This window comes from Vibrio sp. B1-2 (assembly GCF_963888445.1).
Lineage (GTDB): Bacteria > Pseudomonadota > Gammaproteobacteria > Enterobacterales > Vibrionaceae > Vibrio > Vibrio anguillarum.
Map to the genome: position 1 here is coordinate 115,343 of NZ_CAWPJH010000045.1, position 45,932 is coordinate 161,274.

A 45,932-nucleotide genomic window follows, 5' to 3' on the forward strand; every position below is an offset into this window, starting at 1 on the left:
CCCATGGCAACGTAGTGCAAATAGGCAGTTTCTGCTCATTAACGCCAGATATGACCGTGCTTGCTGCAAACTCGCATTTTTACTGTGAATTTAGCATCAAAACCGCCCCTTTCCATTTTTACACTGATGGCGTAAAGCACGCTTTTGTTCAATGCAATGGTGAGCAACCGCTCGAACGTCATGATGTGATCGTAACTCCGATTGCTCTCGCCTCGCCTTATCGTGAGCGCAGTGAAATACCCGCAACAGAAGCCGCGAGCCTCAGTCTCATTCCATTACCAAACAAGATTGAATCCGGCACAGGGCATTGCACCTTAACGACTTCGAGCCAGATTACCTTGCAATCCACGTGCGCTGAGCAAGCTGCGACTTGGTTACAACAGGAACTCAACCGTATATTTGATTTTCAGCCCAAACCCATTGGCAGCGCTGATATTATCTACCGCACTAACCCGACCTTTGACGAGGGCGCGTATCAACTCAACGTCGATCGTACCGGCATTCGCTTAGAGGCGAGTGGCCATCAAGGCTTTATGTATGCTAGCGCGACCCTGTTGCAGTTGATTCAAGTTCAAGATCAATCGTGGTTAGTCCCCTGCGTCAAAATCAGTGATGCGCCACGCTTTAAGTACCGAGGCATGATGCTCGATTGTGCGCGCCATTTTCATGGAATCGAGACAGTTAAGCGGCTTATTAACCAATTAGCGCATTACAAATTCAATACGTTCCATTGGCATTTGACCGATGACGAAGGATGGCGTATCGAAATTAAAGCACTGCCACAACTCACCGACATCGGTGCATGGCGAGGGGTTGATGAAGTGCTCGAACCTCAATACAGCTTGTTAACGCAGCGCCACGGTGGTTTCTATACACAACAAGAGATCAAAGAGGTTATCGCATACGCTCAAGAGCGTGGTATCACAGTGATCCCTGAAATTGATGTTCCCGGACATTGCCGCGCCGCGATCAAATCTCTGCCTCATCTGCTGACCGATAAAGAGGATCAATCACACTATCGCAGCATTCAATATTATAACGATAACGTCCTCTCCCCCGCCCTTGAAGGTACGTATGAGTTCTTAGATATCGTCTTGCAAGAAGTCTCTGAGCTATTTCCATCCCCCTTTATCCATATTGGTGCCGACGAAGTGCCCGATGGGGTCTGGATTAACAGCCCTAAATGTCAACAACTGATGGCTGATAATGGCTATACCGAGGCCAAAGAATTACAAGGACACTTACTACGTTATGCCGAACAAAAACTGCGTACGCTTGGCAAACGCATGGTCGGCTGGGAAGAAGCGCATCATGGCAATAAGGTCAGTAAAGATACTGTTATCTACTCTTGGCTTTCTGAAGCGGCGGCATTGAACTGCGCGAAACAGGGGTTTGATGTGATTTTACAACCCGGTCAGTACACGTATCTGGATATTGCTCAAGATTATGCACCAGAAGAACCGGGCGTTGACTGGGCTGGTGTCACCCCATTAGAAAAAGCCTATCGCTATGAACCCTTAGCCGAAGTGCCCGAAAACGATCCACTCCGTAAGCGAATTCTCGGTATTCAGTGCGCTTTATGGTGTGAATTAATCAATAACCCACAGCGTATGGAATACATGATTTACCCACGCTTAACTGCACTCGCCGAAGCAGGATGGACCCATAAAGTGCATCGTGATTGGCAAGATTATCTGTCACGGCTCAAAGGACATCTGCCTATGTTGGACAAGCAAGGCATCCGTTACCGAGCACCATGGAAATAAACACAACACTTGGAGTCGGCATTACCTCTCCTTGGTTTTCACTAGCATAATTTTTGGCTGCAAAAGACGCAGTTTGTTTAAAAGGAAATGACAATGAAATACGGCTATTTCGATAACGACAATCGTGAATATGTCATCACACGCCCTGACGTTCCAGCGCCTTGGACCAACTACTTAGGGACAGAAAAATTCTGCACCGTGATCTCTCATAACGCGGGCGGTTACTCTTTTTACAATTCACCAGAATATAACCGTGTTACCAAATTTCGCCCGAACGCTTCTTTTGATCGCCCGGGGCACTATGTTTACTTACGTGACGATGCAACTGGCGACTATTGGTCTATTTCTTGGCAACCCGTAGCAAAAAGCTTAGAAGAAGCGAAGTATGAAGTCCGCCACGGCCTCTCTTACTCCAAATTCAAATGTAAATACAGCGGCATTACTGCCACTAAAACTCTCTTTGTACCGAAAGGCGAAGATGCTGAAATTTGGGATGTCGTCATTAAAAACGATTCCACTGAGACTCGCACTATCAGCGCTTTTTCGTTTGTTGAATTCTCTTTTAGTCACATTCAATCCGATAACCAAAACCATCAGATGTCGCTTTACTCTGCAGGTACCGCTTATCACGCTGGTGTGATTGAGTACGATCTTTACTACAACACCAATGATTTCGAAGGCTTTTACTACTTAGCCTCGACGTTTGATCCAGATTCTTATGATGGACAACGCGATACCTTCCTCGGCTTGTATCGTGACGAAGCCAATCCCATTGCAGTAGAACGTGGTCACTGCTCGAACAGCGCGCAAACCTGCTACAACCATTGCGGTTCGCTGCACAAACAATTTGTGATCCAACCGGGTGAAGAAATTCGCTTTGCTTATATTTTGGGAATTGGTAAAGGCAATGGCGCGCGTTTGCGTGCTAAGTACCAAGACTTGGCTAATGTCGATGCCGCTTTTGCTGGGATCAAAGCGCATTGGGATGAACGTTGTGCGAAATTCCAAGTAAAATCACCAAATGAAGGCCTTGATACCATGATCAACACTTGGACGCTTTATCAAGCGGAAACGTGTGTGGTGTGGTCTCGCTTTGCCTCTTTCATTGAAGTGGGCGGTCGTACTGGCCTTGGTTACCGTGATACGGCGCAAGATGCCATTTCAGTACCGCACGCAAACCCGAAGATGACCCGTAAACGCTTGGTTGATCTGCTTCGTGGTCAAGTCAAAGCGGGCTATGGCCTACACCTATTTGATCCTGACTGGTTTGATCCAGAAAAAGTGGATGTCAAACCATCAAAATCGCCAACCGTTGTACCAACACCAAGTGATGAAGATAAGATCCACGGCATTGAAGATACGTGTTCTGACGATCATCTCTGGCTCGTTCCAACCATCTGTAAATACGTGATGGAAACGGGTGAAACATCCTTCTTTGATGAAGTGATCCCTTACGCCGATGGTGGCAATGCAACGGTTTACGAACACATGAAGGCGGCGCTTAACTTCTCGGCAGAATACGTGGGGCAAACAGGTATCTGTAAAGGCTTACGCGCTGACTGGAACGATTGCCTGAACTTAGGTGGTGGCGAATCATCTATGGTTTCTTTCCTCCACTTTTGGGCGCTGCAAGAGTTTATCGACCTTGCAAAATACCGTGACAATGCAGAGGATGTTGCGAAATATACCGAAATGGCGGCGAACGTACGTGAAGCTTGTGAAACTCACCTTTGGGATGAAGAAGGCGGCTGGTATATCCGTGGCCTGACGAAAAATGGCGACAAGATAGGAACCGCTCAGCAAACTGAAGGTCGAGTTCATCTTGAATCAAACACACTCGCCGTCTTATCGGGCGCTGTGTCGCAAGAGCGTGGTGAAAAAGCGATGGATGCCGTTGATGAGAATCTATTCTCGGAATACGGCTTACATCTGAACGCACCTTCCTTCTCAACCCCTAATGATGACATCGGTTTCGTTACTCGTGTTTATCAAGGTGTTAAAGAAAATGGCGCTATTTTCTCACATCCAAACCCTTGGGCATGGGTTGCAGAAACTAAGCTCGGCCGTGGTGATCGAGCCATGAAGTTCTACGACGCATTAAACCCTTATAACCAAAACGACATCATTGAAAAGCGCGTTGCCGAACCTTACTCATACGTACAGTTCATTATGGGACGAGATCACCAAGATCACGGCCGTGCAAACCATCCATGGTTAACAGGTACGTCTGGTTGGGCCTACTTTGCCGTCACCAACTTCATTTTGGGTGTTCGTGTAGGTTTTGATGGCCTAGTCGTAGACCCATGCATTCCTACCAATTGGCCTGGTTTTGAAGTAACTCGCCAATGGCGCGGCGCGACTTACAACATCACAGTGCAAAACCCGAACTCCGTCAGTAAAGGGGTGAAAACAATCACAGTGAATAGCGAAGCAGTAGAAGGCGTGATTCCTGTCATGGCACAAGGCAGTGTCAACGATGTAGTGGTTATTCTCGGTTAACGCGATTTGAGCCTCAGCGCGAAGGAGCTGAGGCTCAACATTCGTCCCACAAGGATTTTATTATGATCAAATTTGGTACAGGTGGCTGGCGCGCCTTTATTGGTGAAGAGTTTACCAAAGACAACGTCTGTCTAGTGGCTCAATCACTTGCCAACATCATTAACCACGAAAATGTGGCTAACAACGGGTTCGTTATCGGCTACGACCGCCGCTTTCTTTCTGACAAAGCCGCACGTTGGTTTGCGCAAGTCTTAGCAGCGAATGGCGTGGTGGTAAGTTTTATCGATAAGTTTGTTCCTACCCCTATTGTGATGTTCAAGGCCAAAGAAATGAATTGCGCCTATTCGGCGTGTATTACGGCATCCCACAACCCTGCGGACTACAACGGCATTAAAGTGTTCATTGAAGGTGGACGAGACGCTGATGAGGTGATCACGCAAAAAATTGAACAGCAAATCGCGTCACTGACGCTTGCCGATGTAAAACACGTCGAATTTGAACAAGCGCTGCAAGATAAATCGATTGTCATCATCAATCCAATGAATGAGTTTGTCGATTCAATCATCAACTTTATCGATATTGAAGCGATCAAAAAAGCCAACCTGCGTGTGTTGATTGACCCTATGTTTGGCGTCGCGAAAAATGCATTGCAGACGGTTCTGATCAATGGCCGCTGCGATGTGGATGTGATCAATGATGGCAAAAACCCCGATTTTGGCGGTTTAATGCCTTCCCCTAATGCGGCGACTCTTTATCGTCTCAAACATTTAGTGGCCGCAGAAGGTTACGATATTGGGATAGGTACCGACGGCGATGCAGACCGACTTGGTATTATTGATGAGAAAGGCAACTTCATCCATCCTAATGAAGTACTGATCCTGCTTTACTACTACCTGCTTGAATATAAGGGCTGGAAAGGATCCGTGGTGCGTAACATCGCCACCACCCACTTACTGGATAAAATTGCCGCTGACCACGATGAGAAAAGTTTTGAAGTCCCCGTTGGCTTTAAACACATCAGCTCACAAATGGAAGCGGATGATTCACTGATTGGTGGTGAAAGCTCCGGCGGTTTAACCATTCGTGGACACATCAAAGGTAAAGATGGGGTTTTTGCATCGAGTTTGTTGGTTGAAATGATCAGCGTGACAGGTAAAAAACTCTCCGAATTACTGGGGGAAATTTACGCGAAATACGGTTACGCCTACACCGCAGAAGGTGACTGCAAATTTAAAGCCGCACAAAAAGAGTCGTTGTATAACAAAATTTACGTTGAGAAACAGTTGCCTCAATTTGAGTATGAGATTGAGAAAGTCAGTTACGAAGACGGAGCCAAAGTCTACTTTAAAAACGGCGGCTGGGTTATTGCTCGTTTCTCTGGCACTGAACCATTGCTACGCATTTTTGCCGAAATGGCGGATAAAGACACTGCAGAACGTGTTCTTCAACAGGTGAAAGATTTTCTATCGTTATAGCTTTTACCCACTTCGACTCAAATTTGAGTCGCTATACCCGCACAGTATGAAGAGGTTGTAGGTATATCGATGAAGAACACTTGCCCGGCGTCATGCCGGGCTTTTTTTAAAAAGCCAACACACCTTGCGTATCAATGCTGACTGCAACATTTTGCCCGACGCTCAACGGCTGTGAAGAACTCGCCAGCAACTTACTGCCATACGCATCAATCACATAACGGCAGTGATCGCCCATAAATTGCTGCTCTAACACGCGGACTTTGCTCTCTTGCTGCGCACTAATTTGAATGTGTTGTGGCCGCAGTAGTAATTCGCATTTGGCTTCAAGCTCAATGGGTTGCTGAGCTTTGGCGTCAACCACACCTAAATCGGTCTCAAATTGCCATTCTGAAATTCGTTTGGCGCTTAAATAACTTCCACCACCCAAGAAATCGGCCACAAATTTACTCGACGGTTGGTAGTACAGCTCTGATGCGGTGCCATATTGCTCAATCACACCGTGGTTCATTACTGCCATTTTATCAGCAAAAGCAAAAGCTTCTTCGCGGCTATGGGTCACAAAAATAGCCGTCACACCCTGCTTTTTAAAAATGTTGCGAATTTCACCGATCAACTCATGGCGAACTTGGGTATCGATGTTGGAAAACGGCTCATCAAGCAGTAGCAGATCCGGTTTATACGCCAAGGAGCGAGCAATCGCCACTCGCTGCTGCTGTCCACCCGATAGTTGATGAGGATAACGATCCCCCAGCCCCGCTAAGTGCACTAATGCCAACATCTCTTCGACTTTCGCTTTGCGCTCGGTTTGAGAGAGCTGACGCAATCCAAACGCGATATTTTCCGCAACAGTTAAGTGAGGAAACAGCGCATAATCTTGGAAAATCATCCCTATGTTTCGCGCTTCCGGTGGCAACCAATGTTGACCATCATCAATCGTCACACAATTAAGGCTCATCACCCCTGAGCTAAGCGGCAGCAAACCCGCAATAGCTTTCAATAAGGTCGTTTTCCCACAACCACTTGCTCCTAATAAACAGACGATTTCTCCCTGTTTGACTTCCAGAGACAGTGATTGTAAAACCGTTTGGTTTTCATATTTGCAAGTCAAATCATGGATAGACAGCGCACAACTCATCAGTGATTTTGCTCCAGTGAACGGTTAACGACGATAAGCGGAATTAAACCAACCGCGACCAAGAGTATCGCAGGCAAAGCAGCCACTTCTAATTGTTCATCCGATGCGTAGTTATAAACATAGGTCGCCAAGGTTTCGAAATTGAACGGACGCAATAACAAAGCGGCATTCAGCTCTTTCATTGACTCAATAAACACCAACAACCCAGCGATAAGCGTACCACGGCGGATCAATGGCAGATGAACTCGCCACAGCATAGCGTTCGATCGATAACCCATAGTTCGAGCCGCCATATCCAAAGAAGGTGAGACTTTATTGAGGCTACTTTCTATGCTACCAATCGCCACGGCCGAAAAACGCACCACTAAAGCAAAAATAATAGCAAACATCGAACCAGAAAAGATAAGACCCGGTCGCCCCCATTGCATCGCTTTAGCAACATCATTGACCCAATGATCCATAAACAGCACCGGAACCATCACACCAATCGCTAGCACGGTTCCGGGAACCGCATAACCCATAGAAGACAAGCGCATAAAGGCTAAAGTCACCCCATTGGCGTTCAACCGATGGCAAAAATTCACGACCAAAGCAATCAACACCGCCACCAGCGCTGTCGTCAACGAAACCGTTAAGCTATTGATCGCAAAGTCTTGGAACTCCGAAGTCCAACTTTTCGCAAAATAGTGATAAGCGAATGAGACCAACTGCAATAAAGGCAGAAGAAACGCGAGCGCAACTAGCCCCCAACACCAACACAAAGCGGCCCATTTTTTCCACCCTTGCAACTGATAGCGAAAATCTTCATGGCTGTTAAATTGGCTTTGAAATAATTTCTGTTTACGACGGCTATAGCGCTCTGCGCTCAGCAGTAATAATACAATCACCAACATGATGGCGGATATTTTCGCTGCCGCATTCAAATTAGAATAACCGAGCCAAGTGTCATACACCGCAGTCGTTAGGGTATTAACGGCAAAGTAACTCACCGTACCAAAATCACCCACCGTTTCCATCGCCACTAAGGAGAGGCCAACCGCCATCGCGGGCCGTGCAAGCGGTAGTGAAATCAGACGAAAACTCTGCCACGGAGAGCATTTTAATAGACGAGCGGATTGCAATAAGGAGACGTTTTGTTCCATGAATGCTGCACGGCACAGTAGGTAAACATATGGGTACAGCACCAGCGCAAGCACAATGCTTGCCCCGCCCAAACTGCGAATGTCGGGAAACCAGTAATCACCTGCGCCCCAGCCAGTAAGATCTCTAAGTAACACTTGCACTGGGCCTGCGTAGTCAAACCAACCGGTAAAGATGTAACCGATAATATAGCCGGGCATCGCAAGTGGTAACACCAAAGCCCATTGTAAAATGCGTTCGGTAGGCAGCTTACACATCGCCATTAACCAAGCAGTGGGAATGCCAAATAGCAAAGAAAGCCCCATCACACTGAACGTTAATACGACGGTATTAAAGGTATAGGTGGGCATCACTGTTGACATGAGATGAGAAAAAACCTCATAACTTTGTCCCGCAGCGGTAATAAAGATGGCTAAGATCGGCAAAACCAGTAGCACAGTGACACTGGCACTACTGGTTTTCCATAATGTATTTTTTTCTTTCATTGCCTAATTACAATAAGGCTTACTGACACATAAATGCGTTTGCAAATACATCTCATGCCCCTTCAATAGAATAGGGGCACTGTTATACCCCTAGAACCGATTAAAGGTCAAATTTCACTTCATCAAGCAGCTTAATTGCCGCGGCATGATTGTCGGCAATTTTTTCGAGCGGCAGTGGATCCGCTTTAAAATCACCCCATGAAGCGACTAGTGCAGAACGCTCAACACCTGCTTTTACTGGGTATTCAAAGTTGACGTCAGCGTACATGTGCTGTGCTTTATCGCTGGTCAAAAACTCCATCAGCTTAACTGCGTTTTCTTTGTTAGGCGCGTACTTCGCCATCGCCATACCACTCACGTTAACATGCGTGCCTTGCGCATTCTGACCTGGGAAGTTGATGTAGACGGCTTCAGCCCATGATTTTTGCTTCTCATCAGCTAACATTTTCCCTAAATAATAGCTATTACCCAATGAGACATCACACAAACCTTCTTTAATCGCTTTAACTTGGTCACGATCATTACCTTGAGGCTTACGTGCTAAATTTGCTTTGACACCTTCAAGCCAAACTTTAGTGCTCGCTTCGCCTTGCTCTGCAATCATGGATGCAACCAGCGCCACGTTGTAAGGGTGCTTACCACTACGAGTACAGATTTTGCCTTTAAATTCAGGCTTCGCGAGGTCAGCGTAGTTGAAGTCATCACCCAGCTTGCCTACGCGATCGCGTGATGAGTAGACGCTACGGGTACGTATTGTTAGTGCAAACCACTCATCTGCGCTATCGCGATATTGGGCAGGAATGTTAGTTTCAATGGTTTTGTTATCCACCGCTTGGACTAAACCTTTTTCAGATAACTCAAAAAGACGGCTAAATTCTGAGGTTAAAATCACGTCAGCAGGGCTGTACTCACCCTCTTGTACCAATTTCTCAGCAATCCCTTCTTTCGCAAACTTCACATTCACTTTAATGCCCGTTTGTTGAGTGAACTCTTTAAACATCGGCTCAATCAAAAATGGTTGGCGGTATGAGTAAACGTTGACCTCCTCTGCCGCCATCGCGCTCGGAGCCATCACACTACATGCCATCGCAGACAGAGTAAGCAGTTTCTTCATTTCTAGTTCCCTTTAAAATTGGTAATGATAATGTTTATCAGTTTCGTTATTATATTGATGATGGATTGAAAAACAATTCAATCAATAAAAAAACCTGCCTTAATCGGCAGGTTTTTAGGTAGGTTATCTGTAAGAAAATATTACTTTATTGTCACGAATTCTGGGTAGGCCCCCACCCCACAGTCGTGCATATCCATCCCTTCTAATTCTTCTTCTTCCGAAACTCGAATGCCTATCGTTGCCTTCAGGATGCCCCAAACCACAAGGCTTGCACCAAATACCCAAGCGAAAATCACTGCGGCTCCAAGTAGTTGAGCGCCAAAAGTCGCATCAGTATTGCTGATTGGCACAACCATTAAACCGAACAAACCACATACGCCATGTACTGAAATTGCGCCCACAGGATCGTCAATTTTCACTTTATCAAGGGCTATAATGCTAAACACAACCAACACACCCGCTACAGCACCAATCGCTACCGCATACAGTGGTGATGGAGAGAGAGGATCAGCGGTAATAGCCACTAACCCGGCCAACGCACCGTTGAGTACCATGGTTAAATCCGCTTTACCCCAAGTGGTTTTACACACTAATAGAGCCGCGATAGAACCCGCTGCTGCAGCGGCATTGGTGTTGAGGAAAATCTGACCAACCGCTGTTGCGTTTTCAAAATCAGACAGCATTAGTTGTGAACCACCGTTAAAACCAAACCAGCCAAACCACAGGATAAATGTACCCAAAGTCGCAAGTGGCATGTTGGAGCCCGGAATAGGGTAAATTTCACCATTTTTACCGTATTTACCTTTACGAGCTCCCAACAAGATGACCCCAGCTAGCGCCGCCGATGCACCCGCTAAGTGAACAATACCAGAGCCGGCAAAATCACTGAAACCGGCAGCAGAAAGAAAGCCACCACCCCAAGTCCAATAGCCTTCCATTGGGTAAATGAATGCGGTCAAAATGACGGAAAAAATAAGGAACGACCACAATTTCATTCGCTCAGCGACAGCGCCAGAAACCACCGACATCGCGGTTGCCACAAACACCACTTGGAAGAAAAAGTCTGATTCAAGGGAGTGATCCGCGCCTTCTGCTTGGCTACCCATCAAGGAGCCGAATGAAGGCAGCCAGCCTGCTTCTGCGTTATCAACATACATAATGTTGTAACCAACCACTAAATACGTGGTACAGGCAATCGCGTACAAACAAAAGTTTTTGGTTAAAATTTCAGTGGTGTTTTTAGAACGGACTAAACCCGCCTCTAGCATGGCAAAGCCAGCTGCCATCCACATCACCAACGCACCCGAAATCAAGAAAAAAAACGTATCGAGTGCGTAACGTAGCTCTGTTACCGTTGCTGCTAATTCCATAATGGTTATCTCCAATCCTTTGAATCTTTACAGTGCTTCACTGTCCATTTCGCCAGTACGAATACGCACAGCTTGGCTGAGGTCATACACAAAAATTTTTCCGTCACCAATTTTTCCGGTGTGCGCCGCTTTGATAATCGCCTCTATCACGCGATCGACATTTTCAGCTTGTGTCGCTATTTCTAATTTCACTTTAGGCAGAAAATCGACTTGATATTCCGCGCCTCGGTAGAGCTCGGTGTGCCCTTTTTGGCGACCAAAGCCTTTCACTTCGGAAACCGTCATCCCTTCGATGCCGACATCGGCCAAAGCTTCACGCACATCGTCTAACTTAAATGGTTTAATTATCGCGTTGATCAGTTTCATTGCATCCTCTCACAAGCAGTAGTCCGTTTACGATCAATACAATCCAAGCTGCGTGCCAACTTTTTAACTTAATGATTTTAAAAGATTTGCAACCATTTCTTATGCCAAAAAGAAAAGGGTTGCACAAATGAGGTGCAACCCTTTCCCACAAATAAAGCGAAGTGTTTAATCTTCACCAGTTTTGTGCAGCGCTAAGTGAAGTCCGCAGGTGAGTAACGTACAAATTCGCACCACTGCTTGATCATCAAAGCAAAATCATCGATGCCGCAGCTTGCGGTGCTTTCACAATCGTAAAAATCAAACTCACTGTCACTATCAAGCGCTTCACCATGCGTCAAAACATTGGCCTGAACCGTGACCTCATCGGCAAGAATCATCACGCTGATCTCCTGCCCCTCAAGCGTCTGCTCTTGATTAAATGCACGTTTCGATGCTGCCATTAGCGCAATAACTTGATCTATTTTGGGAAGATCGTTGCTGATCTCCTCTTGTAGCCAACGGCCAATAATTTCGTGCCCCATCGAAAAAGAGCAGTAATAGCTCCCATCTAGGGTGTTTTTTTTAAATTCGTAGTCCATCGGGTTCTCGATATTGGTGCTTGGGGATACGGATAACTTTGTTATTATCGGTGATTATGGCTAACGAAACCACTTGAGATTATGCAGATCACAGAAACCACCGCACGCCAGATTGTAGAAAGAGCGATGAAGATCATCACTTATTCAGTCAACGTAATGGATGAAAAGGGACGCATTATTGGCTCAGGTGATCCCACTCGTTTACACCAGAAACACGAAGGGGCGATTTTAGCCATCAATGAAAATCGAGTGGTTGAAATTGATCATGCCACCGCCAGTTACCTAAAAGGCGTTAAACCCGGCATCAATTTCCCCATCATTTATCAACAACGGGTGATCGGCGTGGTTGGAATTTCCGGTAACCCAACGGAGGTTCATCGTTATGGCGAACTGGTCAAAATGACGGCGGAGCTTATCGTTGAACAAGCTGCACTGATGGCACAAGTACAGTGGAATAAGCGCCACCGTGAAGAGCTGCTATTACAACTAATTCAAGGTGCAACTCTCAATGAAACACAGCTCAATTCAATCGCCGAACGATTAGGGCTCGACCTTTCCCAGCCGCGTATCGCTGCCGTGGTCAAATTGATCCCAGATAACGATACCGCCTTATCGCTAGAACACTTACAGCAGTTAGTGCATCTGCTGGAATACCCTGAACGGGACAATTTGGTGGGGATCATTTCAGTTTCTCACAACGAAGTAGTGGTTTTAAAACCCATCTCACTCACCGAAAAAGGTTGGTCACAAGAGGCCGAAACGAAACGAGTCAATCAACTGTTGAAGCGAGTGAAAAAAGAGGGCAAATTCACCATCAAAATTGCACTAGGTGATTATTTTCCAACGCTCTCAGGGCTGGCTCAATCTTATCAAACCGCCAAGTTGACGATGCAAGCCTCCCACCATAAACAGGGAGACGTATTCTTTTATCAAGATGATAAGTTACCTGTACTGCTCAATAGCGTACAGCATGAGCCATGGAGCCGCGAGCAGTTACGCCAACCCTATACCCTGCTGGAACGGTATGACACTAAGGGAATATTAATTAAAACCCTCCGCCATTATTTTGAGCAAAACTGCGATGTCCATCAAACTTGCCAAGCACTGCATATTCACCGTAATACCTTGCGCTATAGGCTTGAAAAAATTGAGCAAGTAACCGCTTTAAAATTCAATCAGTTAAATGACATTACTCACCTTTATTTGGCTTTATCTTGCTTCAAATAAAAACATAAAATTGTGCATTTGCACAATTAATCAGTCGCGTCAAAGCCAGTAATCTGTGCAATAGACTGAAGACTCTTTTATTTTTGCTCCCTATATTGCAGCCAATCACTGATAAAAAATATGGATATAGAAGATGATTGAAGTTTCAACTCTCGGAGCTCTGGCCGCATTAGTCGTGGCTATCACGCTCATTCTAAAAAAAGTACCACCCGCCTATGGCATGATCATCGGCGCGTTGGTAGGTGGCGTGATCGGCGGTGTATCGCTGACCGACACCGTTGCTCTGATGATTGGTGGCGCACAAGGCATTGTAACCGCAGTGCTACGCATTCTTGCAGCAGGTATTTTGGCTGGTGTATTGATTGAATCAGGCGCTGCCACTTCCATTGCAGAAACCATAGTGAAAAAGGTTGGAGAAACTCGCGCTTTATTTGCCTTGGCCTTAGCAACCTTAATTTTGACTGCGGTCGGCGTGTTTGTCGACGTAGCAGTAATCACCGTATCTCCTATCGCTCTGGCGATCGCTCGCCGTGCCGATCTCTCCAAGGCGGCCATTCTGCTAGCGATGATTGGCGGCGGGTATTATTCCTGGGATCTGCGGGCTTATTGTGGCTTACTTGATTGCCAAACGTTTAGTTAATAAAGGAAGTAAAGTCTCCGCCAATGAAGTCGTTGCGGTGGATCATTCTAGGCTCCCCCGCTTTAGCTCAGCGATCATCGCACCATTAGTGGCGATTGTGTTACTCGCACTACGCCCTATCGCTGGCATCAATGTGGATCCTTTAATTGCACTCCCATTAGTCGGTGCGGTCGTGATGGGACGATTTGCAGACACTAACCACTTCGCGGTTTCAGGTTTAACACGCATGGCTCCGGTTGCGGTTATGCTGCTTGGTACTGGTACTTTAGCCGGCATCATCGCCAATTCAGGTCTTAAAGGCGGTTTAATCGAAGTACTGACCGCTTCTGGCTTGCCTTCTTACCTGCTTGCACCGATCTCAGGTGCAATGATGTCACTGGCAACCGCTTCAACCACCGCAGGTACAGCCGTTGCCTCCAGCGTCTTTAGCTCCACTATACTCGAACTAGGCGTACCCGCACTGGCAGGGGCTGCCATGATCCATTCAGGTGCGACCGTACTTGATCATATGCCACACGGTAGTTTCTTCCATGCCACGGGCGGAGCGGTACATATGGACATTCGTGAGCGTCTCACCTTAATTCCTTATGAATCGGCAGTAGGTTTAGTAATTGCCTTCATTTCTGTGATGATTTTTGGCGTATTTGGTCTGTTTGTTTAACGCAGTTAAGGTGTTAAAAATGAAAATTGTTATTGCTCCAGATTCTTATAAAGAGAGCCTAACGGCAATGGAAGTCGCCACCGCGATAGAGAATGGATTCAAACAAGTGTTGCCCGATGCGCACTACATTAAGTTACCGATGGCCGATGGCGGCGAAGGGACGGTCCAATCACTGGTTGATGCTACTAATGGATCGATTGTTACCACAACCGTAACGGCGCCGCTAGGTGAACAAGTCGAGGCTTTTTATGGCTTAATGGGTGATGGTAAAACAGCGATCATTGAGATGGCGGCCGCATCGGGCTTACACCTGGTGCCGCCAGAGCAACGCAACCCAATGAACACCACCAGCTACGGTACTGGTGAGCTGATTAAAACCGTGCTCAATCAAGGTGTTGAACACATCATCATCGGCATTGGTGGCAGTGCAACCAACGATGGTGGCCTCGGCATGGCGCAAGCCCTCGGCATTCAACTGCTTGATTCAGATGGCAATCCATTAGGCTTTGGTGGCGGTGAATTGTCAAAACTGGCCTCGATTGATCTCACACTACTGGACCCACGTTTAGCCCGCATCAAACTGGAGGTCGCCTGCGATGTCGATAATCCACTGTGCGGCGTACAAGGCGCTTCGCACGTCTTTGGCCCACAAAAAGGAGCAACACCCGAGATGGTCGCGCAACTTGATGCCAACCTTGCGCATTATGCAAACATCATCAAAATGCAATTAGGTCGTGATGTTAAAGAGATGCCGGGTGCTGGCGCGGCAGGCGGTTTAGGTGCGGCGCTGGTTGGTCTACTAGGAGCGAGCCTTCGTCCGGGCATTGAAATTGTGATGGATGCCGTGAACCTTAGCGATGTGGTAAAGGATGCCGATTTAGTCATCACTGGGGAAGGACGCATTGATAGCCAAACCATTCACGGTAAAACGCCAATCGGTGTTGCGCGCACTGCCAAACTTTTTTCCGTGCCAGTGATCGGCATTGCAGGCTGCTTGTCAGCAGACTGCGCCGTTGTTCACCCACATGGCATTGATGCGGTATTCAGTGTCGTTCCACGCTCGGTCGACTTGCCTACAGCCCTTGCCGAAGCGGCGCAAAATGTAGAAATGACCGCGCGTAATGTCGCGTGTGTTTTTAGCTTGTCTTACAGGCAATAACTATTTCGCTGAATACCATATGACGTTCACACTCATTTTAACTCCATTGACAGAACAACGTTATAAATTATGGGTCAAGTCATTGTTGGCGGATGCAGCCACCGATCGAACTTAATCTAATGTTATTTCAGCATTGAGTGAGAAACTAGAATGGTAAAAAGCCACCGAATCGGTGGCTTTTTTATTAGGAGGTTAGCTTGGATAGCTCTTACACCGCTTGCTGGACAATCACACTGTCTGCTTTTTTAGTGTATTGCGCCATACGATGGAAGTTGAGGTAGCGATAGGTATCAGTTGCAGTTGCGTTGATCTGCTTCGCGTACTCTAGGTACTCTTCCAGTGTCGGAATGCGGCCTAAGATGGCACCCACGGCCGACAGCTCTGCCGAAGCAAGGTAAACATTCGCGCCGGTCCCTAAACGGTTCGGGAAGTTACGGGTCGAAGTCGACATGACGGTCGCTTTATCGGCAACACGCGCTTGGTTACCCATGCATAACGAACATCCTGGAGTTTCAATGCGTACCCCAGCGCGACCAAAGATGCCGTAATAGCCCTCTTCGATAAGCTGATCTTTGTCCATCTTAGTCGGTGGCGCAACCCACAAACGCGTATCTAACTGACCATTGAACTTCTCAAGCAATTTACCTGCCGCACGGAAGTGACCAATGTTGGTCATACAAGAACCGATGAAGACTTCATCAATAGGCGTACCTTGTACATCAGAAAGTAAGCGCGCATCGTCTGGGTCATTTGGCGCGCATAAAATCGGCTCTTTAATCTCAGCAAGATCAATCTCAATCACATGTGCGTATTCTGCATCACTATCCGCTTGCATCAACTCAGGATTGGCTAGCCACGCTTCCATCGCCGTAATACGACGCTCAATAGTACGGCGGTCACCATAACCTTCGGCGATCATCCACTTCAACATAGTGATGTTAGAGTTGAGGTACTCTTCAATTGAGGCTTGTGACAATTTAACCGTACAACCTGCCGCACTACGTTCTGCCGAGGCATCAGAAAGTTCAAACGCTTGCTCAACCGTTAAGTGCTCAACCCCTTCGATTTCTAGCACACGGCCAGAGAATTCGTTAATTTTCCCCGCTTTCGCCACCGTGAGCAGACCTTGCTTAATCCCGTAATAAGGAATCGCGTGCACTAGATCGCGCAGCGTGATGCCCGGCTGCATTTCACCTTTGAAACGCACCAAGACAGATTCTGGCATATCCAGTGGCATCACACCCGTTGCGGCCGCAAAAGCAACCAAGCCAGAACCAGCTGGGAATGAAATGCCAAGCGGGAAGCGTGTATGCGAGTCACCACCAGTACCGACGGTATCAGGTAACAACATACGGTTTAGCCATGAGTGAATAACGCCATCACCTGGACGCAGTGAAACACCGCCACGGTTCATGATGAAATCAGGCAAGGTATGGTGGGTATTCACATCGACAGGCTTTGGATAAGCCGAGGTATGACAGAAAGATTGCATGACTAAGTCAGCGGAGAACCCGAGACACGCCAAATCTTTCAATTCATCACGTGTCATCGGGCCAGTGGTATCTTGCGATCCAACCGTGGTCATTTTAGGTTCGCAGTAAGTCCCCGGACGAACACCCGTCACGCCGCATGCTTTACCGACCATTTTCTGAGCCAGTGTATAACCTTTGCCTGTATCAGCCACTGCAACTGGGCGACGAAATACTGTTGACGCTTCTAAGCCTAGTGCTTCGCGTGCTTTATCCGTTAAACCACGACCAACGATCAGTGGAATACGGCCGCCAGCGCGCACTTCATCAATCAATACGTCGGTTTTAAGCTTGAACGTGGCAAGCACTTCGCCAGTGTCATGGTTACACACTTTGCCTTCAAATGGGTAAACGTCAATCACATCACCCATGTTGAGTTTGGTAACGTCAACTTCAATCGGCAACGCGCCGGCATCTTCCATGGTGTTGAAGAAGATAGGTGCAATTTTACCGCCGAGCACGTAGCCACCCGCGCGTTTATTAGGCACAAATGGGATGTCGTCACCCATAAACCACAAAACAGAGTTAGTCGCGGATTTACGAGATGAGCCTGTACCGACCACATCACCCACATAGACTAACTGATGGCCTTTCTCTTTTAGAGCTTCGATTTGAGTGATAGGGCCAATGCTGCCTGCTTTATCGGGTTGAATGCCTTCACGTTCATTTTTCAACATAGCCAGTGCATGCACTGGAATATCTGGGCGTGACCATGCATCTGGCGCTGGTGACAAATCATCAGTGTTGGTTTCGCCAGTAACTTTAAATACGGTTAGCGTGATCTTCTCTTGAAGCGCCGGTTTTGAAAGGAACCATTCCGCGTCTGCCCATGATTGCAGCACTTTTTGTGCATGTGCATTACCCGCTTTTGCTTTCTCTTCTACGTCATAGAACGCATCAAACATCAGTAGAGTACGCGATAGTGCATCAGCCGCAATCGGTGCCAGCTCAGCATCATCAAGCAATGAGACTAGCGGCTCGATGTTATAACCACCTTGCATAGTTCCGAGTAGTTGCGCAGCTTTTGCGCGGCTCACTAACGGTGAAGAGACCTCACCTTTAGTGATGGCGGTTAAAAAGCCCGCTTTAACATAAGCGGCCTCATCCACACCGGGAGGAATTCGATTTTCAAGGAGATCAAGCATGAACGCTTCTTCACCTTGAGGGGGATTTTTCAACAGTTCAACAAGTCCTGCGACTTGTTCAGCATTTAGGGGTCTAGGAACAACTCCTTCGGCAGCACGCTCTGCGACGTGTTTACGGTAGGCTTCAAGCACGACTTTTTCCTCTCATTGCGGTTTACCCCATTATTATTGACATGATGGGCAAACATCCTTGGAAACTTGGCTCTCCATTGCCAGATATTTTTATGTAATCAGCGGCAGAGAGGCCAAACTGTGGGACGAAGAATAGCAAATTTAACTTTAAATTAAAATCTTATCATTTTGACCAACATAGCAACTTAAGACTAAAGTTCTATGATTTTTGAGTCACTTACCGCCCACTTTTCAGCTCAATTCTCGCTAAAAGGTAGTGCCAATACTCAAGTATATCGAATCAAAATTATCTTCGGTTCGACCATAAGCAAACATAATAGGTCCAATCGGAGAATCAACACCGGCAAACACCGATCCCGCACCGTATAATGGGGCGGTATCAAAGCTTAGATCAGGATCAGACCATACACCGCCGTATTCTATTGATGCTCCGACATAAAATGGGGAACTGAACAGGCCAAAGTCATTATCAAACCAGCGATAACGATACACCAAACTGGTGAACGCTTTATTCTGTCCAATCAAGCTGTTACGAGGGATACCCGATAAATTTAAGAAACCACCAATGGATTTAGGGTTTATCGGCTCACTAGAATTTTTACTTTGTACCACACCGTAATCAAGATTACCGACCAAAGTATGCCTGCCAAGGCTATAAGCAGCGATCAATTCACCGGAAAATTCATACACCGTATCGTTTGATTCAAGATCGGAAGAGACGCCAGAAACTTTATCGTGCGATGCAAGATACTCAAGATCAAGATAAACACCGCGGGTAGGCAAGCTGAAGTCATCTAAGGTATCAATGCGGTAGTTAGCAAACACACCAGCACGGGTATAATCCATATTTCCCATGGATGGCCAATTTGAGACTTCAGCCTCCCCGTCGGTATAGCGGATCCCTACCTTAAACTCTCGCCATAATTTATCTTGATAACCAAGCGACAATTCTCCAATCCATTCTAAATACGCGATCGGTAAATAATCTTTACTGGCTTCTAGACTGGTGTCATCAAACCCTTGCATTGGCTTATTACGTTTATCATTGCTAAACGTGACCAAGGCAGAGGTAAACGCTTTTTGCCCTGAGAACAGAGGAGAAAAAAGCTCCGCTTCGATGATCTTATCGGTGCCCATTTCTAGATTGAAACGTAATTCAGAACCAAACGAATTTAAGTTAGTGAAATTGGAAGAGATACCCAGCGCATACTGACTATCCGTATGAAAATCATCTTCTAAGAAAAAGCGAAAATTGAGGTAATTTGGCCCCCAAGATTTCTCTTTTACATCGATGACCAATTGGTTCTTTCCTTCAAATTCTCGGTATTCATAGGTCACTAACTCAAAGCGATCCAATGCATAGAGATTTTCGACCGTCGCTTCAATCTGCTCGGTTGATAGCGGCTGTCCTGTCTTTAAATGTAAACGGTTTTTTAACAATTGATCGCTGTAATGACTGCGGTTGTTGAGTACGATTTCATCAACCTTTACATCATCGCCATAAATTAAAGCCCTGCGGCGAGCTTGTTTTGCTTCCACATAGCGTTGATAACTAGCACTCGATAATGACAACGAAGCCAATACCGATTGGTTCGCCATTGCGATATCGTACCCTTTCCTATAAGCCGTAGGCATTTTATCAAATTCAGTGGTTTCCATACTGCCGACATCAGGGCGTAAAAATACATCTCGCTCATTCAATAAACGTGCTTGTTTTTGAGTGCTTCTTTGTACGAGATAGTTGGAAAGCTGATCGGCTACCGTCAAAAAGGTAGTGAAAGCTTCTTGGTTTTTGTAATCGGTACTGATATCTATCGCGATAACAATATCAGCCCCTAAAGCACGTGCAACATCAACAGGCATGTTATTGGTCACACCGCCATCGACTAACCAACGACCATCAACTTCGTAAGGTGGCAGTGCTCCGGGTACTGACATACTCGCCATCATCGCATCCACTAAATAGCCACGATCCAACACCACTTCCTCAAGAGCAATGATATCAGTTGCTACCGCGCGATAAGGAATAGGCAGTTGATCAAAGGACTGAAATTCAGAGAGATTGCCCGACGTTTCTCGCAAAATACGCAACATATTCTGCCCTTGCACCACACCGCGTGGTGCGCGGATCTCCCCCCAACGCAGTCCAAGGTCGGTGGTCAGTTGATAGCGGTCTTCGTACTCTTTATCCCGAACACGACGTTGGCTACGGTTGACCCGGTCACGATAACCTTCATTCCAATCTACGCTGTAAATTAAACTTTCAATTTCATCGGCGCTCATACCACTGGCATAGAGGCCGCCCACATAAGCGCCCATGCTGGTACCAGTAATGAAATCAACGGGGATGCGCATCTCTTCCAACGCTTTGAGAACGCCAATGTGCGCTGCACCTTTTGCCCCTCCTCCCGCAAGAACGACGGCAACTTTGGGGCGCGCAGCACTGTCCAGCATAAGTTTTTCAGCTTGTGGCTCATCAGCCACCGCGAAAGTCGCAGGAAACATGAATACCAAGAACAATAAGTTACTTAAAAACTGTTTCACGACTCTTCCTTAAATCCCTTTGAAATCAATTTAATATAAACTCCCCCAGCTACCACTGAAAGAGATTTTTTAACCATTGTCCTGGTTGTTTATCACAGCTCTGTTTCAATGCGCCGTTTTTATCCCACATGGGCAGTTTAAATTCGTTGTGACAATCTTGGACTAATTCACCCTCGGCACTGGTTTTAAAGCCAACCGTAGTAATGCCTTGCGGCCAAGGAAGAAGTAATTTTTCCGGGATCCGATGTTGTAAATATTCTGCGTACACCCGTAATGCACCACTCGAACCCGTAAGTTTGATCGGCTGATTATCATCGCGGCCAAGCCAAACCGTGGTGACTTCACGACCATCCACCCCGACAAACCAACTGTCGCGGCTATCGTTAGTGGTGCCAGTTTTCCCCGCCAATGCTGCCCAAGCGAACTGATTGTTGAGATAGCGCCCGGTCCCTTCAAGTACTCCTCGCTTCATCGCATAAGTTGTAAGCCACGCCGCTTGCTGCTCAACGGCTTGGGATACTTTGGGAATTGATTGATAGAGCACATTGCCCTCTAAATCCAATACCGAGCGCAGCGCCGATAAGGGCGCTTTTTTACCCGAGTTGGTTAAGGTTTGGTACATCTGCGCCACTTGATAAGGCGTCAGAGAGAACGCGCCAAGAAACATCGACGGTACAGGACGGATCTCCTCTTTGTTGACACCAAGCCGCACCAAGGTGTCAGAAACTTGTTCAATTCCAAGCTGCATGCCCAATTGTACCGTAGGCACATTAAGTGATTTAGCTAACGCGAGATACAGCGGCACTTCACCACGGAACTGACGATCAAAGTTGCGCGGTGACCACACTTCGCCTTTGTTCCCTTTGAGTGTGATGGGTTTATCGATAAGCGTGGTGGCTAAGTTGTATTTATCTGGCTGTGCGAGTGCGGTGAGATAGACCGCTGGTTTGACTAACGAGCCGATAGGACGGCTTGCATTTAAAGCGCGGTTAAAGCCGTCATAACCGGTCTGTTTACCGCCAACCATGGCACGTATTTCACCACTGGTTCGATCAACAGCGATTGCTGCGGCTTCTAAGTTTTTCCCCGCCGTTTTGGAAAGCACTGGAATTTGCCGATCAATCGCCAGCTCCAATTTGGCTTGCGAAACAGGATCGAGCGAGGTAAAAACGCGCAAGCCAGTATCCGCTTTGAAGATCTCGCCCACTTTCTCTTTCAGTTCAATTTTTAACTGCTGAAAATACGCTGGCTGCCGGCTGGCAATGTGAGGATGCTTTTGCACATCTAACGGTCGACTGGCCGCTTGTTCAAACTGTTTAGCCGTCAAAATATCTTGCTGCATCATCAGCTTTAAAACCAAGTCGCGACGCTCTTTAGCACGTTCAGGGTAACGCGCAGGGTTATAATAAGAAGGCCCTTTAACCATACCCACTAACAACGCTAATTGATCAATGCGCAATTCTTGCAATGGTTGACCGAAATAAAGCCGTGAGGCGAGGCCGAAACCGTGAATCGCCTCACCGCCACTTTGCCCTAAATAGACCTCATTTAGATAGGCTTCTAAAATGCGATCTTTACTGTAGCGATAGTCGATAATGAGCGCCATATAAGCTTCACGCACTTTACGCCATAAGGTTCGATCGCTAGATAAGAAAATGTTTTTTGCCAGCTGTTGAGTTAACGTGCTGCCGCCTTGCACAGTGCGCCCAGCCTTGATGTTGGCCACTAAAGCACGGGCAATCGCAAATGGAGAGATGCCATCATGTTGATAAAAATAGCGATCCTCGGTCGCAAGCAACGCATCCACCATCACTTCAGGAAACTGATCTCGACGTAAAAATAGCCGCTGCTCATCGTTACCTTTTTCAAGCATGCCGAGCATTTTGGGCTCAATACGCAAGTAACCTAAATCCCCTTTTTGCTCAAGAGATTGGATACGGACTAAACCGCTGTCATTAAAATGGAGCATCACATGGCGGTCAGGCTCAGGGCCATCGGCAAACTCAAAAGGGCGGCGGATGATCTCAATTTTGCTTGATGATGAAGAGTACTCGCCAGCATAGCGTGGTTGGTTCACTTTGCGATAGTTGAGTACATCAAGCTCATTGCGCAGCTCTTGCAGCGGGATATCATCACCGGGTGCTAAATTCAAAATGCGCGCATACACAACGGTCGGTAAATCAAAAAGCTGACCTTCGAAGCGTTGTTTGACCACGCTATTTAGGTAAATACCAACGAACAACAGCACTGCGGCCAGTGCAAGGCTCAGTTTCCAGCCAATACCCCACACAATTTTCCACCATGCTTTGCGTGGCGGTGAAGGCTTCTTAGCCGGGCGACGTGAAGGTTTTTTTACGCTATTTTTTTGAGTGCCCGTAGGCTTTTTCTGGGTTGTCATTGTGCTAATTGCCGCTTAGTTTTCGTCGTCGCTATGTGGTTGGCAGGATCATCAGGCCAAACGTGTTTTGGGTAACGCCCTTTCATCTCTTTTTGTACTTCTTTATAAGCGCCCTGCCAGAAACCGGCGAGATCTTGAGTTACCTGCAAAGGTCGCTGCGCAGGTGAGAGCAGTTCCATCACCACTTTTTTGCGCCCTTGAGCGATGGTGGGGGAATCTTGCTCGCCAAACATCTCCTGCATACGGACCGACAGCATCGGCTCCGCGCCCAGTTGATAACGAATGGCGGCTCGATTACCTGTGGGTAGCGGGTGGTGAGTTGGAAGCCAGCGATCAATCTCTTGGTTTAATGGCCAACCTAAAAAGGCATTGAGTGCATCAAGAAGCGGCACTTTCGCTAACGCTTTGACCGATTTTACCCCGACTAAATAGGGGGCTAACCAAATTTCAAGATCATCAAGCAGCGCTTGTTCCTCGACAGCAGGCCACGCCGCTTCCGGTAGCCATTGCGCAGCGCAACGCATGCGCGTTAATAAAGCGCTCGCCGCTTCGCTCCACTGTAATACCGATAACCCCTTGCGACGGACATAATTGAGCAAGGCTTGCGTCATTTTTTCATGAGCAGGCTCTGGCAATGCTTCACGCTCAATGACCAATTTACCGCACAGGGTTAGCCTTTCCGCGCACAGTTTCCCCGCTTTCTCATCCCAATCGACTCGTTCTTGTGTACTAAATAGCTCAGGGAAATGGGCTTGCAGTGCATCAATGTCCAACTCTGTCGCAACAAAGATTTGGCTCGCTTGTGAGCCGCTGCGCATTAAATCCACCACAACTAAATAGTGCGCGCCCGCGAGGCGTTCATCGTCACGCATTTGCGCGCCGTGACCATTCGCCAATAAAAACTGCCCCCGTTGCGACTCGCTGCGACGCTGGGCAATGCGATCGGGAAAAGCCAAACTCAGCACTAACGCCAACAATGATTCATCTACTTGTTTTAGCTGAAATTGGCCACCGAGTGCGCGCGCAAGCGTCGTGGCACGCTGGTGTAGGTTTTGTGTTTTAGGGTGAGTCGCTTGCTGCCAACGCATTAAGCTATGTTGTAAATCCAGCACATTACGCTCAGGCTCTTCCAATAAAGCGGTCACAGCGAGCGCCGTATTGAGCATTGAATCACTCGTTTCATGGGCTTTGAGCAGCATACTCACCAGCCTTGGTTCCACACCGAGTGACTGCGCTTTTTTACCCAATGCGCTGAGCTGCTGTTTGCTGTCCATCAAACCAAGCGTATGCAATAGACTCCAAGCTTGCTGCATCGCTGCTGGTGGTGGTGTATCCAGCCAAGGCAAATCGTTGACCGACACCACACCCCACTGCGCAAGCTCCATCGCCAAAGGCGCTAAGTCACTGTGCAATATTTCCGCGCTCGGCACTTGGGGTTGCTGCTTATATTGTGCTTCGCTGTAAAGGCGCAAACAGATGCCAGATTCTAGGCGTCCGGCGCGCCCCGTGCGTTGCTGCGCCGATGACTGGGCAATTTTCACTTGCTCTAAACGAGTGATGCCCGTTTTAAGATCAAACTTCGCTATCCGCTCTAGCCCTGCATCCACCACTAAGCGTATCCCCTCAATGGTCAGCGATGTTTCGGCAATATTAGTCGCTAGCACAATTTTCCGTTTGCCTGCTACTGCAGGCGCAATCGCTTTTTGCTGCGCTTGTAGACTCAACTGCCCGTATAAAGGACAAATATCAAACTCATCGGCTAAGTGTGCGAGCTGCTGTTCAAGCTGTTTAATGGCTGAAACGCCAGGTAAAAAAGCCAGCAGAGAGCCACTTTCAGCTCGCATCAAGCCTTCAATCTGTTTGCTCATCGTCGGCACAAGATAATCATTGGCTCGCAGCGGTGCATAGCGCACTTCAACCGGATAAGCGCGACCTTCAGATTGCACATAAAGTGCTTGGGGTAATAATGACTGCAATGCCAGTTGATCTAAGGTTGCCGACATTACGACGATTTTAAGATCTTCTCGCAGCGCTGATTGCACTTCCAAACTCAATGCGAGAGCCGTATCCGCGTGAATACTCCGCTCGTGATACTCATCGAAGATCAAGAGATCGATTCCGCTTAGCTCAGGATCGGTTTGGATCATACGTGTCATGATCCCTTCTGTCACAATTTCAAGCTGTGTCGCTGCGCTGACTTTACTCTCACCACGCATACGATAGCCGACGGTTTGCCCAACACTCTCACCTAATTGCTGTGCTAAATAGCAAGCAATACTGCGCGCCGCCAAACGACGCGGTTCAAGCATGATGATCTTACCCGTGAATAATTGCGCTTTTAATAGCTGTAACGGGAAATGGGTCGACTTACCCGCGCCAGGAGCGGCTTTGACAATCATCTGTGGGTGAGCTTGTACTCCCGCCAGCAGATCGGGCATCACAGCTTGAATGGGCAATTGTGACAATGTGCAATCCTTATGGTTAAATGGCGGCAACATTGTACATAAAAACAGTAGATAAATGCAGTTCAATCCTCCACTTCGATCCGCGACCTTACTCAAACGCTACAAGCGTTTTTTGGCCGACATTGAGTTTGCCGATGGTCAACAAGAGACTATTCACTGCGCCAATACTGGCGCGATGACGGGCTGCGCCGAGGCGGGTAATCGTGTCTGGTTCTCCACCTCGGACAACCCTAAACGTAAATACCCACACAGTTGGGAGCTGACTGAAACCCAGCAAGGCCACTGCATTTGCGTCAACACGGCTCGGGCGAATACGCTGGCAGTAGAAGCGATTCAAAACGGCATCATCAAAGAGCTGCAAGGATATGAGCAATTACAAACTGAAGTGCGCTACGGCCAAGAAAATAGCCGAATTGATATCTTGCTCAAATCACCCTCTAAACCGACGTGCTATATAGAAGTGAAAAGCGTCACCTTATTGGATGAACGTTACTCTCCACACGACGATATCGCCTGCAATTCAGGACAAGGTTATTTCCCCGATGCCGTTACAACGCGTGGACAAAAGCATTTGCGTGAATTAACGGAAATGGCAAAAAGTGGAAGCAGAGCAGTACTTTTGTTTGCTGTTTTGCATTCAGGGATTGAAAAAGTCTCGCCTGCACTCCATATAGACGCAAACTATTCACTATTATTGAAACAAGCGCAAAAAGAAGGGGTGGAAGTACTGTGCTACAAGGCTGTACTTTCAAGGAATGAAATCAAGCTCGTTAACACTGTAGAATTCGCCCATTAGTGACAAAAAATTGATGGCGCCTTCACATTGACAATAAGTTTACGATTGAGTGTTTGCCTCCTATAGATCTTTTTGCTATAGATACCCGCCTAAAATTAGCTGCTCGCGCAGTTGACTAGGTGTTAGTAGGAGATGCTGCATGCCGGAATTAAAGAAAAAAGCGATAGGCATCCTAGCCATTGCAGGTGTTGAGCCGTATCAGGAAAAGCCAGGTGAAGAGTATATGTCACCTGAGCAAATAGCTCACTTTACAAAAATTTTAAGTGCTTGGCGCAACCAACTTCGTGAAGAAGTTGAGCGTACCGTTCACCATATGCAAGATGAAGCCGCAAACTTTCCCGATCCCGTTGATCGCGCTTCTCAAGAAGAAGAATTCAGCTTGGAATTGCGTAACCGTGACCGTGAACGTCGCTTGATCAAGAAAATTGAAAAAACATTAAGCAAAATTGAAGAAGATGATTTTGGTTTTTGTGAATCTTGTGGCGTGGAAATCGGCGTTCGTCGCTTAGAAGCTCGACCAACGGCGGACCTTTGCATTGACTGCAAAACGCTAGCCGAACTTAAAGAAAAACAGATGCAAGGTTAATCTTACCTTTTGTTTGTGTTAAAAAAGGGAGCTAAAGCTCCCTTTTTGTTTTCACTCGATACCCAAATAACTTGTAACTTGGATGAATCGCAATGCACTATATTGGCCGATTTGCCCCATCACCTTCAGGCCCACTTCATTTTGGTTCTTTGATCGCTGCACTTGGCAGCTACTTTCAAGCAAAATCACAGCAAGGTAAGTGGTTGGTTCGCATCGAAGATTTAGATCCGCCAAGGGAAATGCCAGGAGCCTCCACCCTGATACTTGAAGCCATCGAAGCCTATGGTTTGCATTGGGATGACGAGGTGGTTTATCAAAGCCAGCGCCACACTTTATACCAAGAGCAAATTGAGGCTTGGCTTGAATCAGGGCAAGCCTATTATTGTGATTGCACGCGTAAACAAATTAAACAGATGGGTGGCTTTTATCCCGGTACATGCCGCTATAAAAAACCAACATTAACCGAAGATTGCGCGGTTAGGTTGCGTGTTGATACACCGGTAGAGTCATTTTTCGACCAAAAACATGGCGAAATTCACATTCCTAAAGCATTAGCACAGGAAGACTTCATCATTAAGCGACGTGACGGTTTATTTGCTTATAATCTTGCCGTAGTGCTCGATGATATCGATCAAGGAGTGACGGAAGTGGTGCGGGGAGCCGATTTAATTGAACCAACAGGACGACAAATCAGCTTGTATCATTGCTTACATAAAACTCCGGTAAGCTACCTTCACCTGCCGCTCGCGATGGATGGTAATGGCAATAAATTATCCAAACAGAATCATGCCACTGCCATTGATATTCAAAATCCTAAACCTACCTTGCTTAAGGCAATGCGCTTTTTAGGGTTTGAGATAAAACAAGAGATTAGCGACGCTTCCATCGATGAAATTATCTTTTGGGGCAGTCAGAATTGGCACGTTGAACAACTCCCTCGGGAGACCGAGATCACACCGTGATTCTCAAAAGGCTATCCTTACGCTATGATTAGCCGCAAAATCGTCCCGAACGGGCACTTTAAATAACAAAAGCAAGGTTGGCAAAAACCAATTATTGCCAGATGCACATGAATAAAAACGACTATACACCACGCGAAAATCGCGTTTACCAAGACTTAGCTCTAAATATTATCACTCGTGATGAACACAATATTTCGCGCAAGCAAATCAGCGATAATGCGCTCAAGGTGCTATACCGACTTCATGGCGCAGGTTTTGACGCCTATTTAGTCGGTGGTGGAGTACGCGACCTACTATTAGGTGAAACACCAAAAGATTTTGATATCGCCACTAATGCAACACCAGAGCAAATACGCCAACAGTTTCGCAACTGCCGCTTGATCGGCCGTCGCTTTCGCTTAGCGCACATCATGTTTGGCCGCGACGTAGTAGAAGTGGCGACTTTCCGTGGACACCATCAAGAGCCGAGCCAAAACGTCTCAGCACAATCTGAAGCAGGTATGCTGCTGCGTGATAACGTCTACGGCACCATTGATGAAGATGCTGAACGCCGGGACTTCACGATTAACGCCATGTATTACAACATCGGTGATTACAGCATTCATGATTATGCTGGCGGCATGGACGACTTAGAAGATAAGCTCATCCGCTTAATTGGCGATCCTGAAACGCGCTACCGTGAAGACCCAGTGCGCATGTTGCGTGCGATTCGTTTTGCGGCCAAGCTCGATTTCGATATCGAAGAAGAGACAGCCGACCCAATCGAACATCTTGCTCCTTTACTGCAAGATATTCCTGCGGCACGTTTGTACGAAGAATCGCTAAAGATGCTGCAAACTGGCCACGGTTTAGAAACCTACCACTTAATGCGTGAGTACAACCTGTTCCAGCAGTTGTTCCCTGTGATAGCTCAAGAGTTCACTCCAGACTACGACTCGCACACAGAACAGATGTTGGATCTGGTCTTAGATTCAACCGACCTGCGTATTGAAGAAGGTAAACGCATCAACCCAGCCTTCATGTTTGCTGCCATGTTCTGGTACCCGACAGTGAAACTGGCTGATGCGTTAATGCAGCAGCGTAATTTCGCCTATTACGACGCCGTCATGGAAGCGAGTAACCTCATCCTTGACCAAGTGGTGAAAACCCTCGCGATACCTCGTCGTCATACCGCGACAATTCGCGAAATTTGGCAATTGCAGTTGCGCTTACCACGTCGCAATGGGAAACGCGCCTTCCGCCTTATGGAGCTCAACAAATTCCGAGCGGGTTTTGATTTTCTACAAATGCGTGGCGAGATCGAAGGCGGAGAGACGAAAAAGCTGGCTGACTGGTGGACAACCTTTGAAAGCGCCGGGCGGGATATGCGCCAAGCGATGGCAAATGATTTGGAAAGTGGCGCAAGTAACAAGCCGAATGTACGCCGCCGCAGAAGCCCGCGTAATAAAAAGAGCCGCCCAGAATCATGATTCTCGTTTATATTGCTGTTGGCAGTAATTTAGGCGACCCAATCGCGCAAGCTGAGCAGGCCATTGAAGCCTTGAAATGTTTGCCACACTCTCGATTTTTAAGCGCCTCATCCTTGTACAGTAGTACACCGATGGGGCCACAAAACCAGCCCGATTACATCAATGCGGTGGTTGCGATAGAAACCGATTTAACGCCACTTGAACTGCTCGATTATACCCAAAGCATCGAGTTAGAGCAGGGGCGTGTTCGCAAAGAAGAACGTTGGGGGCCAAGAACGCTCGATCTGGATATTCTTCTTTACGGCAATGAGGTGATCGATTCCGAGCGATTGACCATTCCTCACTACGGAATGAAAGTACGTGAATTCGTGCTCTATCCGCTCGCCGAAATTGCACCAAGTTTACAACTCCCTGATGGGACTGAGCTCAATCAACTGTTACCGCTTGTCGAACGTAACGGGCTCGGTATTTGGCACTCGCCAGCGCCTCGTAAGGACATTTAATGAAAAAAATCACCATAAACGATCTGATCCAATGGAAACAACAAGGTCGTAAATTTGCAACCGTCACCGCGTATGACGCAAGCTTTGCTCAGCTTTTTGAAAGCCAAGAGATGCCTGTATTATTAGTGGGCGATTCTCTGGGTATGGTGCTACAAGGTCACACAGATACCCTACCCGTCACCGTTGAAGAGATTGCCTACCACACACGCAGCGTGCGTGCTGGTAGCCCTAACTGTTTATTGATGGCTGATATGCCTTTTATGAGCTATGCCACACCACAACAAGCCTGTGAAAGCGCCGCTAAATTGATGCAAGCGGGTGCAAATATGGTCAAAATCGAAGGTGGTGATTGGCTGGTAGAAACGGTGAAAATGCTGACTGAACGCGCGGTTCCGGTTTGCGCACACCTTGGTTTAACACCACAATCGGTCAATATTTTTGGTGGCTATAAAGTACAAGGCCGCGACCAAGAAAAAGCAGACCGAATGGTCAAAGACGCGTTGGCGCTCCAAGAAGCGGGCGCACAAATTGTGTTATTAGAGTGTGTACCGGCCAGCCTAGCAGCGCGAATTACCGAAGTGCTTGATGTGCCAGTGATTGGCATTGGCGCAGGTAACGTGACCGATGGACAAATTCTAGTAATGCACGATATGTTCGGAATTTCGGCGAATTACATGCCAAAATTCTCGAAAAACTTTCTTGCTGAAACAGGGGATATGCGTAAAGCCGTCGCAAAATACATCGCAGATGTAGAAAGTGCCGCTTTCCCTGATGACGCTCATACCATCGCCTAAAGGAGATATTCATGCAAACTTTTGCTGACATTTCAGCTCTTCGCGAGCAGATCAAACAGTATAAGCGTGAAGGCCGCCGAGTCGCTTTTGTACCGACCATGGGCAATTTACATGAAGGCCACTTAACCCTAGTGCGTAAAGCACGTGAAGAGGGCAATGTGGTCGTGGTCAGTATTTTTGTTAACCCGATGCAATTTGACCGCGCGGATGACTTAAATAACTACCCGAGAACACTGGATGAAGACTTAAGTAAACTCAACGCGGAAGCGGTTGATTTGGTCTTTACCCCAACCCCAGAAATAATGTACCCGCAAGGATTAGAAAAACAGACCTTTGTTGAAGTACCGGGGCTTTCTCATATGCTCGAAGGCGCATCAAGACCAGGGCATTTCCGTGGCGTTGCAACCATAGTCGCTAAGCTGTTCAACATAGTGCAGCCGAATGTTGCCTGTTTTGGTGAAAAAGATTTTCAACAGTTAGCGGTGATCCGCCAAATGGTCAGCGATCTTTGTATGGATATCGAGATTGTCGGCGTCCCTACCGTCCGTGAAATGGATGGCTTGGCGATGAGTTCACGTAACGGGCTGCTGACGTTGGATGAACGCCAACGTGCTCCTGTCCTTGCTCGCACCATGCGTTGGATAAGCAGTGCACTGCGTGGTGGCCGCGACGATTACGCGTCGATCATTGAAGATGCCAGTGACCAATTGCGTGCTGCTGGGCTACAACCTGATGAGCTGTTTATTCGCGATGCCAAAACGCTGCAACTGATCTCGAATGAGACCACACAATCGGTGATCTTAGTATCTGCATTTCTGGGTAAAGTACGCTTAATCGACAACCAAGTGTTGGAATTTAGCGCCGAAACGAAAGCGGACCCTGAAGAAGAGTAATTGCTATTTCAAGTGATGAAGTGATGAAGTGATGACTCATTTTCACTTCAAAACCCTATATTGCAAAGGTCGCCCATAAGGAGCGACCTTTTTTGTATCGTTATTTAACTGAGGTTAACGCGATTATCGGAGAACAATATAGTTTGACCATTTTTGATGGTTCGCTACTACTACTGAGATTAATGAAATGACAATAAATAGAGATTAATTTCTAGCTCATTTTTGGACAAAAACTGTTTCAGCAAACCACGTCGATCATCATTAATGGCTTACTCCCAACGATCACAAACTAATTCCCTCCCCTTCAAGGGGAGGGTTAGGGTGGGGTGAACCCCCTCCTAGCCTCCCCCTAAAAGGGGGAGGAACTATTAAGTCCTTAACCCGATACCACGCGAAACCAGATAATGCGCAACCCCATACAGGGCCACTACAAAAATACCAAGCACACTGAACGAAGTAACAATTCCCACATCCGACACACCAAGAAAACCGTAACGGAAGGCATTAACCATGTAGACGATTGGGTTGATTTTCGATACCGCTTGCCAAAAGTCAGGCAATAGGCTGATCGAATAAAACACCCCTCCCAAGTAAGTTAATGGCGTCAATACAAAGGTAGGAATAATCGAAATGTCATCAAAGGTTTTAGCAAAAATGGCGTTAATCATGCCGCCTAAAGCGAACACAACAGAGGTGAGAAAAACCGTCGCCGCAATAATCCCCCAATGATCCACCTTGAGATCAACAAAGAATAGCGACACAAGGGTCACTATCGTGCCCACCAACAAGCCACGCACTACCCCGCCCATCACAAATCCGGCGATAATGACATAGTTAGGTACAGGCGCAACTAACAACTCTTCGATGTTTTTCTGAAACTTCGCACTAAAGAAAGAAGAGGCGACGTTCGAGTATGAGTTAGTGATCACCGACATCATGATTAAGCCCGGGACAATATATTCCATATAGCTAAAGCCGTTCATCTGGCCAATACGCGAACCAATTAGGTTGCCAAAAATAATGAAGTAGAGCGTCATGGTGATGGCTGGCGGTACTAAGGTTTGCACCCAAATACGCGTAAAACGGTTGATTTCTTTAGTCAGCAAACTGCAAAAAGCCGTCCAATATAAACGATACATCATGATTATCCTCGGCTTTGCTGTTGAACAATGCTGACAAACAGCTCTTCAAGGCGGTTCGCTTTGTTACGCATCGAAAGCACCGTAATTCCCTGTTCTGTTAACTGTGAAAAGACTGAATTTAGCCCTTTCGTTTTCTCCAACTCAATTTGTAACGAACCGTTGAGCATGGTTTGCGAGATCACACCACTGAGTTGTGGCGCTGGCGGAGAATTCTCTGCGATATCTAGAATAAAGGTTTCGAGCTGTAATTTGGCCAGCAAATCCTTCATCGAGGTATTTTCAATAAGCTCACCTCGGTTAATAATGCCGATATTGCGGCACAGCATCTCCGCTTCTTCTAAATAGTGCGTGGTTAAGATAATGGTGATCCCTTGCGCGTTAATTTCGGTTAAGAACTCCCACATCGAACGGCGCAGTTCAATATCCACACCGGCGGTGGGTTCATCTAAAATCAGCAACTTAGGCTCATGCATTAAGGCTCGAGCAATCATCAAACGACGTTTCATACCACCAGAAAGATTACGTGCACGCTCTTTACGTTTTTCCCACAAATCGAGTTTTGAGAGGTACTTCTCTGCCCTCTCTTTCGCTAACGCTTTCGTCACGCCGTAATACCCAGCTTGCTGCAACACAATTTGCTCAACCGTTTCAAACTGGTTGAAGTTAAACTCCTGCGGCACTAAACCAATATGTTGCTTGGCCAGTTCAAGATCTTTATCAATATCAAAACCAAACACTTTAACGGTGCCAGAGGTTTTATTGACCAGCGAAGAGATAATGCCAATGGTGGTTGATTTCCCGGCCCCATTGGGCCCAAGCAGTGCGTAAAAATCGCCTTTTTCAACCTGTAAACTCACCCCTTTTAGGGCCTCAAACCCACCAGCGTAAGTTTTTCGTAATTGTTCTATTTCTAATGCGTACATTCCACGGATCACTCTTTGTGATGTTAACCTATCCAATGTGCTGCTAAGGCTCGCGTTTTTCAACCCAATATTAGAAATTGATAAAATAAAAAAACGCAGATCCAGCGATCTGCGTAATTCATTCTTGTACAACCTTAACGCTTAACGATTTTGGGCTACCTGCTTAACCGCAGCATTGAGCGCTTCATAACGAAACGAAAAAGTCTGCTCGGTTGGCACCAGATCCAAAATATGAAACTTTTCCAGTTGCTGTTTGGTGTGCACATTTGGGCAAAGTAAGTAGACCGCGCAGTGGGCATCTAAGGCATCATTAATCGCATTTTCTAAAGCAAGCCCAACCGTCACATCAATCATAGGTACATCAGTAAGATCTAAAATCATCGCTTCATAGTCACTGATGTGATTGTGCTGGCGAGCGATCGCTTTAGATACACTAAAAATCATCGGCCCTGAGAGATAAAAAAACAGCACCTTACCATTGGCTTGATCCAATAAAGCTCGTTCGCTATCAGTCAATGGCACATCGTTTTCATCAGCATCGCTAATGGCTTTCACTTGGCGAGCTTGCTCGCGGCTCAAGCGTTCTATGATCAAAATATTTGAGATAAAAACGCCCAAGCCAACCGCAACAATCAAATCGACAAAGACAGTTAACAGCATCACGCCATACATGATGGCCATCCCCTGCACACTCACTTTATGCGCGCGTTGGATAAAGCTCCAATCAAGAATATTAAAACCAACATACACCGCAATCCCTGCCAATACAGCCATTGGAATCGGTTCGGTTAAGCCTCCCGCCACCAATACCACTAAGGCTAATACTAAAGCACGAACTACACCAGACAGAGGAGAACGCGCGCCGACCTGAATATTGGTCACCGTACCCATGGTTGCGCCTGCACCTGGCAACGCACCCAATAAGCCCGCGATCATATTAGCCAGCCCTTGCCCTCGCAGTTCTTTATCGGAATCATGCTCTTTACGCGTTAGAGAATCGCCAATTACCGCGGTGAGCAAAGTATCAATGCAGCCGAGCGTACCGAGTACTAAAGCGTCAATCACCATGGTGGTGAACATCTCGGCATTAAAGGTTGGAATAACAAAAGAGGGTAAGCCAGCAGGGATCACACCAATACGGCGGATCTCATCGCTATCAAATAACAGTACCGAAACAAGCGTCACGCCGATTAAAGCGACCAATTGAACGGGCACTTGTTTGCGATATTGAGCCGGGAGAAAAAATAAAATGCCTAAGGTTAACAAACCAAGAAAGAGCTCACTGAACTTCATCTGACTAATGATCTCGGGCAACGCGGTTAACGTTCCCATCACTCCCCCAGCGGGGGCCGCCTGACCAAGCAGCGGTGACAACTGCAGGATAATCAAAATCACCCCAATTCCTGACATAAAGCCGGAGATCACGCTATAGGGCATTAAGGTGATGTATTTCCCGAGTTTTAAAGTGCCAAGTACAATCTGAAAAGCGCCTGCCATCATGACAACCGTGAAGCTAACTGCAAGCCCCGTTTCAGGATAACGCGACACCATGCTGGTTAAAATGGCCGTCATAATGACCGTCATTGGCCCTGTGGGTTCAGAAATTAATGTAGATGAACCACCAAACAAGGCAGCAAACAGCCCCACCAATATTGCTCCCCAAAGCCCTGCTTCTGCACCTGCACCAGACGCCACACCAAAAGCCAAGGCAAGTGGCAGTGAAATAATCGCGGTCGTGACGCCACCAAAGACGTCTCCTTTTAGGTCGATATCGGCAAAACGGCCTCTAAACACAATGCTTTTCCTCATACTCAAAATAGGTTGTCTCACTCTAACAAATCATCATTCTAATAATTAATCATTATTTTACATGTGATTGATTCTCTGTTGACTATACAAATAGCGATGGAAGCAGTTTAATTTTTTTACTAGGAAAACTCGTCAGATGAGTGAGTGTTTTGTCATTTTATAAGAGAACAGAATTGTAACATTGTGTATAGTCAGGCCTATTCTTGCGCATTACCATTGATGCGATTGAACTATTTTTAAGGGAAGTGAGATGCCAGAACTGAAACAGCTTTTTGAAAATAACTCACGTTGGTCTGAATCGATTAAGGCTGAACGTCCTGAGTACTTTGCAAAACTCGCTCGCGGGCAAGACCCAGATTTTCTATGGATTGGTTGTTCTGATAGCCGAGTTCCGGCCGAGCGTTTGACTGGGCTTTATTCTGGTGAGCTGTTTGTACACCGCAACGTTGCAAACCAAGTGATTCACACCGACCTTAACTGCCTTTCTGTAGTGCAGTACGCGGTTGACGTACTGAAGGTCAAGCACATCATCATCTGTGGGCACTATGACTGCGGTGGCGTCAACGCAGCGATTGATAACCCACCGCTGGGCTTGATCAACAACTGGTTACTGCACGTGCGTGACTTATACCTTAAACACCGTACCTACTTAGATGCGATGCCAGAACAGGATAAAGCCGACAAATTGTGCGAAATCAACGTTGCCGAGCAAGTGTATAATTTAGGTAACTCAACCGTACTGCAAAACGCATGGGAGCGCGGCCAAGATGTCGAGCTGCATGGCGTGGTCTACGGTATTGAAGACGGACGTTTGGAATACTTAGGCGTTCGCTGCGATTCACGTGAACGAGTCAACGACACCTATCAAAAAGCGATGGAAAAAATTCTTAATGCGCAACATAACTTGCTGTGTCGATAACAGCGTATTAATTGCCGTTAAAACTGATAGTTAAAAATATAGAATGCCCACTATTTAGTGGGCATTCTATTATCGCTGGCAAAATTACGCTTGCGGCACAACTTTACCAATGTAAGGTAGGTGACGATATTTTTGCGCGTAGTCGATACCTACGCCCACGACAAATTCATCTGGGATTTCAAAACCGATCCACTTGACCTCTACAGGTACTTCACGGCGTGAAGGCTTATCCAGTAAAGTACAAATGTGAATGGATTTAGGTTCACGTAAAGACAAAATTTCTTTTACTTTATTTAGTGTATTACCCGTATCAATAATGTCTTCTACCAGCAACACATCTTTACCTTTAATGTCATCATCCAGATCTTTCAGAATGCGCACATCACGTGAGCTTTGCATCGTGTTGCCATAGCTTGACGCGGTCATAAAATCGACTCGATGAACTAAGTCGATCGCGCGAGCTAAGTCTGCCATGAAGACAAATGAGCCGCGCAACAAGCCCACCAGTACCAGATCTTCACTACCTTGGTAATGCTCTGTGATTTGTTTGCCTAATTCACGAATTCGTTCCTGAACCACTTGCTCAGAAATCATCACTTCAACTGTATGTTTCATACTGTTCTCTTTTCGGGTGATGCGACACGCTACGATCATCGCAGTTTAATGATGGCGTCGCGTAACTAGCTTGGCGCGTATAGTACCACTGCCACACAGGATAGTTAAATAATTAGCAAAACTCTGGATATGATGAAATAAAGCTCCTACGCTGCCGCAGACACGCTCACCACAAATACGCCACATCAATAAAAGATACAATAAAACACGTTGAATCTGATGGGATTTAACACGATCGCACAAAAAACAAACTCGAAACGTTGACCTCAACCATATGCAGCAGTACACTCATAAAGCTTTAAAGCAACTAACAAAATAATCATTAGAGCGAAAAGCTCAATTCAACAGTCATTGGCAAGGATTAACAACTCATGGAAACATCGATAGAAAAACGCCCCAGAACTCGCTTATCACCACAAAAACGCAAACTTCAACTGATGGAAATCGCCCTTGAAGTGTTTGCAACACGGGGAATAGGCCGAGGTGGCCACGCAGATATTGCTGAAATCGCCCAAGTTTCAGTCGCTACTGTCTTTAATTACTTTCCAACCCGAGAAGATTTAGTCGACGACGTACTCACTCATGTTGTACGTCAGTTTTCAAACTTCCTCGCAGATAATATTGATCTTGATTTGCATGCGAAAGATAACTTAACCAACATCACCACTAAGATGATTTCTCTTGTGATTGAAGATTGTCACTGGTTAAAAGTATGGTTTGAATGGAGCGCTTCAACGCGCGAAGAAGTGTGGCCACTTTTTGTCTCCACCAACCGTACTAATCAACTTTTGGTACAAAATATGTTTATCAAAGCCATTGAACGTGGCGAAGTGTGCGATCAACATGAGCCAGAACATCTTGCTACGCTCTTTCTTGGTATCTTCTACTCACTATTTGTACAAGCAAATCGCATACAAGACGAAGCCAGCATGGGTGTACTCGTGAAAAGCTACCTCAGCATGCTCTGCATCTATAAAAAAGATCACTAGGCTTAACTTCCTAGTCTCTGAATTATGAGCATAAAAAAACCGCTGAGTTCAGCGGTTTTTACTATTTAACTAACCAGCAATTTAACGCATCAGCGTTGAAGTTACTTTTTTTTCTTCGCTTTTGCGTTTGGAAGATCAGTAATCGTGCCTTCAAATACTTCCGCAGCAAGGCCTACCGATTCATGTAACGTTGGGTGAGCATGAATCGTCAAAGCGATATCTTCTGCATCACAACCCATTTCGATAGCCAAACCGATTTCACCAAGCAGTTCGCCGCCGTTAGTACCAACGATAGCGCCACCAATAACGCGGTGAGTCTCTTTATCAAAGATAAGCTTAGTCATACCGTCAGCACAATCAGAAGCGATAGCACGGCCAGAAGCTGCCCATGGGAATGTCGCGACTTCGTAGTTAATGCCTTCTGCTTTGGCTTCTTTTTCAGTTTTACCAACCCAAGCCACTTCTGGCTCAGTGTACGCAATTGAAGGGATAACTTTAGGATCGAAGTAGTGCTTCTTACCAGAAATTACTTCTGCCGCTACGTGGCCTTCATGCACACCTTTGTGCGCCAACATTGGTTGACCAACGATATCACCGATCGCGAAGATATGAGGAACGTTAGTACGCATTTGCTTATCAACATTGATAAAGCCGCGCTCATCCACTTCAATACCTGCTTTTTCAGCATCCATCAGCTTACCGTTTGGTACGCGGCCGATAGCAACAAGAACGGCATCATAACGCTCAGCTTGCGCTGGTGCTTTTTTGCCTTCCATTGAAACGTAGATACCATCTTCTTTTGCTTCAACAGCGGTTACTTTGGTTTCAAGCATCAGGTTAAATTTGTCTTTGATACGTTTGGTGTAGACTTTAACCATGTCTTTATCCGCCGCTGGGATAAGTTGGTCAAACATCTCAACCACATCAATCTTAGAACCTAGCGAGTGGTAAACCGTCGCCATTTCTAGACCGATGATACCACCACCCATGATCAACAGTTTCCCAGGAACTTCTTTCAGTTCAAGTGCATCCGTTGAATCCCAAATGCGTGGGTCTTCATGAGGAATGAATGGCAGTTTAATTGGACGAGAACCAGCTGCAACGATGGCGTTATCAAAGTTAACCACGGTTTTACCGTCTTCACCTTCAACTTCAATGGCGTTAGGGCCAGTAAATTTGCCGAAACCGTTCACGACAGTCACTTTGCGCATCTTCGCCATGCCGCCAAGACCGCCCGTTAACTGGTTGATAACTTTTTCTTTCCAAAGGCGGATTTTATCGATGTCCGTTTGTGGTTCACCAAACACAATACCGTGCTGGGCCAATGCTTTCGCTTCTTCGATAACTTTTGCAACGTGCAGCAACGCTTTTGATGGGATACAACCCACGTTCAAACACACACCGCCAAGGGTGCTGTAGCGTTCAACAAGTACTGTTTCAAGACCTAAGTCTGCACAGCGGAATGCAGCGGAGTAACCAGCAGGACCGGCACCAAGTACGACGACTTGGGCTTTGATTTCTTTGCTCATTTTGACCTCTTGTAGTCATTATCCCTAACAGGCTGAGTGGATGTTCTCGTTGTTTTTAGTGTTTAATCCAATGAATTAAACCCATGACTGAGCCAATTACTTAAAACAAATGAATTAAAACGAATTATTTTCAGACCGCAACAGTTTACAGAGATGTTAATGGTGTGAAAAGTAAATCCATTTAGCCTGTGAGCTAGACGACAATTCGATTAAGAAAAAACCCTTCATAATCCAATTGTTCAATTATTCGTGTTAACAAGGGCGGCTTTAACGGCCGCCCTCTCTTTCACTAAACTTGGCTTACAGAACCAGACGACGAATGTCTGATAGCGCGCCATTTAGGAATGTGATGAAACGCGCACCTTCCGCACCATCAATCACACGGTGATCGTATGACAGTGATAGTGGCAGTTGTAGGCGTGGTTCGAACTCTTTACCGTTCCACACTGGCTTAAACTCAGACTTAGATACCCCAAGGATACCGACTTCTGGCGCGTTAACGATAGGCGTAAACGCTGTACCGCCGATACCACCTAAGCTAGAGATAGTGAAACAGCCACCTTGCATGTCTGCAGCGGTCAGTTTACCTGCACGGGCTTTCTTCGATACTTCAGCCAGCTCTCTTGATAGCTCATAAATGCCTTTTTTGTTCACATCTTTGAAGACAGGAACAACAAGACCATTTGGCGTATCAACAGCAATGCCCACGTTCACGTACTTCTTCAGAATCAAGCTTTCGCCATCTTCAGAAAGTGAAGAGTTAAACGATGGGAATGCTTCTAGTGCTTTCGCTACCGCTTTCATAATGAACACCAGTGGGGTGATCTTCATGCCAGTGTCGTTCTTCGCTTCAATCGCATTTTGCTCTTTACGGAAGTTCTCAAGCTCGGTGATATCCGCATTATCCCATTGGGTAACGTGTGGGATCATCACCCAGTTACGATGCAAGTTAGCACCAGAGATCTTCTTAATACGTGAAAGCGGTTTTACTTCTGTGTCACCAAACTTGCTGAAGTCCACTTTTGGCCAAGGTAGCAAGCCAAGCGCGGCACCATCACCTTTACCAGAAGCCACTGCGGCAGAACCCGATTCAAGACGCTTCAGCGCTTCTTTCACGTAGTTTTGCACGTCTTCTTTTAGGATGCGGCTCTTACGGCCAGAACCTTTGACTTTCGCTAGGTTAACACCAAATTCACGCGCAATACGGCGCACAACCGGTGATGCGTGAGAGTACTCATTGTTCTCTTCAAACTCGGCAGGTGCTGCCACAGCTGATTTTACCGCTTCCGCTTTTGGCGCTGATGCGGCTGGAGCCGCTGCTTGCGCAGGGGCCGCTACGGCAACGGGCGCTGCACCGGCAACTTCAAACACCATGATAAGAGAGCCTGTTGACACTTTATCGCCAGCTGCAACTTTGATCTCTTTCACAACACCAGCAAACGGCGCAGGAACTTCCATTGATGCTTTATCGCCTTCAACGGTGATAAGAGACTGCTCTTCACTCACGGTATCGCCAACCGCCACCATGATTTCCGTCACTTCGACTTCATCACCACCGATATCCGGTACGTGGATCTCTTTTGCTGCCGAAGCGGCTGGTGCTGCGGCTACAGGTGCTGCCACTTGAGCAGAGGCTGCCGCCGGAGCGGAACCCGCCACTTCAAAGATCATCACCAGTGAGCCTGTCGATACTTTATCGCCCGCGGCCACTTTGATCTCTTTCAGTACACCAGCAAATGGAGCAGGTACTTCCATTGAGGCTTTGTCACCTTCAACCGTCAGTAGAGATTGCTCTTCTGCGATTGAATCGCCGACTGCGACCATGATTTCAGTGACTTCCACTTCATCACCGCCGATATCTGGCACGTGAACTTCTTTAAGCTCAGCGACAGCCGCGGCAGCAGGAGCCGCAACTGGTGCAGCTTCCACTGCTGGAGCTGCGACCGCAGCGCCTTCTGCTTCAAAAATCATGATAAGTGAACCGGTCGATACTTTATCGCCAGCGACTACTTTGATTTCTTTTACAATACCCGCTTGAGAAGCTGGTACTTCCATAGAAGCCTTATCACCTTCTACAGTAATAAGAGATTGCTCTTCTTCAACCTTGTCGCCAACGCTGACAAGAATCTCAGTAACTTCAACCTCATCCGCACCAATATCCGGTACATTAATTTCGATTGCCATTATTCTTTCCTACCTTAATTAAGCGTATAGCGGGTTTGTTTTTTCAGTATCGATGTTGAATTTCTTAATCGCTTCAACCACAACTGATTTCTCAACATCACCACGTTTCGCTAGTTCGCTTAGCGCGGCAACCACCACGTAACCTGCGTTCACTTCGAAGTGACGACGTAGGTTTTCACGGCTATCAGAACGACCAAAACCATCAGTACCTAGTACTTTGTATGATTCAGCCGGGATAAACGCACGCGCTTGCTCAGCGTAGTTTTTCATGTAGTCAGTTGCTGCGATGGCAGGCTCGCTACCCATTACCGTTTGAATATAAGGTACTTGCGGCTGCGCTTCAGGGTGAAGCATGTTGTAACGCTCACATGCTTGGCCATCACGAGTCACTTCATTGAATGATGTTACTGAGTAAACATCTGAAGCCACGCCGTACTCATCACTTAAGATTTGAGCCGCTTTGCGCACTTCGTTCATGATCGTACCTGAGCTCATTAACTGAACTTTACCTTTAGAGCCAGTCGTTCCTTGTGGAGCGTAGCTTTCTAATTTGTAAATACCTTTACGAATACCTTCTTCAGCGCCTTGTGGCATTTCAGGCATTGCGTAGTTCTCGTTCATCAGCGTTAGGTAGTAGAACACGTTCTCTTGATCGCCATACATGCGACGAATACCGTCTTGCATGATGACTGCAACTTCGTAAGCAAATGTTGGATCGTAAGAAAGACAGTTAGGAACCGTTGCCGCCAATATGTGCGAGTGACCATCTTCGTGCTGTAGACCTTCACCGTTGAGCGTAGTACGGCCAGCAGTAGCACCCAATAGGAAACCACGTGCTTGTTGGTCACCTGCCATCCATGCCATGTCGCCAACGCGTTGGAAACCAAACATAGAGTAGTAGATGTAGAACGGAATCATTGGCAGATCGTTTGTCGAGTATGAAGTTGCAGCAGCAACCCATGAAGACATAGCACCCAGCTCGTTGATCCCTTCTTGCAGTACCTGACCTGAAGTCGCTTCTTTATAGTAAGAAACGATGTCGCGGTCTTGAGGAGTGTAGTTCTGACCGTGTGGGTTATAGATACCGATTTGACGGAACAGACCTTCCATACCGAAAGTACGTGCTTCATCTGCAATGATTGGCACAATATTTTTACCAATGCTCTTATCTTTGAGCAAAATGTTCAACGCACGGACAAACGCCATTGTGGTTGAGATTTCACGTTTTTGCTCTTCAAGCAGAGGCTTGAACTCTTCAACCGCTGGAATCACAAGTTCTTGAGTGAACTTAGGCAAGCGTTGAGGTGTGTAACCTTTTAGCGCTTTACGGCGAGCGTGTAAGTATTCGTGCTCTTTCGAGCCTTCTGCCAATGTTAGGTATGGCAACTCTTTCACAGCTTCATCTGTTAGAAGATCTTGTAGACCAAGACGATCACGCAGTTGCAGCACGTGAGTCATGTCCATTTTCTTCACTTGGTGAGCGATGTTCTTACCTTCTGCCGCTTCACCCATGCCGTAACCTTTAACGGTCTTCGCCAGAATCACGGTTGGCTTGCCTTTCGTGTCTTGAGCATTAGTAAAGGCTGCGTACAGTTTAGAAGACTCGTGACCACCACGCTTGAGCGCGAAAATTTGATCGTCAGTCATATCAGCAACAAGCGCCGCTGTTTCTGGGTATTTACCAAAGAAGTGTTTACGCACGTAAGCACCATCTTTCGCTTTAAATGTTTGGTAGTCACCATCGATGGTTTCGTTCATCAACTGAAGCAGCTTACCTGTGGTGTCTTTCGCCAGTAGAGAATCCCAGTTGTTACCCCAAATCACTTTAACAACGTTCCAACCTGCACCTTTAAATAGGCCTTCAAGTTCTTGGATGATCTTACCGTTACCCATGACTGGGCCGTCTAGACGTTGCAAGTTACAGTTGATAAGGAAACATAGGTTATCAAGCTTCTCACGAGCGGCGAATGAAATCGCACCGCGTGATTCTGGCTCATCCATCTCGCCATCACCTAGGAACGCGTATACACGCTGTTCAGAAGTGTCTTTCATACCACGGCCATCAAGATATTTGAGGAAACGCGCTTGATAGATTGCAGAAATTGGACCCAGACCCATAGATACGGTCGGGAATTGCCAGAATTCAGGCATCAATTTCGGGTGTGGGTAGGAAGGAATACCTTTGCCATCCACTTCTTGGCGGAAGTTGTCAAGTTGCTCAGCCGTTAGGCGGCCTTCAACGAACGCACGTGCGTAGATCCCTGGAGAGATGTGACCTTGATAATAAACCAAGTCACCGCCATCTTTTTCATTAGGCGCACGGAAGAAGTGGTTAAAACATGTTTCGTAGAACGAAGCAGAAGACTGGAATGACGCCATGTGGCCGCCAAGATCGAGGTCTTTTTTCGATGCACGTAGAACGATCATAATCGCGTTCCAACGGATGATTGAGCGAATGCGACGCTCAAGCGTTGTGTCACCTGGGTATGCTGGTTCTTGCGCAGCTGGAATGGTGTTGATGTAGTTCGTGGTAATACCGGTTGGCATATCAACACCGTCTAGACGTGCTTTATCTAGAATTTGCTCAAGTAAGAACTGAGCGCGTTCTACACCTTCTTCACGTACAACTGACTCAAGGGCGGCTAGCCATTCCTGAGTTTCCAGTGCATCTACGTCATGCTTCATGTCAGACATGGCGATCTATCCTTCTATTGGTTGGATCTATAAAACAAGCAATTCGCCGTAGGTTACGACTCATTACCCTGCTGAATTCGGCGCAACGAACGCTCACGACGAGACTCTTCTTTGGTCAAATCCAGCAATGTTTCTTCGATATAAGCTAAGTGAGAATGGGACATTTCGCGCGCCTTTTCCGGCTGACCAGAAACGATCGCATCCACGATATTAGCTCGGTGTCTACTTACTTTCTCCACCACTTCATGGCGGCGGTGTAATAGTTTTAAATTCTGTAGAACATTTTGCTCAAGCAAAGGAGCGAGGCTGCGAACAATATGCAAAAGCACCACGTTGTGGGCCGCTTCAGTGAGAGCGACTAAAAACGCAACCACCGCAGACGCTTCTGCTTCGACCTCTTTTTTCGCTTGTTGTTCACCAATTCTCGCCAAACAGGCTTGAATGCGAGCAAAATCTTCCTCAGTACCACGCAATGCTGCGAAATAAGCTGAAATACCTTCCATCGCGTGGCGCGATTCCAATAGATCGAGCTGGGTTTCAGAGTGGCTAGACAATAAATTTAGCAGAGGATCAGAAAAACTCTGCCAAATGTTCTCACTGACAAACGTACCTCCACCTTGACGGCGGGTTAATAAACGCTTGGCTTCGAGGCGTTGAATGGCTTCACGAATGGATGGACGAGACACCTCGAACTGTTTTGCCAGTTCTCGTTCTGGAGGCAATTGTTGCCCCGGAGAGAGTGTTCCTTCCACTATCAGCCTTTCTAACTCCTGTTCAATTACATCAGAGAGTTTTGGCTGACGAATCCTTTGATAAGCCATAATTTATTATTCTTCTACTCTTTGCAGTCAATTGGTAATACCAATTTCAAGTTGGTGCAGAAATTAACATAATTAAAACGTAGCTGTCCAGCCAAAAGTTGACCTAAATCATAGAACAGCCCACACTTAAACACTTTGATAACAATAGTCGATTAAAACAGCAATATTATTGGTCAGACCAATTACAAAATGAATACAGATGGGGAAATGATGGGCTAGAAATGGGGAAACATTCGTTGTCATCTACCCTTTCTAGAGGAAACATTCTTTGGCTCCTCCCCCTTCTAGGGGGAGGCTGGGAGGGGGTGTAATTCGAAAAACACAATATCAATCAAAAGATATACCCCACCCTAGCCCTGTCTCTTGATCACAAGTCTGGTGAATCAAGAGACTTAGCCAGTTCATACCCTTCAAGGATGGTTTGTAACCTAAACCATCCTTGCCATAATGTCTTTATAGAAGCACGACCCGTTCGC

32 protein-coding genes and 1 pseudogene (1 of these 33 cut by a window edge) are annotated in these 45,932 nt (G+C 46.8%); 15 read left to right on the top strand and 18 right to left on the bottom strand.

Features of this window, described 5'->3' with window-relative positions; translation table 11 throughout:
* The 3 genes from AACQ75_RS17970 to AACQ75_RS17980 all read left to right on the top strand — a co-directional run.
* Positions 1-1,766: the 3' portion of a beta-N-acetylhexosaminidase gene (locus tag AACQ75_RS17970; RefSeq protein WP_013857646.1), read on the top strand. The gene continues 148 nt to the left of window position 1, outside the view; 1,766 of the gene's 1,914 nt are visible here — the last part of the coding sequence; its start codon lies off the left edge, out of view; its stop codon occupies positions 1,764-1,766.
* A gap of 93 nt (positions 1,767-1,859) precedes the next feature.
* Positions 1,860-4,265: a GH36-type glycosyl hydrolase domain-containing protein gene (locus AACQ75_RS17975; RefSeq protein WP_170889169.1), complete on the top strand. Its 2,406-nt coding sequence runs from the start codon at positions 1,860-1,862 to the stop codon at positions 4,263-4,265.
* A gap of 62 nt (positions 4,266-4,327) precedes the next feature.
* Entirely contained in the window at positions 4,328-5,740 is a 1,413-nt protein-coding gene (locus AACQ75_RS17980) for a phosphoglucomutase/phosphomannomutase family protein (protein WP_013857648.1), read from the top strand.
* 106 nt (positions 5,741-5,846) lie between these two features.
* On the opposite strand, the gene AACQ75_RS17985 is transcribed toward AACQ75_RS17980, so the two are convergent.
* The 6 genes from AACQ75_RS17985 to AACQ75_RS18010 form a co-directional block, all read right to left on the bottom strand.
* A complete protein-coding gene (locus tag AACQ75_RS17985) occupies positions 5,847-6,875 on the bottom strand; it encodes an ABC transporter ATP-binding protein (protein WP_013857649.1) in 1,029 nt (342 codons plus the stop codon).
* Complete coding sequence (locus tag AACQ75_RS17990) at positions 6,875-8,500, bottom strand: ABC transporter permease (RefSeq protein ID WP_170889170.1); 1,626 nt, start codon at positions 8,498-8,500, stop codon at positions 6,875-6,877. The genes AACQ75_RS17985 and AACQ75_RS17990 overlap by 1 nt, the downstream gene beginning before the upstream one ends.
* A gap of 100 nt (positions 8,501-8,600) precedes the next feature.
* Entirely contained in the window at positions 8,601-9,614 is a 1,014-nt protein-coding gene (locus tag AACQ75_RS17995; RefSeq protein WP_013857651.1) for a Fe(3+) ABC transporter substrate-binding protein, read from the bottom strand.
* 140 nt (positions 9,615-9,754) lie between these two features.
* Positions 9,755-10,984, bottom strand: coding sequence for an ammonium transporter (locus AACQ75_RS18000; RefSeq protein ID WP_029189899.1), 1,230 nt, complete (start codon positions 10,982-10,984; stop codon positions 9,755-9,757).
* Between the two features lie 27 nt (positions 10,985-11,011).
* Positions 11,012-11,350 (bottom strand): P-II family nitrogen regulator, encoded by a 339-nt coding sequence (locus AACQ75_RS18005; protein ID WP_010317537.1) that lies wholly within the window; start codon positions 11,348-11,350, stop codon positions 11,012-11,014.
* Between the two features lie 191 nt (positions 11,351-11,541).
* Positions 11,542-11,928, bottom strand: a complete 387-nt coding sequence (locus tag AACQ75_RS18010) for a YacL family protein (protein ID WP_010317535.1) — start codon at positions 11,926-11,928, stop codon at positions 11,542-11,544.
* A gap of 81 nt (positions 11,929-12,009) precedes the next feature.
* On the opposite strand from AACQ75_RS18010, the gene AACQ75_RS18015 reads away from it, so the two are divergent.
* The 3 genes and pseudogenes from AACQ75_RS18015 (at position 12,010) to AACQ75_RS18025 (ending at position 15,615) form a co-directional block, all read left to right on the top strand.
* The gene (locus AACQ75_RS18015) at positions 12,010-13,155 is read left to right on the top strand and encodes a sugar diacid recognition domain-containing protein (protein WP_017048371.1); all 1,146 of its coding nucleotides are present in this window, start codon (positions 12,010-12,012) and stop codon (positions 13,153-13,155) included.
* A 133-nt stretch (positions 13,156-13,288) separates the two neighbouring features.
* Positions 13,289-14,456, top strand: a pseudogene (locus AACQ75_RS18020) (GntP family permease).
* Between the two features lie 19 nt (positions 14,457-14,475).
* Positions 14,476-15,615, top strand: coding sequence for a glycerate kinase (locus tag AACQ75_RS18025; RefSeq protein ID WP_170889171.1), 1,140 nt, complete (start codon positions 14,476-14,478; stop codon positions 15,613-15,615).
* 208 nt (positions 15,616-15,823) lie between these two features.
* On the opposite strand, the gene acnB is transcribed toward AACQ75_RS18025, so the two are convergent.
* From acnB to hrpB, 4 genes are all read right to left on the bottom strand, one after another.
* Positions 15,824-18,421, bottom strand: coding sequence for a bifunctional aconitate hydratase 2/2-methylisocitrate dehydratase (acnB, locus tag AACQ75_RS18030; protein ID WP_170889172.1), 2,598 nt, complete (start codon positions 18,419-18,421; stop codon positions 15,824-15,826).
* Positions 18,422-18,667: 246 nt separating this feature from the next.
* Positions 18,668-20,926, bottom strand: coding sequence for a patatin-like phospholipase family protein (locus tag AACQ75_RS18035; protein ID WP_170889180.1), 2,259 nt, complete (start codon positions 20,924-20,926; stop codon positions 18,668-18,670).
* Between the two features lie 88 nt (positions 20,927-21,014).
* The gene (gene mrcB, locus AACQ75_RS18040) at positions 21,015-23,363 is read right to left on the bottom strand and encodes a penicillin-binding protein 1B (protein WP_170889173.1); all 2,349 of its coding nucleotides are present in this window, start codon (positions 23,361-23,363) and stop codon (positions 21,015-21,017) included.
* Positions 23,360-25,828, bottom strand: coding sequence for an ATP-dependent helicase HrpB (hrpB, locus tag AACQ75_RS18045; RefSeq protein ID WP_170889174.1), 2,469 nt, complete (start codon positions 25,826-25,828; stop codon positions 23,360-23,362). The genes mrcB and hrpB overlap by 4 nt, the downstream gene beginning before the upstream one ends.
* A gap of 55 nt (positions 25,829-25,883) precedes the next feature.
* On the opposite strand from hrpB, the gene sfsA reads away from it, so the two are divergent.
* From sfsA to panC, 7 genes are all read left to right on the top strand, one after another.
* Positions 25,884-26,624, top strand: coding sequence for a DNA/RNA nuclease SfsA (sfsA, locus tag AACQ75_RS18050; protein WP_017048364.1), 741 nt, complete (start codon positions 25,884-25,886; stop codon positions 26,622-26,624).
* Between the two features lie 139 nt (positions 26,625-26,763).
* Positions 26,764-27,210: an RNA polymerase-binding protein DksA gene (gene dksA / locus AACQ75_RS18055; RefSeq protein WP_013857662.1), complete on the top strand. Its 447-nt coding sequence runs from the start codon at positions 26,764-26,766 to the stop codon at positions 27,208-27,210.
* Between the two features lie 92 nt (positions 27,211-27,302).
* The gene (gluQRS, locus tag AACQ75_RS18060) at positions 27,303-28,172 is read left to right on the top strand and encodes a tRNA glutamyl-Q(34) synthetase GluQRS (protein ID WP_017045877.1); all 870 of its coding nucleotides are present in this window, start codon (positions 27,303-27,305) and stop codon (positions 28,170-28,172) included.
* A 107-nt stretch (positions 28,173-28,279) separates the two neighbouring features.
* Complete coding sequence (gene pcnB / locus AACQ75_RS18065) at positions 28,280-29,641, top strand: polynucleotide adenylyltransferase PcnB (protein ID WP_026028232.1); 1,362 nt, start codon at positions 28,280-28,282, stop codon at positions 29,639-29,641.
* Positions 29,638-30,144, top strand: a complete 507-nt coding sequence (gene folK / locus AACQ75_RS18070; protein WP_170889175.1) for a 2-amino-4-hydroxy-6-hydroxymethyldihydropteridine diphosphokinase — start codon at positions 29,638-29,640, stop codon at positions 30,142-30,144. Before pcnB ends, folK begins: the two co-directional genes overlap by 4 nt.
* A complete protein-coding gene (gene panB, locus AACQ75_RS18075) occupies positions 30,144-30,938 on the top strand; it encodes a 3-methyl-2-oxobutanoate hydroxymethyltransferase (RefSeq protein WP_010319550.1) in 795 nt (264 codons plus the stop codon). The genes folK and panB overlap by 1 nt, the downstream gene beginning before the upstream one ends.
* 11 nt (positions 30,939-30,949) lie before the next feature.
* The gene (gene panC / locus AACQ75_RS18080) at positions 30,950-31,831 is read left to right on the top strand and encodes a pantoate--beta-alanine ligase (protein WP_170889176.1); all 882 of its coding nucleotides are present in this window, start codon (positions 30,950-30,952) and stop codon (positions 31,829-31,831) included.
* A gap of 368 nt (positions 31,832-32,199) precedes the next feature.
* On the opposite strand, the gene AACQ75_RS18085 is transcribed toward panC, so the two are convergent.
* The 3 genes from AACQ75_RS18085 to AACQ75_RS18095 all read right to left on the bottom strand — a co-directional run bounded on the left by AACQ75_RS18085 (position 32,200) and on the right by AACQ75_RS18095 (position 35,705).
* Positions 32,200-32,970, bottom strand: coding sequence for an ABC transporter permease (locus AACQ75_RS18085; protein WP_010319547.1), 771 nt, complete (start codon positions 32,968-32,970; stop codon positions 32,200-32,202).
* Positions 32,971-32,975: 5 nt separating this feature from the next.
* On the bottom strand, positions 32,976-33,896 hold the full coding sequence (locus AACQ75_RS18090) for an ABC transporter ATP-binding protein (protein ID WP_026027559.1): 921 nt from the start codon (positions 33,894-33,896) through the stop codon (positions 32,976-32,978).
* A 141-nt stretch (positions 33,897-34,037) separates the two neighbouring features.
* A complete protein-coding gene (locus AACQ75_RS18095) occupies positions 34,038-35,705 on the bottom strand; it encodes a SulP family inorganic anion transporter (RefSeq protein WP_170889181.1) in 1,668 nt (555 codons plus the stop codon).
* Positions 35,706-35,955: 250 nt separating this feature from the next.
* Here AACQ75_RS18095 and can point away from each other — a divergent pair, with 250 nt between their 5' ends.
* Positions 35,956-36,624 carry a carbonate dehydratase gene (gene can, locus AACQ75_RS18100; protein WP_013857670.1) on the top strand — a complete coding sequence of 223 codons (669 nt, stop codon included), beginning with the start codon at positions 35,956-35,958 and terminating at the stop codon, positions 36,622-36,624.
* A gap of 84 nt (positions 36,625-36,708) precedes the next feature.
* On the opposite strand, the gene hpt is transcribed toward can, so the two are convergent.
* Positions 36,709-37,239: a hypoxanthine phosphoribosyltransferase gene (gene hpt, locus AACQ75_RS18105; protein ID WP_170889177.1), complete on the bottom strand. Its 531-nt coding sequence runs from the start codon at positions 37,237-37,239 to the stop codon at positions 36,709-36,711.
* A 371-nt stretch (positions 37,240-37,610) separates the two neighbouring features.
* On the opposite strand from hpt, the gene AACQ75_RS18110 reads away from it, so the two are divergent.
* Complete coding sequence (locus tag AACQ75_RS18110; RefSeq protein ID WP_017043694.1) at positions 37,611-38,228, top strand: LuxR/HapR/OpaR family quorum-sensing transcriptional regulator; 618 nt, start codon at positions 37,611-37,613, stop codon at positions 38,226-38,228.
* 101 nt (positions 38,229-38,329) lie between these two features.
* Here AACQ75_RS18110 and lpdA read toward each other — a convergent pair whose 3' ends face one another.
* The 4 genes from lpdA to pdhR all read right to left on the bottom strand — a co-directional run bounded on the left by lpdA (position 38,330) and on the right by pdhR (position 45,456).
* Positions 38,330-39,757 carry a dihydrolipoyl dehydrogenase gene (gene lpdA, locus AACQ75_RS18115; protein ID WP_013857673.1) on the bottom strand — a complete coding sequence of 476 codons (1,428 nt, stop codon included), beginning with the start codon at positions 39,755-39,757 and terminating at the stop codon, positions 38,330-38,332.
* A 300-nt stretch (positions 39,758-40,057) separates the two neighbouring features.
* Positions 40,058-41,941: a pyruvate dehydrogenase complex dihydrolipoyllysine-residue acetyltransferase gene (aceF, locus tag AACQ75_RS18120; protein WP_088731724.1), complete on the bottom strand. Its 1,884-nt coding sequence runs from the start codon at positions 41,939-41,941 to the stop codon at positions 40,058-40,060.
* Positions 41,942-41,959: 18 nt separating this feature from the next.
* Positions 41,960-44,635, bottom strand: a complete 2,676-nt coding sequence (gene aceE, locus AACQ75_RS18125) for a pyruvate dehydrogenase (acetyl-transferring), homodimeric type (RefSeq protein ID WP_013857675.1) — start codon at positions 44,633-44,635, stop codon at positions 41,960-41,962.
* 53 nt (positions 44,636-44,688) lie between these two features.
* Positions 44,689-45,456, bottom strand: coding sequence for a pyruvate dehydrogenase complex transcriptional repressor PdhR (gene pdhR / locus AACQ75_RS18130; protein ID WP_013857676.1), 768 nt, complete (start codon positions 45,454-45,456; stop codon positions 44,689-44,691).
* Positions 45,457-45,932 lie beyond the last annotated feature (476 nt).

What these genes read in the sequence shown, in the direction of transcription:
- AACQ75_RS17975 (WP_170889169.1), top strand. Translation starts at nt 1,860, where the DNA reads ATGAAATACGGCTATTTCGATAACGACAATCGTGAATATGTCATCACA.
- AACQ75_RS17980 (WP_013857648.1), top strand. Translation starts at nt 4,328, where the DNA reads ATGATCAAATTTGGTACAGGTGGCTGGCGCGCCTTTATTGGTGAAGAG.
- AACQ75_RS17985 (WP_013857649.1), bottom strand. Translation starts at nt 6,875, where the DNA reads ATGAGTTGTGCGCTGTCTATCCATGATTTGACTTGCAAATATGAAAAC.
- AACQ75_RS17990 (WP_170889170.1), bottom strand. Translation starts at nt 8,500, where the DNA reads ATGAAAGAAAAAAATACATTATGGAAAACCAGTAGTGCCAGTGTCACT.
- AACQ75_RS17995 (WP_013857651.1), bottom strand. Translation starts at nt 9,614, where the DNA reads ATGAAGAAACTGCTTACTCTGTCTGCGATGGCATGTAGTGTGATGGCT.
- AACQ75_RS18000 (WP_029189899.1), bottom strand. Translation starts at nt 10,984, where the DNA reads ATGGAATTAGCAGCAACGGTAACAGAGCTACGTTACGCACTCGATACG.
- AACQ75_RS18005 (WP_010317537.1), bottom strand. Translation starts at nt 11,350, where the DNA reads ATGAAACTGATCAACGCGATAATTAAACCATTTAAGTTAGACGATGTG.
- AACQ75_RS18010 (WP_010317535.1), bottom strand. Translation starts at nt 11,928, where the DNA reads ATGGACTACGAATTTAAAAAAAACACCCTAGATGGGAGCTATTACTGC.
- AACQ75_RS18015 (WP_017048371.1), top strand. Translation starts at nt 12,010, where the DNA reads ATGCAGATCACAGAAACCACCGCACGCCAGATTGTAGAAAGAGCGATG.
- AACQ75_RS18025 (WP_170889171.1), top strand. Translation starts at nt 14,476, where the DNA reads ATGAAAATTGTTATTGCTCCAGATTCTTATAAAGAGAGCCTAACGGCA.
- AACQ75_RS18035 (WP_170889180.1), bottom strand. Translation starts at nt 20,926, where the DNA reads ATGTTTCCTGCGACTTTCGCGGTGGCTGATGAGCCACAAGCTGAAAAA.
- mrcB (WP_170889173.1), bottom strand. Translation starts at nt 23,363, where the DNA reads ATGACAACCCAGAAAAAGCCTACGGGCACTCAAAAAAATAGCGTAAAA.
- sfsA (WP_017048364.1), top strand. Translation starts at nt 25,884, where the DNA reads ATGCAGTTCAATCCTCCACTTCGATCCGCGACCTTACTCAAACGCTAC.
- dksA (WP_013857662.1), top strand. Translation starts at nt 26,764, where the DNA reads ATGCCGGAATTAAAGAAAAAAGCGATAGGCATCCTAGCCATTGCAGGT.
- gluQRS (WP_017045877.1), top strand. Translation starts at nt 27,303, where the DNA reads ATGCACTATATTGGCCGATTTGCCCCATCACCTTCAGGCCCACTTCAT.
- pcnB (WP_026028232.1), top strand. Translation starts at nt 28,280, where the DNA reads ATGAATAAAAACGACTATACACCACGCGAAAATCGCGTTTACCAAGAC.
- folK (WP_170889175.1), top strand. Translation starts at nt 29,638, where the DNA reads ATGATTCTCGTTTATATTGCTGTTGGCAGTAATTTAGGCGACCCAATC.
- panB (WP_010319550.1), top strand. Translation starts at nt 30,144, where the DNA reads ATGAAAAAAATCACCATAAACGATCTGATCCAATGGAAACAACAAGGT.
- panC (WP_170889176.1), top strand. Translation starts at nt 30,950, where the DNA reads ATGCAAACTTTTGCTGACATTTCAGCTCTTCGCGAGCAGATCAAACAG.
- AACQ75_RS18085 (WP_010319547.1), bottom strand. Translation starts at nt 32,970, where the DNA reads ATGTATCGTTTATATTGGACGGCTTTTTGCAGTTTGCTGACTAAAGAA.
- AACQ75_RS18090 (WP_026027559.1), bottom strand. Translation starts at nt 33,896, where the DNA reads ATGTACGCATTAGAAATAGAACAATTACGAAAAACTTACGCTGGTGGG.
- AACQ75_RS18095 (WP_170889181.1), bottom strand. Translation starts at nt 35,705, where the DNA reads ATGAGGAAAAGCATTGTGTTTAGAGGCCGTTTTGCCGATATCGACCTA.
- can (WP_013857670.1), top strand. Translation starts at nt 35,956, where the DNA reads ATGCCAGAACTGAAACAGCTTTTTGAAAATAACTCACGTTGGTCTGAA.
- hpt (WP_170889177.1), bottom strand. Translation starts at nt 37,239, where the DNA reads ATGAAACATACAGTTGAAGTGATGATTTCTGAGCAAGTGGTTCAGGAA.
- AACQ75_RS18110 (WP_017043694.1), top strand. Translation starts at nt 37,611, where the DNA reads ATGGAAACATCGATAGAAAAACGCCCCAGAACTCGCTTATCACCACAA.
- lpdA (WP_013857673.1), bottom strand. Translation starts at nt 39,757, where the DNA reads ATGAGCAAAGAAATCAAAGCCCAAGTCGTCGTACTTGGTGCCGGTCCT.
- aceF (WP_088731724.1), bottom strand. Translation starts at nt 41,941, where the DNA reads ATGGCAATCGAAATTAATGTACCGGATATTGGTGCGGATGAGGTTGAA.
- aceE (WP_013857675.1), bottom strand. Translation starts at nt 44,635, where the DNA reads ATGTCTGACATGAAGCATGACGTAGATGCACTGGAAACTCAGGAATGG.
- pdhR (WP_013857676.1), bottom strand. Translation starts at nt 45,456, where the DNA reads ATGGCTTATCAAAGGATTCGTCAGCCAAAACTCTCTGATGTAATTGAA.